The following is a 57,671-nucleotide window of genomic DNA, read 5'->3' on the forward strand; positions in this document are numbered from 1 at the left end:
AATTGTTCTTAATGCGATAGCGAACCTTATAGCTGGAACCGAATACCAGATCATGATCATCGACTTCTGTTGAGATTTCGTAATCTGGTGTTTCGAGGGCAGTCAGCCCGCGACCCGACTTTTCAAATTCAGCCCGCAGGGAGACATCTCCCTTTTTCCACGTATAGTCAAAGAAATCAAAACCACGCTCCCGTCGGCCATCTGGCTCGACCACGAGTTCACGCGTGCTATCTGCATACCAATCCAACTCCTCAAAATAAGGAGCAAGTGCTTCGGTCTGCAAAATGGTAGGGATGAAATTCATCAGATGCACATTATCGTCTTTTTTCTCCCAGAAGAATCCACATTTCTTGTACATCGGTACAGCCTTCGTATTGCCTGCCCATGTGAACAGATCCAGGCGAGGCCATCCGGCCTCCACGGTCTTGCGCACAGCATTCAGGATCAGATTACGTCCGACCTTATAACCGTGATAGTCGGGGCGTACGTTAAGCAGCGGTACATATAGCGCTCTCTCGTCATAGCGGTAATGAGCAAAACTGCAGAAGCCAACAACCTCTTTCTCATGAACGGCTAGAAATGCATAAAGATTGGACGAACTCTCCATCTCGCGGCGAACTGTTTCCTCTGTTCTAAGGTTGGTGCCACCTCCCCAGCTTTCGTTACTGCGGTTCCACATATCCGCGAGTGCGGCAGCGTAAGAGGGGTCGTATTCAATAATATGGATTTGATCAATAATCGAAGTTACTGTCATATTTGGATCTCCTTATCTTTATCTATAGGATGGTCTTTGTGAACTTTCGATATGGCCTTTGCCCGATAGCCGCAGAGATAATACAGGCCATGTTTGAAGAAGCTAGCGATAGTCTTATCATACTATAAATGGAAGCATTTTCAGAGAATTAAAAATCTTTCTTTCCAACTTATATGTGCCTTTCGGAAGCTCTTGTTAGAAGCGTCAAGGATGGACAAATCTATTTAGGCATGAAAGAAAAAATCCACGTCTTTTAGTTAGACGTGGATTTAGGAATATGATCAGCTACTAATTTTCAATTATGCCAATATAGAACGGACATTGCGTAGAACTGATTTCATAAATTCAGAGGTTGGTTCGGCATGCCCCGCAATTTGGATACGTCGTTGCCGCACATCAAGACTCTTCAACTGATCCGTCAAAACAACACCTGAAAATGGCAGCTCTTCTGGTAGTGTAACTTCAAAAGGATAATCCTTGGCTTGGCTCGTTATGGGACATACAACGGCAAAACCCGTTATTTCATTGAATTCAAGTTCCGATAGAACAATAGCCGGTCGTCTCCCGGTTTGCTCGTGACCCTCTTGAGGATCAAAGTCAAGCCATATCAGATCGCCTCGTTTGGGAATAATCAAAGTAACTCGTTCCCTTCAGTACCAAAGTCTATTTCTTCATGTCTTGTATCCTGTTTCACTTTAGAGAGCAAAGTCTTTAGATGGCTACGTAGTTCCTCATTGGACTCTACAGGCTTGGTTTTTGGACGCAACAACAATTCATTATCTTCTGTCACCAAAATCTCGATTTCCGAGCCTTCTTCCAGATTAAGACGCTTAAGCAATTGGTTAGGAATGCGAATTGCACTGCTATTTCCCCATTTGCTAAGTGTGGCTGTAGTCATGGCAATCCCACGCCTTTCGTTTGATTGATGCTCCAATTATACCTCACCTCCTTACAGTTGTATATCTATATGATATACATGAAACAATAAAAGGATACATTGTATACAACCATAAAATAATGATTGTACAGCCTATGATTATGAATAGATATACCATTGGTATAAAGCAAAATAAGCATATAAAAAAACCTCATTTGGTCGAAACGAGGTTTCACAGTCAGATCATCCCCAACAATGAAAAACAGCTGTAAGCCTTAGACGAAAAAATGAAGTCCAGACTGCCCCTGTTTTATGGAGCTATAGTCCCTCGGTAGCTTACCCTTGTATAATGTGCCTTGATCTCGACTGCCAGTTCGGACGCAGAAGTGTTCTTAATGCGATAGCGAACCTTATAGCTGGAACCGAAAACCAGATCTTGATCATCGACCTCTGTTGAGATTTCGTAATCCGGTGTTTCGAGGGCAGTCAGCCCGCGACCCGACTTTTCGAATTCAGCCCGCAGGGAGACATCTCCCTTTTTCCACGTATAGTCAAAGAAATCAAAACCACACTCCCGTCGGCCATCCGGCCTCCACGGTCTTGCGCACAGCAGCGTAAGAGGGGGCGTATTCAATAATATGGATCTGGTCGATAATCGAAGTTTCGGTCATGTTCTGATCTCCTTCTCTTTATGTACAGGATGGTGAAGAAGCTAGTGATAGTTTTATCATACTATAATCGGAAGCGTTCTCAGATGATTATATCATTGCCTGGTATCCACTTCTGTATGAAGTGTCAATCCATGCAACCCTTATGTATGGGTAAACATATTGCCGCAGTGTGACCTGAAAAGGCCTTTCATGTGAACTTTGACAAGCTCTATTCGCTATTGTTACTCTTTGTACAGGAGTGTTTCTTTTATATATAAAAAAGATAGATTCATGGAGGGAAAGCATGACAGAATGGATTACGCAATTTATACTCTTTTTTAAAGATTTGTCATACGCAGGTCTGGTCATTGCCTTGTCGTTTGAATTCGTACCTGCTGAACTTGTGCTGCCCATGGCGGGATATTGGGTGTATCTTGGGGATATGAAGCTTTGGCTGGCTATACTCGCTGGTACCGTAGGCGGAACGTTTGGACCTCTGACATTGTATGCCCTGGGACGATACGGCGGCAGGCCGATGGTCGAAAAATTCGGCAAGTATTTCTTGATTCGCCCCCACCATCTAGACGCTTCCGATAAGTTCTTCGAGAAATATGGCAGCGGGGTAGCTTTCTATGGACGCTTTGTCCCCGGTATTCGGACAGTGATCTCCATCCCTTGCGGTATGGCGAAGATGAATGTGTTTAAATTCAGTATCTTTACATTCTTGGCCATGCTTCCAATCACCTCATTGTACATCTACTTAGGCTTCAAACTAGGCTCTCAATGGGAGCATGTGGATGAGATTGTTAAACCTTATATCGTTCCGGCAGCGGTGATTTTCTTAGGTGGTTTTGGATTGTACGTGCTGTTGAAACGTTGGAAAAGAAGAACGGCTTTGAACAAGTCATAGGCTTGTTGAAGTAAGTAAAAGAGATGGGAAGTCAGAGGTGCTTGTTACTCATTGACTGACTGGTGAGAATACATGTAAAGCCCCGCGATCGTGAGGATCAGCGGGGCTTTTGTTCTGGAAAAAAAGAAGAACCCACTATATGCGGATTCCTTTTTTAGCCATCATAGACTTAAAATCTTGATTTACTTTATTTATATGTTTTTCGTAACCTACCATACCAAGGTCACCCCTGTAAGCCTCACGTATCTTTTTCATTTCAAGCTCTATAGAATGCTCGGCGCCTATCGGTGGTGGAACGATCATTACGCCATCTGACATACTTCAACCTCCTAATATTCCTAAATCAGTTCCTGCCTTCTTTTCAAATACACATACAACACTACGCCAGATGCCGCACAGATCACCGCACATAGACCGATGAATCCATATCCCGCTTGAAGCCCGCGCAACAGCCCTAACTGAGTCGTTGAACCGTACAGATTCTTCACGCCCTCAATCACCCAGCCAATCACATAGTTACCAATTACACTACCAACCCCCATCAAGGTAACCGTGAATGTAATCGCGGTGTCACTGCCGTTCGGATATCTGCGTGCGATAAACGCCATAACTGTTGGATAGATCATTGCTATTCCCGCGCCAGATATCGCAAAGAAAATCGCAAGACGCTCTCCCCCTGCAAGCGCCACGAAGGTACATACTCCAGAGAAAGCCGAGAACAGAATCAGTGACAATACAAATCCGATCCGGTCCGTCAATGGTCCAAGCAGCAGGCGTCCCAGCGAGAACGTGAGGAAGAACGCAGATAATAACCCGGAGGCTTTGACCGTGTCCCATGTGTAGGCTTTTTCCAGGAAATTAACCAACCAACCCCCAACTGCCAGCTCCGATACCACGCCAAAAGAGAGAATGAGCACCATCAGCCAAAGGGCAGGATCACGTGTTAACGTCTTCAGTGAAGTCCGATCTTCATGGGGAAGATCATCCCCCGGGAACTTGCTGCGCAGCGCCGCAATAATCGGCAGCAGACAGAGTGACAACATCACCATATACATGCCGCGCCAGTCCAGTTCGTGTCCAAACACCTTCAAGGACATGACACCTGTCGCCAGCAAAGGTGCTACCGTTGAACTCAGCCCATAGAAGAAATGGGACAGGTTCATCATCGTTCCTGTGTTTTTCACAAAGATCCGCGCACCCAGAATCGCCAAAGCAATCTCCAGCATGCCGTTACCGATGTACATGAAGAAGTACGATGAAGCAAAGAGTGGATAGGTATGAGACACATAAATGAACACACCCGAGAGAATCATCGATGCAAACGATATAATGCTAACCGCCTTAATGCCCCATTTGCGAACCAGAATAGCCGTGAAGGAGCAGGCGATCAGATAACCCAGTGCGTTCAGGGACAATAACGTCCCGAGCTGTTTCTCATCTAGATTGAAATCAAATTGAATGCGCGGAATGGCCGGCCCCTTAATATTTTCCGATATGCCAAATACGATAAATCCTAGAAAGATCGTTGCCAGTTGCATGGCGTACAGCTTGTTGAACTTTCGTTTGTTCCCTTGCGTACCTGCTTGCTGATTCAAAATAAGTTCCTCCATTGTGTTCAGAAAAATGATTGCCCGTTATAACTACGATTGCAGTACCATCTTCCGACCGCTGTTATCCCTGTATTTTTTTGAATCGTTCCTAAAGGTGAAAATACAGTGATAAAGGCGTTCTTCAGATTGGTTCTGCCCTCTCCGTTATCGTGTCAATGATTTGTACATTTGAAATAGGAAACATAGTTAAGCATTATTCCTAAAAATAGAATACTTGTAAAAGTTCCTTTTTCCTTTACCACTGCTTCTCAACCACCTGAATGCGGTAGGTCAGGCTCTCCAGCGTCACCGCGACCAGCCCCGTGACATATTCGCGACGAGTGTCTCTTTGGATGATCAACTCCGGCATATGCTCCAGTGGAATCATTCGATCCAGACAACCTTGCATCAGGTCATCCCTCATAGCAGGATCCGTCGTATCCCCTGTGACTACAACCGTAGCGGGGTTAATGATCGCGATGATGGATACAAGCGTCTGTACGACGAGCTCCTGCAAACCCTCTGTCGTTTTCAACATGCGCAATTGCTCTTCTCGTGACACGTCAAAAGGTAAAAAGGACACCTCGCCCCCAAATTGCGTATTCCCGGTCAGCGGACGACCATCAATGATAAAGCCTGCACCCGGAAAATGATTCTCCGGAAACGTCACCACCGCAAAGTTCTTCTCTTCCTCAAATTGTTGTTGGTTATACAGTCCGTAGACCGTCAGGTTCATGTCGTTTCCAATGACCACTTCCACGTCTTCATATTGTTCCTTAAGCCTTGGCCCAAGCGGCTGATACATCAGCTCCGGTACATCGCAAATGCCAATAACACCGTTGTGTGCTACACCAGGTATACCGATACCAATCGCCTGCACATTGTGGTGTTGTTCAATCAGGTTCGCAATTAGATCCTCTACCACCGTTACATTAATTTCTTCCAAAATGAGCGTCTGTTCGTCCGCCATCTCTCCGTTCAGATTGGCATATGTATGTGTAATGGAGTGAATACCGCCCTCTGTTCGAATAATTAGGCACAGCACACTGGCGTAGTCCGCATTGAATTGATATCGACTCGCCGGTCTTCCCCCACTCGATTCGTCTGGACCCAGATCGATAATCTCACCCGTTTGGAGTAATTCGTTAAGGATTGTGCCGCATGTCGCCACGCTGAGTTTGGTCAGGTTCGCAATGGAAGCCTTCGTGCCAAATCCCATGGAGCGGAGTGTATTCTTCACCAGTTCAACGTTAATGCGTTTGACCTGCTGAGTGTTGTGTGATGTGGGTAACATGGTTAGTTATATGCCTCCTTTCGTTCATTTCGAACCATTCAATGAATGTTTTTAAAAGTGTTTTAATAATTGAAGTTTAGGGGGATTTGGGAGGAAAGTCAATGCTTAATTGGGATCGAAAAACGTTGGATGGACAGACAAAAAGACAGTTCAAGATCATCTTGTGTGATCCTGCACTGTCCTTTAGTTAAGTGGTTTATGTAGACTGGCTCATTTGATTTGCCAAGATGCTCTTATCCAGTCGGACTTTAAATAACTTTCGGTTCAGATCCTGTTCCATGGAATGAAGGTGATATGCTGCTTGTTTTACTGTGTCCATGTGTAGCACTCCTGCTCGCTTCGCGATAATGTCCATTGCGTCTAGGATGAGTTTGTTGCATGTAACCAGTTGGTCGACGTAATCGTCTTCTTGTTGGATGAGTTGTGCGTACTGCGAAGACAGCTCTTCACTGTTGGTACTTGTCATGTTACCCTCTCCTTTTTTAATGAGAGGGTAACATATCACTAGTAAAGATGTGGTACGTGAGAACGTACCATTGTATTCCTATTCGCATCATTGTTTATTAACAGTAATCATCTATTTGACTGAATGAATTTATAGTAATCTTTAAGTTTTTCCTGCTACACATGCGGCTTTATGAAGTATTATTATTATAGATTTCCAACATAAAAATCATTAATTCAATTTTTTATATAAATATGTGAAACATTTCTAGAAGTTCCACCGTCTAATTATTGGAAAGAACATAAATTTAGATTGGAGGTTAGCTTTATGAATAAAAAATTAGTTTTTTCAACAGTCATACTCTCTTTAATGGCAGGAGGAATGATTTACTCAGGTACACTTGATCAAAGGAATTCAGGGTCAGTCGTTAATGGGGATGCTCAGACTTCAGGACCTATTAATAATCAAGAAACGGATGAAAAGAAAACCTTCAAAGGTCAACTAGAGGTATTTCCCTTCGAGGATGGGGTTAAACAAGCAGATTTAATTGTCAAAGTAGTATTACGTGAAAACCTTGGTGAACTTACCGAACCCGTGCCTAAAAGTATATTTAATGCTCAAATTCTAAGTACACAAAAAAGTGACCCTACACTAGTATCAGAAACTATTAGTATCATGCAACAAGGTAATAGTGAAGTCTTGTTTAATGATAATCCGTTATTCCAAGAAAATGAAGAATATATTCTATTCTTGAAAAAAGCTGTTGGTTCTGTGGCAGAAGAATATCCAAACCTTTATTGGATACTGGGTGAAGAGACTAATATGTATAAAAATATTAGAAATAACACTGTTGAAAAATTAGGGTATATTGACAAAGAACTTTATGATGTTGAGAACAACCATACTTTAACTCTCAATGAAACGCCTAACACTCAAGTGCTCAACGAAGAAGAATTCATTAAGAAAATAGAATCAGTAACTAAATAATTATTAACAAAGAGAAAGAAATGGGGTATAGATTATGAGAAAATTCCTAGTAAAATTGTCAATAACTTCTCTTCTTTTATCAACTCTTGTTCCTATAAATGCATATGCACATAAGTCTCCTAATACTTGTCACCCGAATGGAGAATCTTCTGGATACTCTGTTGATTGTAACAATCATCAAGGTTCTTCAAGTTTCACTTATAATCTCCAAAATGTTGACTCAACATACGCTGGATATGTCAGTAACGGAGCCTCAAGGTGGAATACTACTGGTGTAGTTAATATTACAAAAACTAATACTGAGTCTACTAACGGAAGAGTTATTAAATACACTGATCCTAACACGAGTACCATTGCTTACTTTGGTAATTATTATTCTGACGTTAACGGACATTTATATGCTTGGACTTTAGGAATGAACACATCAATTATGTCTTCTAAAACAGCTGCCCAAAATTCACATGCCTTAACACATGAACTCGGTCATGCTATTGGATTAAATGATCTTTATAGTGATAATAATCAAGGAAAGCTAATGTATGGATATTCGACTTCAACAGCATCTTTTCCAACCAGTAGAGATATTGCTGGGGCAACCGAAGCAATCAACGGAAGTTAGTCGTATTTTAATTTCGCTCTGATATCTTATAAATGAATCTCATAATTCAATCTAAACAATCCCCTTCCATACAAAGTAGATGTTTTGAAACAGTCCCCTAAGCAGCCTTGGTTCAATATTCGACTGAACTAAGGCTGCTTAATTTTTCTTGTATTCAAGTCCGACAATATAAAAAATATCCACTTATCTACAACTTAGGTAGCATATTTGTTACATTACTGTTGGAATTTCCTCCCCTATTTGACACCACCCTCAAAAAGGTTTATCCTAATAACGAATCATCCATTCACTATTAAGGAGTCGTTCCCGATGGTGCAAGCCAAGAAAGACGAAGTCAGGAAAGAGATTGAATACGCGGCGCTCAAAGTCTTTTTCGAAAAAGGCTATGTGGATGCCAAGATGAGCGATATCGCGGATGAGATCAATATTTCCGTGGGCAATATCTATACTTATTTTAAGAACAAGAAAGAACTATTCTACGCTGTCGTGCCGCCAGATCTCGTGGATTATCTAAAAAATGTGCTGGTGGAGACGATTCACTTTGATAACCAGACCCTGTTCGAGGAAACAGATAGCGAGCGAAAGTCGGCGCTGTTACAGGAACAGGTGGATGTCCTACGTAAATACCGGAACCAGATTGTCATCATCTTTGAAAAGAATAAAGGTACCATCTACACCAACGCCAAGAACGAGCTCGTCGAGCTGATGATCGAAACCAAGAAGGCCTATCTGAAGAACCAATATAAACGATATGAGATTGGTACCGAGGAGAACTTGATCTTGCTGAACATTCTCGCGCACAATGTAATCGACATGAACCTGGATCTATTGAAGCGGGATATGAGTGAGGATAGCCGAAAGCAAATATTCGAAGCTTTGTATGTATACAGACTGTACGGTATGAAGAGTCTCAACGAATAACGCTCCTTCTCATCAATTATGCCGGGTAGACAAAGCGTGCAGATCAGATCAACTCACTTGGTTTGCACGCAAAAAAAACATTAACATTAAGTCACTCTATTTTTTTGGCCCAAAAATGAATTTATAATTCATTTTTAAGACGAATATTTACCATTTACCAAACTTTTTAAGTTGAACCCATATTTACACGATAACGGAGAGGACAGAAATAACCAGAGGAAGCGAAGCGTTCGCCTGAAAGCTTTCTGGAAGAAAGCTACATCGGAAGCATAAGCTATCACCGGATTTTCCCTATTAAGAGGGAATCAAAAAAATCTGGGGATAATAGCGATCCGAAGGTTGTTCTGTCATCGGAGTGGCAAGTGTACATACCCTCTTTCAACTTATATAATCCCATCCACATTCCAAGGAGGAACACAATGTGAACACTGCTTACGCATTGAAAAACGTCAATCTGATCCACGGCGACTCAAGCCGCAATCTACAAAAAAACATGACGATTCTCGTCAATGAACAAGGACTTATCCAGGATATCGGCCGAGATCACGAGTTGCATATCCCAAGTCACTACACAACCATCGACCTCTCAGGGAAATACGTAATGCCAGGACTAATCAACGCCCACGTACACCTCTTTGCAGATGGTAAACCGTTCAGTCTCTCGGTCAGTGAAGGTTTGTTGCAGTTTGCCTATGATTGGATATTGAACACGAAGTTCGGCAGAAACGTATTGAAAAAACGCATGAAACGCAATGCGCTAACTGCACTCCATGCGGGTGTGACAACGATGCGCAGTGTGGGGGAATTCTTTTACACGGACGTCCAGCTGCGGGATGAGATTAACAACGGTGACTTTGTCGGCCCTAATCTGCTTGTCTCCGGATTTCTCCTAAGTGTCACTGGCGGACATGGTGCTCCATTTCTGGCTCTGGTGGGCGACTCTCCGTGGGAAGCACGAAGAAATGTACGGATCAATGTGAAACACGGCGTGGATCTGATCAAAATCTGTGTTACGGGTGGCGTGACGGATGCGAAGATGGTCGGCGAAGCTGGACGTTTACAGATGACGGTGGACGAAGTTGCGGCGGTCTGCGATGAAGCGCATAAGATTGGTTTGCGGGTGGCAGCTCATGTGGAAAGCACGGAAGGCGTAAGAGTTGCTTTAAAAGGTGGCGTCGATACCATCGAGCACGGTTCGGAGATGGACGACGAAATCATTCGTTTGTACAAAAATAATCCCAATGCCCTGAATGGCTACACCGCACTCATCCCCACCCTGCAAGCTGCCTATCCTTCCGCTTCACTGGATACCAGCGTAACGAAGGTAAGTGCAACGGTAAAAGAGAATTCCAGACTCGTCTACGATTCCATGCTCAAAGGTGTAAAACAAGCGATCGAAAACGACATCACCATTGGTATCGGTACCGATGCCGCCATGCCTTACGTGACTCACTATGATATGTGGAGGGAGATGGACCATTACATGAGACTGGCCAACCTGAACAACAAACAGGTCATCGACATGGTGACCCGAACCAATGCGAAAATCCTCGGTGTTGAAGATGTAACAGGAACGGTGGATATCGGAAAACATGCTGATTTGATTATCATGGAGCAAAATCCGCTGGAACATATTGAGGTCTTATCAGACATCTCTATGGTCATGGTCAAAGGAAATCTAATTCAAACACCATCTGTCACAAGAATCAAAGAAGTCGACGATGTTCTAAACTCAGTTTGGTAAATTCAGGAGTGAAATCATGCTTGGTATATTGATCAATTGTTTTTCCCTTATATGCGGGAGTGCCGTAGCTTGTCCTAAAAATTGTCGTGCATAGGCTGACAGTGATTCAACATATCTTTTTTGACCCTCAGCATACAACGTATCGAAAGCCAAACTTGATTTCCCTGATCCACTCACCCCTGTAAATACGACAATTTGGTCTCGGGGAACATCCTCATTGATATTTTTCAAGTTATTCTCTCTTGCACCTCTGACATTTATAAATTTTTTCATTATTATTCCTCCTGTCAATAACATAAAAAGACAAAAAAAACAAATGTCGTATCATTTCACTTTTATTAACTCAGTAACAATCTTAAGATTATAAATAAGCAAACACACCTTTTTTACTAGGTATAGGGGAACACGTTACTTTATTAAATTGATTGTTTTACATGCAAGGATACAAAATTTATGCTTCATGACTAGTTTCATGATGTAATTCAAATAAGATAATCACAACATTGTGTAATCTTATTTTTAAGCATACACTTTTTGTTATCCTCTATGATTATTGGGTCAACGGTAGTTTTACAACTTTTTGAAAAACACCCTACAAGATGGACTTTTTCAAAGTGTCTATCTTATAGGGTACAATTTAGTCTTTTAAAAGATAATCTGTATCTCAACTTATTAGATCATCATCAAATCAGTATTCGGTAAAGTTGTCTCATAATAGTAGTCCACTGATCTGGCAGAGCTATATTATGACTATTCCGAGTTTCCAGACCACTTCTGGACTTTCACTCGTCTTACAAATACACCTAGAACAAGTCCGGCAAGGGCTACAAACATCGTGAAGAATAATGCGTTCTGCATACCAGTTGTTAACGCCAATGTTGCATTTCCCGGCTCCGTAGGATCAGCCACACTCTTAATAAAGTCTGCGGTTCCGGTTGTCATGATACTTACTGCCATTGCAATACCGATAGCTCCTGCGATTTGTTGAAGTGTGTTCAATATAGCCGCACCATCGGGGTACATATCAGAAGGTAGCTGATTCAGACCATTTGTCTGAGCAGGCATCCATACCATCAGAATTCCGACAATCAGACAGGTGTGCATGACCATAATCAAAGTAATGGACGAAGCAACCGTAATATTAGAACAGAACCATAGAGTGACTGCAACTATGATAAGACCAGGTACTACCAAAAACTTAGGTCCGAATTTGTCAAATAGTGCCCCTACGACAGGAGAAAGTACAGCTGAAATTACACTGCCTGGTAGAAGAATAAGTCCAGTCGTCAGTGCGCTTAATTCAAGAACACGAATCATAAACATGGGAAGAATGAACATGGACGATAGGAAAACCATCATACATATGAATACCAGCAAAGTACCTATAGCAAACATAGGCTTCTGTAGAGTTCTTAAGTTCATTAGAGGTTTTTTCATGTTCAGTTGACGAATGACAAAAAGGATTAATGCAATAACCCCGGCAATCAGGGGTACAATAACAACAGGGTTACTCCAACCATGATCTCCCTCTCCTGCACTACTAATACCATAAACAAGTCCACCAAAACCAATTGTCGACAAGACTAGAGAGTATATATCGATACGTGGTTTGGTTATAGGTGCTACATTTTTCATAAAGGCCACGCCTGCCAACAAAGCAAGCACCAGAGCCATCAACGATACCCAGAATATCCAATGCCAGCTTAGATAATCAATTAAAAGACCTGAGATGGCTGGGCCTAAAGCAGGTCCCGCTGTGAACACAAGACTGACTAGTCCCATCGCTTTTCCGCGTTTCTCGGCTGGGAATATAATAAGAGCCGTATTAAGCATCAATGGGAATAATAGCCCTGCTCCAGTTGCTTGAAGTATCCTCCCTAATAGCAAGATATCAAAACTTCCTGCCATAGCACCAATTGCAGATCCTAAGATAGACATACTGACTGATGTCAGGAAAAGTTGACGTGTTGAAAACCATTGTATCAATAGTCCAGAAAGAGGAACTAGAATTCCCAGTGTAAGTAAGTAACCACTTGTTAACCATTGAACTTTAGCTTCCGTAATCGCGAACTGATTAATAATATCACTTATAGCAATATTAATTGCCGTTTCATTAAAAGTACCGATGATACCAGCAAGCATCAATGCAAACATAATAGGGAAAACCTTAACATTTGGAACTTTTTGATTTTCAGAAATAGTACCTGATTGCAAAACCTTCACTCCTCAGTGTCTTTCAAATTTTTGACTCATGTTAGAAATTAAGTAGAACAAAATACCTCTGTCTGCATATGTTAACCAGAACTGCAATAGCAGAAAAGGCATTGTGTTTTGCTCATATATAAACCTCCTTTTGGAAAGTTATCTGATTCTCGTTCAAAATCTGCAGGAGAACTTTCAACTTTTTGATCATAACATACGCCTGTCAAGGCCCCCCCTGAACCAAAGAGAAAGTCAACCCCCCTTTTTTTTTAGATTCACAAAAAAACGAAACGATGTGCTACTTTCTTACGATATTTTTTTACAATTACCTATGTTCCCAGAGATTCAGCGATGTTTAAACTTAGTCTGTCGCGTCTGACCTGAAACCAAAAAGGTGTATTCAGATAATATGAGCAAGTTGCGAAGTCAGTTATTTTGCTTTGAAGTTTCTTCAAAAAAAATTGGCGACCTCTCCCCGATTGAATTCTAGGGAAAAAGTCGCCGCTTAGTGAATTTTTTTATTGTCTCTACGAGATGGGGCTATGATCAGAGATGTACTTATTTATTAGCACTTTTACAATAATTTTGCTTCTCACTCATATTTGATTTTTTGGACCTTTCTTTCGAGACTCCTTAGCTAACTCATCTTGCAAATCAAAATCTATGCGATTAAAAGGATTTACTCTAAAAGGTCGTGATATTTCTACAATTTTTCTCAGAACTTGCTGTAAATGCTCTTCATTGATATGATCATCACCTTTTTTAGAAGCAATAATTTTAGATATTTCAAAAGGGTCTTCCGCCTTATCTCCAAGATCTACATCAAAGTTCGATACTTCTCTTTCAGAGATGGATTCAGTAATACATTCGGTTTGAATCTTTTTACCTAATAACATTACCAAGTTGGCTATCCATCTCATTGGAAATTTGACCTAGCAATAACAACTCCAGCGAATTGTTGATCGAGATATCGATTCTTGTAGAAATGATGCTTTAATTCAGTCCATTCCCGTTACTAGTCATTATTCTCAAAGTTTTCCCATCTATTATGAAAATATTTTCACTAATTGTAACAACTCACAGTTATTTATTCCGATCTTTCTGCTGAAGCTTCAGATATTTGCTTCAATTAAATACGCTTTATCTTTAGAGTTCAATAATTCAGGCATTATGCTTTGAGGTGGCGGAATATCTTCAACAGGTTCTCCATCCAAAAATAATTCAAGTGCTTCTTTCGCCATCACTAATGCTTCTTCAATTGATTCGCCACAGGTGATACATCCGGGCAGATCAGGAAATGTAACATTAATTCCATCCTCAGCAAAATTAAAAATTGCGTAGTATTGGTAAGTTCGAATCATATGGGACACTCTCCTGTTATCTATACTTTTAGCAAAAACAGCAAAAAGCCTTTCGGATTATATCTGAAAGGCTCTCAACTCGCTTTTACTCTTAATTTCCCTCAAATATATTGTTATAAGATTAATCATTCAACCCTTTGCCCTCCAGGATCGGTTGCATATACTTCTCGATTCGTGACACTTTTGTTTTGGATTGCTTCGGTTGTGAGAAATAATAAAGATATGCCCGCTGCCGTCCGGGTGTCAGTGCTTCAAATGCATCTCGGAAAGCAGGATTCTCATCGAACTGCTGCTGGAGTTCCTCGGGAACGCTATATTCGGCAGTTTTTTTCATTTCTACTTGCAGTCCGGCCTGTTCTACTTCAATCGCTTGCTGGATATAGGCTTTGATCATAGCCTCCTGCTCCACAATCTGCTCCAGACTGGTGAAGCGAAGCTGGCGTTCTGCCTGTACATTCTCCGTTTGCTGGACCAAAATGCCGTGTGTATCCTTCAGCAGAGCACCTTTGAAAAACAGAATGGCCACGTATTCTTTGAATCCATGGATTAAAACGATGTTTTTTCCATCCAGCATGTAACAAGGGTGCATCCATTTCATATCCTCTGTCAGTTCAAAATCCCGAATAATCTCTCTCAGCTTTGTGGACTCTTCCTTCCACGTTTTGAGTTTCTTTAGATAGCCGTCAACTTTGCGATTCCCACTTGTATCCGTCATGGAGAAATACCTCTCTTTATCTCATGTTCTTATAGGATCAATTGTAATGGTTTTCAGTGGATTGTACAGCGTTGCTTACAGAGCTTTTATTGACTTTTCCAAGTGAATTTAAACCTTCATAGAAACAAAGACCATCCTGTTAGATGGCCTATAATTTATTTTAATCCAATCTCATCTAATAAGTTTCAATCGACAGTTTACCATACCCATAGTAAAATAATGGAATGCCTATTGCCATAATTCCAACATATGAAAGGATGATCTAAATGAGAGAGTACACGGTCGTTCCAGGTCCAAAAAATGTTCAAGTAAACCGAGGTGATACTCAGGCTGCTGTTAATTTATTTGCGGATATCATCAATCACAAAGCACAATCTGGATGGACCTATCAATCGATGGAGTCGCTATCCGTCACTGAGAAGCCCGGTTGTCTCCAGCAACCTGTTACAACGCATCATTATATGCTTATTTTCTACAGAGAGATTTAATAATAGTACAACAATCATGAGAAACTCAGAATCTGAGGAACTGATATTTAATAACATGCCATCCGAAGAAGAACTTATTAGACTCTTACATACACATCATGAAGAAAACGACCCTCGAAGCAGTTTCTATATAAGAACTCATGTTATTCCAGAAATCGATTGGTTGAAGTCTTTGCTTAACGTTACACTTGCATTATTCGCAGGGCTAATCATCTCTATGATCTGTTTCTATCTCTTGAATCCATTCATTCCAGTATATGCTTTGCTGAGCGCCCAGATTGTTTTCATAGCAAGTATGTTCTTCATAGTTCTACGACGTGTTAGAGCAATCCTGATATGGAGTATTAGAATTTATCAACGTTTTGCCCCCATTGAGGTGAGGAACAAATGTCGTTTTGAACCAAGCTGTTCTGTGTATATGATTCAAGCTATTGAGAAATATGGGGCGATTAAAGGTCTTTCCTTGGGCATCCATCGTCTTCGCAAATGTAATATCAACGGTGGAGGATATGATTATCCATAAAGCCAAAAGGTCCATAGACAATCTATGGGCCTTTTGCTTTGGTTAACATTTCTGGCTTAAGCTAATACCGAGCAGTGCCTGTGTCTCTTCTTCCAACATGGAGGAAGCTATCATCCTGAAGTCATCAACCCCAATTTCAAAGTGACCTTTACGAAATGGAAACCCCCAATTGCGATTCCCGCGTGTAAAACTGAGTTGGTCTAACAACGTTGCGATCTTTACTTCTCGACACGGAAGATAACGAAGATCTCGGCGAAAGGGTACAAAGGATTCCGACATCTGATATTGGTATATCCTGTCGTCGGTAATTTGACCAATAGCGGTAAAAGCCTGAAGTGGCTGCCCTGTTGATATGTCTGTACGTGGAGAGTAGTATATCAGCCAGTCACCCGGGGACATCTGTCGCAACAGTGCTGACTTGCCATGGCACAACTGCGCAAACCCTCCCTCTACGGCTACATTTACATGAGAAGCAGATACAACACCAATCCAATATCTGCTGTCCTGATTTGGTTTCATGGATACATCTCATTCCCTTCTCTCGTTTACATTTCCAGATTCGATTTCAATCGATCCAATTGCAAAAAATGATGTCTGTAGTGCATCTCTATCAACAAAAACCACTCCTGAGCATTTAGAGCGCCAAGCCTTGGATGACGTATTTTGTTGTTTACGGACGCTTGGTGTAAAACAGATGCCGTGCTTCTCATCCGATCCACTACCTCGTGAAGCCCATCGATCAAGGATCCCATACTCTCGGGTGGTTGCGGGGTGTACTGCGGGGAAGCAGGGACTTTAACAGGCACGGGAGGGAATTGTCCTAATTCAAACACTTGCCTACCCAGTTCTGTTTTTTCCTCACCCGAGTTTAACGTCGAATCCCCGCTGCTCAAACACTGCTCAATATTATGCAGATGCATGAAAAGCGCTGATTGAATCAAATGTACATACATCTGTCCAATGGACCATTCCTCTTCACTTTGTTTTTTAAGTAAGCTACCCATATCCAATTTGTTCAGTTCTGCCAAATATCGTTCTACTGCCGTTTCAAATGATTTCAATACTTCCGTTGTACTTCTCATCCTTCAACCCACTCCTCTTGATCTGTGATATATCAAAGTATAAAAAAACACTACTGACAGGTGTATGTCAGTAGTGTTTTAAGATGTTTTTGGCTACTTCCTGCATTCGGAAGCGCAAAGACTCCGGCTCCAAGACCTCGATATCTCCACCCCATCCAAGTAAATAATGCAATATTTCTTCCGGGTAGCGGACACGAAAATGAAAAACAACACCTTCCTCTTGCTCCTCAAATGCATCCATATAAAAATGAAGGGCCTCCATAATTTTGTCAGCAATTTCAGGATTAGCCCGAATTAATACTTGTTCGTTACGGTCCTCAGGAGGTCGATAACTGTTTAGATCAAAATCCGGTGGCAAAAGGAATTGATCCTCCAGCACGGAAAGTTCAGTCATCCGTGACAAACGAAAATGACGGATGTCTTGTCGCATATCACAACGTGCAATTAACATCCAATTCTCCTGAACCAGTGAGAGTCCGTAGGGTGAAACCTCACGCATATTATACCGATTGCCATCCGTTCCTGGCATTTTTTTCAGGTACATAAAACTGATTTTACGTTGCTCCAAAATAGCATTACGTATCTGGTTAAGGTATGTTTTCACCCGTGCTCGGGTTAAAGGTTCAACTGTATGAAGCAGTCTCATCGTTTCCCGAACACGCGTGGATTCATTACGAACGGATTCTGGTAAGATTGCTTCAATTTTTCGTTGAGCCGACTTAGCTTCCATTGCGTATTCTGTATCCATTCTCTGTTCGATAAAATCAGCTCCCATGAGCAGGGATACGGCTTCTTCTGCGGTGAAGCTTACCGGGGGCAGAAAATATCCTTCCATGAGGGAATACCCCTGACCCGGAGCACCCATAATCGGAACGCCAGCTTCGCTTAATGCCTGAATATCTCGATATATCGTACGTACACTTGTCTCAAATTGAGCAGCTAAATCTTCTGCTCGTAACATCTTTCTTCGCTGCAATTCAAGCGTAATCGCAAGCTGCCGCTCCGTTTTGTTCATTTTCTAGCCCCCACCGTTTCATCATCCAAATCTAACTCATTCTATCACAGTAACTTGTCCTTTCGTTTCGTGAATTACAGCAATGGACCTTCTTACATGCCACCCCCGAAGAGATGAGCAACTCTTAATCTCAAAAAAACTGATACCCCAAAAGGATATCAGTTTTTTATCTACATTATATCTGCTGTAAATACGGTTAATTCTCTTTGTTACTTCTTACACGTACATGGCCAGCAACAAGTTATAGATCATCGTCGCAGCTTCCGCTCGGGTCGTTTCACTTCCTGCACGAACCGTATGGTCCGAATATCCACTCACAATCTTGGCCTGCACCGCTGCATCCAGTGCTTCTTGTGCCCAAGATGGCGTCTGCGATGCATCAGTGAAACTTGGTTTAACGGATGTATTACCAGACATTCCGGCTTGTGCATCTGAACTTACTTTCAGCGCATTCGCCATCATGACAGCCATCTCGGCACGGGTAATGGTCCGATCAGGCTTAAATGTGTTATCACCATAGCCTTTCACGATTCCGGCTTGCACGGCTGCGGCAATATCACCTTTTGCCCAGTCTGGCAGACTACCTTGATCTGCAAATGTCAGATCCGAATCCACGGACTTCAATGCCAGTGCCTTACTGAGCAACGTAACAAACTCTGCCCGTGTGATCTTCTTCGATGGTTGGAACGTACCATCTGTGTAACCTTGAATCACGTTCATGCCCAACAAACGATCTGCGTAGCCGGAAGCCCAGTGTCCATTCAGATCAGACAGATTCACCGGTGTGTAACTGGACACAACGAATGTACCCAGATGATTAACATTGGCCGTTATGCTTCCTGCTGCATTCATCTTGCCACCGATAAATACCCAGCTCTGACGAGCTTCATTATAGTAATAGATTGCAGGTTGGGTACCGTTAGGCAGATCTGCCGAATCCACATTCAGGCTCAATGCCGCCTGATCATTCAATGTTCTTCCGCCACTGCGGCTGATCTGTACAGCTTGTCCAAGTACATTCAGGGAAGCTGTATTCTGCAACTTGTCCTTGGCAACCACAGACACTTGCAGTGTATCCTTGGAACCAATGGCTCCCGATGGAACATTGAATTGCACGATGTCTTTCAAACTCGTTTGGACCGGCTGATTCGCTTCCACCTCTACCTTCACTTCAGTGGATGAATCTGACCCCGTTTCCGGATTGGTTGGTGTGGTTGGAACGGTAGGCGTTGTTGGCACACTTGGTGTGTTTCCTCCAGAATTCCCACCAGAGTTGCCTCCATTACCTCCACCTGAACCCCCGCCACCATTGCCTGAGCGGGCTTGTACAGTCACGGTACGGATAACTTCCTGTGCCGCGTTACCAGCGATATCCTTCACGTTATACCGAAGGGTGTAGATCCCTGCTGCTTGTGTGTTCACCGAGCCATCCACCTGCACGGAACCACGGATGCCGACATTATCAGAAGCCTGTGCTCCAGGCTCGTTGTACGTATCTCCTACGTTCAGCGTCATCTGGCTGCTACCTTGCAGGGTGATGACGGGAATCTCACGGTCTATTTTAATGACCAGAGGTAAAGTATACGTTTGTTCCAGATCGTCTGTTGCTCGGAATAAAAGGTTGTGCTCTCCCGGCTCCGTTACCTCCAAAGGTGTATTCTCTGTATAAAGTTCATACGTCTGCCCTCCATCACGGGACAACTCGATAATTGCGGAAGTAGCAGGCGCGTATACTGCGCTGGTTACACTAACCGTTACGGACTGGTTCGTCCATGTATCCGTGTGATACGGCTGGCCGTCAGCGGTAGTCATGTTGCTTTTTAATACCAGCGCCTGATTATTCTTGCCTTCCACAATGACAGTGAACGTTTTGGGTTGTGACTCCGTGCCACGTTGCACGGTTGCCGTCAGTTCCAATCGCTCATTATTGTCCGGTTGCGTTAGCAGCTTGCCCTCGTTATTCATTAGTTCCGGGTTGGAGCTGGACCAGCTAATCGTTGCACCATGCTTCCCTTCAACAGGAAGGGTAAGATCGGAATGGACCGCGTTCAGATCGCCCAGATCGATTGCTTGAAGCGTATCGGTTACCGCCTGTACATCACTGTAAGGTGTGGCACTCACGAAGATTGGGTTAGAGTAGAACCACAGATCGCGATAGTTGCTATCGTTAATTTGATTAAAACGAGTCGTTGCATCAGCTGTCGTATTTTTCGGATCAAGCTGCGGTTCACCATTTACAGTCTCACCTGTCACGTTCATGCCCAGATTCGTACCGCGCAAGCGGAAATACTTGTCCTGGTCTGTAGCTTTGATCTTGGTTGTGATGACATTATAGCCTTCGGCATCTGTCGTCCAATCGTTGGATGTGAAGGTAGCCAGTACTTTGGTAGAGTCGTTGGTGTCTTTGGTATATGCGGCTGTACCCTTCTGGGCCTTGGCTGTCACATCCCCAGCGATGAGATCAACGTGATCCACCACGGGTACTTGTCCAGCGGACGTACCACTGTTGATTGGATTTTCATAGTTGTTGCTCGTCGTTGGACTCTTGAAGCGAATCTTCAGCTCTACTTCATCGCCTTGAGTCACATTAAGGTCTCCGCCCATCTCAACCTGAGCACCCGCTCCGGAAGCTGTAAAGTCCAGTGCGTTGATCAGGTCGCCGAATACAGAAAATGATTTCCCCGAACGCAGTCCATCCAGAACAGCCTGCATGCCTGTACCCTCAACCCAGGAATAAGTCTTGGCATATTCGCCCGGAAAATAACCACTGGAATTCGTGCCAATCGTCTTGAAGTGGTAATCCGAATTGCCATAGTTCCAGAAGTGACGTCCTTCTCCAAGCAATGCATCCCATAGTCCGCCAACCCTGGCGACCATATAGTCTACACCGCCGTATGTGCGGTATTTGTATCCATCATCTGCGGTCGGATTAGCTACATTGTAGCTTGTGTTGTACCCTCCACGATCCGGTTCCATCTGGTTACCCAGCATGCCTTCGATACCAAATACCACTTGTGGAGCCAGATCGTTGAACTCACGGAAGTCCGCGACGGTATATTTGTTTTTGCCGCGTGAAGGGTGGTTGATCATCGCATAACTTGTCATTGGATAGTTCGTTGCGAGCCAATTGATGGCGGTTAGGGCATCCTGATGAGTCGTGTACGCACGCCCTCCGTTCTGATCCCATTTGGTTACGTCCGCCGCATTAAACAGGTTCGCTGCGCGATTCGTGAAACGGTATTCGAATTCCTTGGCAGCGTTCAGCGCTTCGGTTGAGTTAGGCTCATCCGTAAGAATCCCCACCCCAACATGTTCATGTGTCGGCATGTCCCATTCGAAACCGGAAAAGATCGTTTTACCTGCGTATTTGCCTGCATCCTGAAGTGCCTTGATCTGTGGTACCTGATATTCATTCATCCCTTGAGACATGGGGATTGACCCACTTGGAATGTCTACGCCGTTGTGATCTCGCTTGGATAACCGCAAATGATCCGTAAGCGCGATCCAGTCCAGCCCATATTTTGTTAAACCCGCATCGAGCACGTTCTCCAGTGAAACCTGTGCATCATCAGACTCAAACGTATGTACATGCAAATCTCCCGTTTGCCAAGAACCTGTTGCCGAGCTGTTGACTGGCGAGCTATCTCCCGCATCTGCATACGTTATCGCAGCAGGGAAAGCTCCCATGACCATCCCTGTAGCCAAGGGTATAAGTGTAAGTATAGCGAGCATTTTCTTGCCTGTATTAATGAACAAAATCATCCCACCACCCGTTCTGAGTTGTTGTGTCGGGAGTAAATATAAGAGACTTTTGGGGGCAGGGTCAACGGCCTGGAAGCATGTATTTAAAATTTTACATATACCTGCATTCTTTCATATTCCGTTAAAGGTTTTTCTAACTTATCCTAACGAAGTTATACTCTATACTGCTCCATATTGGGGGAGTGAATCTAGGGATAACGCTGCAAATAGGAGGTGATACAAAATTCAGAGATTGTTCACGATTCAGGAAAGTTCCACCACTGCTGTGGATCATTAGGAGGAGAACTGGCGTAGGAGAAATGATGATAATGAGAAACTAGTGGGTTTTGTAAAAAAATCAGAATGACGTATACGCTGAGTATAGAAAAAAGTACCCACGAACTACAGGCATAATATGCCATGAAGCCGCAGGTACTTTGGGTTGAGCGGGATTTTGTATCAGCATTTACATCTTTACTTTTGTGAACTGGTAGTGTGTTATTTGTGAAATCAGACCTATCTCCACTTTATATTTAAACTGGAAAAATACGATACATAAACCGATAATGTGAAGATGGCGAACAACGCAAAGATCATTATACATTGAAGGAGTTGCACACTTTTGAAAAGATTCTATCTAGGTTTTGGATTAACGATTATCGTTATCATTGTACTATTATCAAGCTCTACTCCAACAGAAGCAGCATCGAAGAAAGTAAACTTAAAATTGTCAGATGGAGGGACGTACTATGGTGAAGTTTTAAACGGGAAACCTCATGGTAAAGGAACCGCAAGATGGGGAGAAACCGAAGTTTACTCTGGAGATTGGGTGAGTGGTAAGCGGCAAGGAAAAGGCAAGTATACATATACATTAGTTGAAGGTGGAGGTGTCCCCTTTGAGGATTACAATGAATCTAATATGGGCCATGGAACAGGTGAATTCACTACAAAAACCTACACCGGATCATGGATTAATGATACATATCATGGTAAAGGAAAAGAAATTACGCAATGGTTAGAAGTACAGTATCTTACTTCTGATGGCAAGGTTTACCCTGTACATGACCGTTACAACAACACCATTAACGATGGAACATTCAATCAGGGCAAGATGTCTCAGGGATATTACGCAATCCACTCTTCAGATACTGTCTCACTAGGATATACTGATCATACGACTACGATTACTCTCAAAAATGATTATTTCAACGAAAAGTTAACTGGGGATAAGGACTTTTTTGACACGATTATCAATTATAACAAGAAACACGGTTCTTCTGAAAAATATATTGGGATTAAACCATCCGAATTCTCCAAAGGTACATTAACTAGTGGCAAATTCACGGGGGTTACGCATCTAATCGATTATAGTGATTCAGTTAGTTATTCTAAACAAGTCATAATGAACGATAACGTATTAAAAGAGAATCACATAACATCTGCCGTCTTTGATAAGGATCGCAAGAAAATCATTAATGAATTCCTGCAAGCTATTAGGCCCTATTCAGTCAAAATCAATACCATCTCTAACGAGATTATGTCATTAAAAGACATTAACTATGAGGAAATGATTCCCTAGGTAGTGGGGGTCACAAAATGAGAAAAAAGCGATGGATTGTGAGCATAGTCATTTTGATTATCATACTTTTTATGAGCGAATTGATGATATTGTCTTCAGGAAAGGTTGGAGTTCTCAACATAACGCAGAGAGTTATTTCAGGTGCACCTCATGTTATCGTTCAAGGGCAAACACTGTCTTACCAAGGTAAGGTTCATTGGGAGGATATCCAAAGTAGTATCGAAGAATATTCCGTAAGCGATGAAGGAACGGTCTTGTATAAAGCACTAGGCACCCCCGTCCCCCCACCTTGGATATATGTGAGAAAAGGAAACCATCAGGGTTTCCGATATAAAATCCCGCAGCTTCCCTGGAAACTATAAAATGATCTGAGAACTTCACGAGCGGGCATCACCAGATGTCCGCTTGTGCTATGAATTTGTAGTCTACCTCGCTCAATGGTGACATCTCCTATGGTTCAGGTATCAAATACAATCCACACTATTGTTCCTCTCACTTTTCTTCCAATCCGTTAAACTGCCTGAGCATGGCGGTGAAACGCTCCAGTTCCTTATCATCCCATCTGGATATACGGTCATAAAAAGCTGACTCCTTCTCCTCGAGCGCACCAACCGTCGATTGTTGACCAAGTTCCGTAAGAGATAGTAACACCCCGCGCCGATCCTTGGGGTCTTGCTCTTTGCTAACATATCCCGACTTTTCAAGTTGTTTGATTAATCGGCTGACCGAGCTGCGGTCCATTGCATTCGCTTCTGCCAAAGCCGCGGCACTTGTTGGGCCATAGGAGTAGAGCCACCGTACCAGTTGAAAAGCGGCAGGTTGCAGGTTCGCATCAAAACGCTCGGCAGATCGAACGTTAAGCGCATGCGAAGCACTGATCAGTGCATGAATCTGCTCACCCAGCGCTAGCTCGAGGGTTGCTCTATCTTTGGTTTTGACTGGATTTTCACTCATTATTGTTAACTCCCTCTCCCTGAAACATGAAAGTAGACTCCTGAAATATAGTTGACAAATATCAATTAATATTTATAGTTGATTTATGTCCATTATATAATTCCGAATCTATTCGTGTCAAAAGGAGCTCTTCTTATGAGAACTAAACATCCCATTATTGTAATTACCGGAGCAACAAGCGGTTTAGGGCAGCTTTCAGCCATGGAACTCGCCAAACGCGGGGCACATCTTATACTCACAGCCCGAAGCAAGGAACGTGCCGAGGCTACCAGGTACAAAATCCAGGAAATCATGCCTTCTGCCAAAATCGAATTTTTCTATGGAGACTTGTCCTTACTGAGTGATGTAAAACGTGTTGGGCTTGAGATTGCAGCCGCTTATCCGCGTATAGACGTACTTTTGAATAATGCCGGACTTCATGCTTTTGAACAGAGAGTCACGTCCGAAGGATATGCCGAGATGATTGCCGTCAACTATTTGGCACCTTGGCTGTTAACGCACACATTGCAATCCTCCCTGATTCAGTCGGGCCATGCCCGTGTCGTCAATGTTGCATCTGAAGCTTCGCGGAATCACGGCACTCTGGTGTTGCCAGATGACTTAACGGATATCACTCCATTTACTGCACGTGGTTCCTCTCCAATCTATGGCAAAACCAAACTGCTCAATATTATGTTTACTGGTGAACTAGCCAGACAATGGCGCGGAACCGGAATTCGCGTAAATGCCTTGAACCCTGGCTTTAATGTTACGGGTCTTGGACGAGAGCTATGGTTTGCAAGTGTGCTTGAACGCATGTTAACCTTTTTGCATATTGGCGACCCACGCCGGGGTGCGGATATCATTACTCGTTTGGCTGTGGATTCGAAGTATGGCGAGGTTTCGGGAGGTTATTTCAATGTGGGAACTGGAGCATCTATTGTACCTATACATCCTGGCGGAGATGAGGCCATGCAAAACAGACTGTGGATCGTTACAAAACAACTGATGAAAGATCACGGCGTGCTAGATTAATTGAACAAGAACAGGGGTGTTCCATAAGCCAGAAACATAGCTAGGAACACCCCCTCCTTTTTTCAGTACCTTAGATTGCCGCGAATACCTTGTCAAAACCTGCTTTCGTCTTAGCGAACAGTTCACTCGTACTTAGGGTCGGCGCTGGAGTTAGTACTTCCTGAGCCACCACACCATTGTAGCCAATCGCCTGCAGGTTTCTCAGAAATCCACTAAGATCAATAACCCCTTCGCCGGGGTATAAACGCTCATAATCCAGTAATTCCTCGATCGGCAAATCATAAGCATCGTTGATATGCACATGAACAATCTGCTCTTTCTTCAGCTTTAAGAGATCTTCCATCGGTAAACCATTCGTTTGCCAGTGATAGGAATCTACCAGTAAACCTACGTTAGGCGCATGGATCGTCTCGATCCAGTCCAGCGTATCTTCCACACGCCAGATAAACGGATTCTTCCACTGCGTCCGCAAATGGTGGCAGCCAACAAACTCCAGACCCAACTTAATCCCGTAAGCGTCCAAGATATCTGCGCAGAGTCTCAAGCGTTTCGTAGCCGCAGCCATAAATTGTGCTGCCGGTTGATCCGTTGAGGGTAAAATATACGTGCAACAGCTGTAACAGTCCAGCGAAGCAGAAGCTTCTGCCATAGCGACCAACGATTGCAATCCCTCACGAAACTGCTCATCTGTCGTCCGCCACTCTACCGTCAGACCCGATGAACCGATGATCACCTGATTGCTTTCCAACAGATGTTGCGCTTGTTCTTTACCATACGTTTCAATCAATGAGAGCGGATTCAAATCTACAGATCCGAATCCGTGCTTGGCCGCATCTATAATATATTGTTCATCAGACTCGATGTTGCCCAGTCCCGCATTCGTTAACCCTCTAATCATCCCAATCTCCTCCTGTGACTCGTCTGGAATTGCAGCTTGTGTATCATTTTCTTTATCATTTTATAATAGCAGTACTCTCCGAAAAAGAAACCATCAAAAAAGAGCCGCAACAACGTTACCTTAACGTCATTACCGCTCTATCTTTTCTATCTAACACTCTCCAACGTATACCGATTACGCGGAATCTCAAGACCCAGATTCTCCCGAAGCGTCTCATGTTCATACTCCGTACGAAACAGCCCTCGTTCTTGCAGAACCGGAACAACTAGCTCCACAAAATCTTCCAAGCCATTGGGCACCACGGTACGAACATTGAATCCGTCTGCCGCTTCGCCTTCAAACCATTCCTGAATCCGATCTGCGATCTGATCCGGTGTACCAATGAACGATGTACGTGGAGTGGATGCCAGCAATGCCACTTGACGCAAGGTCAGCCTTTGTTCTCGTGCCTGCTGCTTGATTTTGTCTGTTGTACTGCGGAAGCTGTTGCTGCCAATCTCCCCAATCTCGGGGAAAGGTTCGTCCAGCGCGTGCTGGGAGAAGTCATAATGATCGAAGTAACGTCCCAGATAATTCAACGCCTGATCAATATTCACCAGTTCGGCAATTTCCTGATATTTCTGCTCCGCCTCTTCCTCCGTTCTGCCCACAATCGGGCCGATGCCAGGGAAGATCAGGATATCTTCTGCCTTGCGTCCATAAGCCACCGCTCTTGCCTTCACATCCCGGTAGAACTCCCTTGCTTCCTCCAGCGTCTCATGTCCTGTGTAGACGGCATCCGCCGATCGGGCAGCCAGATCTTTACCAGATTCAGATGAGCCCGCCTGAAAAATCACCGGATGCCCCTGCTTCGAACGCCCTACATTAAGCGGACCCTGTACCGAGAAGTGCGCTCCCTTGTGATTCAGCGTATGTAACTTGGCAGGATCGAAAAATACGCCCTGTTCCTTGTCTCCGATAAAGGCATCGTCCTCCCAGGAATTCCACAGGCCTTTGACCACATTCAAATGTTCTTCCGCAATTTCGTAGCGTAGCGCATGGTTCGGATGTTCGCCTTTGCCAAAGTTCAGTGCCGAACCTTCCAGAGGTGAAGTAACCACATTCCATCCGGCTCTCCCACCGCTTAATTGATCCAACGAGGCAAATTGCCGCGCAACCGTGAAAGGTTCACTATAGGAAGTAGACAATGTAGCAACCAGCCCGATGTGGGAAGTTGCCCCGGCGAGTGCGGACAGAAGCGTCAAAGGTTCGAAGCGATTGAGAAAATGAGGATTGGACTTCTCGTTGATGAAGAGGCCATCTGCAATAAAGAGCAGATCAAACTTCCCTTTTTCCGCGATACGCACCTGCTTCTTGTAGAACTCCAGACTAACGCTCGCGTTAATGGGAATATCCGGGTGACGCCAAAAGGAAATGCTGTTACCCACTCCGTTCAGATTAGCTCCCAACTTCAATTGTCGTTGCGACATATATATTCCTCCCTATGTTGTGGTGATGACACTGCCCAAGCCGCTCCAAGTAATACAATTCCTGTGAAGAGAAAAATAAACGGAATGCCGATCCATCCACCGAGAAAACCACCGATTAACGGTCCAAGTACAATACCGAACTGACTCGCCGTCTGGCTCAAACTGACAGCCCTCCCACGAAAATCGTGATCAGCATATTTGATGATCAGCGCATTAAGCGCCGGATAAACCGCGGCAAAGAATAGACCATAAACAAATCGCAGGCTGCCAAAATAAATCAGATTCGTTGCTGTCATTTGCAGCAGACTGCCAATTCCGCCGCCAATCAGACCAATAAACAGGGTTTTCTCGTATCCGATCCTTCCACCAATCTTCCCCCATCGCGGCCCCATAATGACCGTTGCCACACCAATCGCCGAGAAGACAATCCCTGCACTAAGTGTTGCACTGCCAACATCTCCGCTAATCTGAACCACATAGAGCGTCAGCACCGGTTCGATGATGAGCACGGAGGTCGAGACTAGGAGAATCAAACTGTAGATTCGAATCAAACCCGGCGTGGAAGCCGCTCTTTTCAAATCCCCTATGATCCTTGTTGGTACTATCGTACGAGCTTGTCGTGACTCCTTAACACCGAGGACCATCATAGCCGCGAGTAACGTAATGACAGCGGATGCAATGAAACATCCCCGCAGTCCGATCCAGTGACTCAACACACCACCGGCAAGAGGACCAAGAATCCCACCCGCAGCGCTGGCCGTGGAGATCACGCCAAGTGCATAACCCACCTGTTTCTCCGGAGTATTGGTGCCAATCAGTGTAATCGAGGCGGGATGAAAACCAGCCATGAGTCCCTGAAAGACCCTCACCGCGATAAACGTATACGGATCATACACAAAGAAGTTAGCCAGATGTGCAATGCCTAGCCCCACTCCGGAACGGACTAGCATCAGTTTGCTACCATATTTATCAGCCAGTGATCCCCAGAAGGGTGCGCATAATCCGCTGATCAGAAAGCTGATGGAGATCGAAATACCGGACCAAGCCTCCAAACCGCTCTGTATACCAAGATCATTTTGCAGAAATATAGGAAAGAACGGAACGGACAGCGAGTACGCCATATGATTGAAAAACAGGCCGAACCACAGAATATACAGATTTCTCTTCCATTGTGGCATCTTGGCATTCTCCATACTATATAATTCCTATATAAAAAGTAGGTTATTATCCATATTAGGGTAACGTCATCAGAAAGTATAATAGAAAAGTTCAATAGACCCATTCAAGAATTAAATGAATGGGTCTATCTTATCGGCGATACATCGTATTTAATTATTGTCCTAACTGTGATTGATACTCGTATTCGAATACATGTTTCATAATAGCCAATTCCATATTTTTCAATTCAATGATTTTATCAAGCATGACATCATACTTTTTGTATACACCCTGCTCCATGATGAATTCATTCATATACATGACCAGATTACGGAGTTTCAAAGCTTCGCTTACCAGTTCTTCCAATCGGATTTTTAACGAAGGATCGGGGAGAAAGTCAAGTATGGCTTGAGCAAGCAGTTGTTTATGTTCGTAAAGCAGGTGAAAAGGATGTATAGCAAACGGCTGATTTTGCATCCCTTTCTTCTGCATCCCCAGCATATCAATCATCTTATCGTATATTTCACTTCCAAGATAACGGTGATCCTTTCTCAGAATACTGCGAACTTGATTAGTCTCTCCTACGTATTCTTTCAAAATATTCATTAGATCCTCTTTGGAAAACTGGAGAACCGTTTCATAATAATATTCACTGGGTTCCTTATACTCATCTGTCTTTTCAATGGCCCATATTCCATTTAGGTAATCCGTAGACCATTCAGCATCGAAATTCGAATCTTGAATAACAGTAATCTCATCATAGGGAAGCCATTTCTCACCGTAGAATCCATCCCAAAAATCATGGCACAAAAACTCTTTACGATCCAAATCAAATCCAGAGATGAATACCTCATGTTTACCACCGCCAGGAATATTTCTCAGGAAATAAATATAATTATTCTTTTGAATTAGTTCCACTATAAAATCTTGCAGTTCCCACTGTTTTAAAATCATATCTCTATCGTACACCCTTGTAATCAACATAGGGCATGTCGACATTTTGAATTTGTGCCAAGGATAATATTGTGAACAGACGTCCAATCCATAGCCCCCTTCATCATTGTGACTCAGGATGACCAATAGAAAATTATGATAAATCCAGCTACGTGAACGCTTGTCCAAATCTAGCATCGAAAAGAGACTCGCATGATGTGGGTAGGTAGTCATTAAAGGCTCGTTCATTTGCAATTTTTTAATCATGACTGATCTCCAATCCTGAGCAATTTATTAAGTTATGCTTCTCCAGTTCATGAATGGCTTCCAGCTTGCTTGTGAATTTTCTCCACTGATTATGTGTCATATTCTCCCGATATACCGCCTTCGCCAGCACGTTACGTAACTCACTCCACTGATCCTGTATTGCCTGAGCAGCAGAAACAAGATCGGTATGATGTTCATATAACCGTTGCATACGATAGGTTTCGACCTTTTTGGCATTCACAATGTCTACAATGGATTGTAGAACAAGTTCAGCATAGGCCATATCAGGTGAATCTTCTTCATTGAACTGATACGTCTTCTGTATGAAGGACAGAAGATGACTCAGTTCCTGATTAATCTCTTCTGGTGTAACACGCACATGATCAATAAACATGTCACGCAGTTCTCCCAGCATGATGTTGTTTCTTGTTTGTGAGACAGTCTCACAAGCTGAAAATGCGTAGAACGTGGGTACTTCTTCTTCCTCCATGAAAAGTCGTACGAATCCTTCGTAAGCTTGTACAATATCATTCATAGGCATCTCCATCGGTTGATACGTGAGATTGTCCCGGTGATCATGTTCTATTACATGGAACACTTGCCGCTGGAGATCATACCCATAGATTAATAAGGAATGAGGCCAGTGGGTACGTAAGTACATGTCTTTGCGCAAGGACTCGTAATAACAGTCCACTCGGATAATTACTGGGCGGTTCAAATTAACCGCCTCCATAATATCTTTTCGTACATCCTCGCTGTAGGTCTTCGTTTCATAAGTTAGCCCCATACGTTCAATTAGCTGGGCATCTGATAATACAGCTTGATACTCTAATCGGAGTATGCCCTGATGTTCATCGAATCTATAGTGCATTCGGTCGTTGATCATCACAGGCAGTACACCAATAGAATAGAGGTTTAATACGGGAAAAAGTGAATTATAGAAGCAATTTTTGTAGAAAACATCATTAAACGGCTCTATTCCTGCGATGATAACTATTGGCCTATGGGAATGATGTAAGATAAGATGATCCGCTTCCGTCGTTGCCCCGACTTCTTCGGTAAATTGCTCCATTGCACCATCTGTCTCTGGCATATCCTGCTCTTCAAGAAGTATCTCTTTTTCAGAGTTATACTTATCCGCTTCATACCCCTTGTTTCCAAGCACTTCAGCCAGTGATGCAATAGTCTCATGCCGCATCACTTCATCAGCAGTAAGCGGAATACTCTGCCTCTCCATATCGGCCTCAAGTTTGATGACATTCAGTGAATGCCCTCCAATTTCGAAGAAGCGGGCATGAACGTCAATCTCTTTCAATTGCAATAGATCCGACCACAATTCGGCGAGCACCTGCTCTAATGCATTGCGTGGAAGTGTAATATCTGTCCCTTCTCCCTGTAAGAGCAAGGGATCTGGAAGAGCCTTTCGGTCCAACTTCCCATTGGCCGTATATGGCATATGATCCAACATGGTGTATCTGGAGGGCAGCATATATTCAGGCAATTCTGTCAGCAAAAAAGATCGCAATTGCTCCTGATTGATACTTTGGCTCTCCGTTACTGTGTAATAGGCACATAACAGGGACTGCCCATCCTGATCTGATCGAACTGTGACCGCAGCAGCCGAGATAGCCGGGTACTGGAGCAACCTGTTCTCGATCTCCCCAAGTTCGATCCGATAACCACGTATTTTCACTTGAAAATCGGAACGACCCAGATACTCCAGATCTCCATTCGCATTGAGACGTGCGAGATCTCCTGTTTTATACATATAAGCGCCTTCATGAAAAGGATCTTTTACAAACCTCTCGGCCGTAAGCTCAGGTCTGTTCCAATAACCTCTGGCTACTCCATCTCCTGCGATGCATAACTCTCCCGTTGCTCCGATTGGCATATGCCGATGCCGCTTATCCAGAATATAAATACGGGTATTGACAATTGGATGACCAATCGAAATTGTCGTGGTATGCGAAAGTTCCTTAATGCTCGACCATATTGTTGTTTCTGTGGGACCATACATATTGTAGATTCGGGCAGAGGTCACCCCCGCGACCTCCTCATACAAGGCATACGGTAGAGCTTCCCCTCCAATCATCAATGTTTGAATTACGCTCCACACCGGTGAATTGACTGTAAGCCCAATCTGAAGCATTCGCAGACGAGAAGGAGTTATTTGTATTAATTCAATGTTGTGAGTAACAATTAGATGCGCAATACGGCTTGGACTTAACTGATCCTCCTCTACTGCCATTATCAGTGTTAACCCGTTAGCGAGTGCCCCGAGCGTTTCCAGTACAAAGATATCAAAGGAGAATGTTGTGAGGGCGAGAATTCGTTGGCCAGCTTCAAAAGGAATGCTGCGGGATACACCTTCCACAAAGTTTCTTAGTGCCCGATGTTCAATCATGACCCCTTTTGGCCTGCCTGTAGATCCGGAAGTATATATCAAATAAGCCAACTGCTCCGACGAAACAACTGGCAGTGAGAAATGTTGGTCATCCCATTCTTCCAAGTGAGAAATATCGATTATTTGGCCTTTGTATATGAGTGAGCCGATCAGATCGGGCTTCGTTAGCAAAATCTCAGCCTGGCTATCCTCCAGCATGAACTGCAAACGATTATTTGCATATGCGGGGTCCATCGGCATGTAAGCAGCCCCCGCCTTAAGTACACCCAGCATAGCCAAGAGCATGTCTTCCGATCGCGTTAACAGAATTCCTACAACGGCACCTGATCTTACTCCCTGAGCTAACAGGTATTTCGCAAGTTGATCTGATTTGCAATCCAAGCTTTGATAGGTAAGAATATTATCTCCGCAGATCACTGCGGGAATATCCGGCTGTTGTGCAGACCAAGACTGAATCATCTGGATGATTGAACGAACTTCAGGAAAACGTATCTCCGTATCATTCAGATGTTGAATAACCTGGTCTTCCTTGAGTGAGAGCATCTTTATATGATGTAATCCCTCATTTGGATGGGCTGTACAAATAGAGAGCACACGCATCACATGGTCTACAATCTGTTCAATGGTTTCTGGAGAATATAATGCGGCATTGTAATTCATGCGTAGCGCCAGCCCCACTTTAGACATTTGAAGTGAAAACACCATATCGGCTAGGGGGCCTGTTTCCTGTAAATTCTCCTGCATATTGTCCATTCGAACCACAGTGGCCACCCTTGGCGAGTCTGTCCCCTCATGACCAAGCAATTCAAGAATTTTCTCCAGCGAAAGATGGTTATACTTTTTGGCTGTACCCACAAGGGTACTGAGCTGAAGAACAAGCTCCTTAAAAGAACACTCTTCACCAAAATTGATGCGAATAGCACGTAGTTGACTTGAATTTGCTGCACCAGACGAAGCGGGAATACCTACAGTGATATCGTCATTGTCTAGATAACGGTGTAACACATATGTGACACCTGCCAGAAGAAGAATAAATGTCCCAGCTTCGGTGTTCCCGGAGATACGAAAGATTTGTTCTGAAACAGGTTGAGGAAATGCAAATTGCATCTCCTCAAACACTTGCTCACCCCATGTTCCCCTCGTTTTTTCACCAGGGAACATGCTGAATTGAAGGTCCCCCGAGAGATGGTTTAGCCAATATTGCTTCTCCTCTTCGAACTTTCGGCTCGATAATAGCAAATTTTGCATGAATGTACCTGGCTCTGCTGACAATTAGCACGCCTCCCATTCTCTTTGGGATCAAGAATAATCAGATCAGGTTGAGACCTTTTTTCTTTGCCATCTTTTCTACCTTGCGCAGCATAACGATTGAGATGATTGTATACGAAATGGCAAAAAAGATGAGGATGCACCATTCCATCCAGATCGGTGCAAGGGGCACCCAATCTGTTTTGAAACTGTAATAACGCACCATATCATACCCCCAGGTATAAGGCAGGAGATATGCGATCCAACGAACGACTGCCGGAAACTGGTCCACTGGGAAATAAGCACCTGCTACAAATTCAAACATGATAAACAAAATACCCACAATGGATGAGACCTGGCGGTACAGAATCCCCAGTAGTGCAATCATGACGCCAAGCGCCATTAATGCAACGATGACCACAAGACAGGTGACTAGAATCATCATGGATTCAGCAAAGTTGAGACCTGCGTACAGAACAAGCAGGATATACATCGGTATGAACACAATGACATTCATTAATGCACTGGCTACAACCGTCCCCACATAATACGCATAACGAGAGATTGGATTGCAGTACAGATACTCCAAAGTGCCGTTATGGAGATCATTCGTCACGGCACCGAGCGGAGCGTTTAACGCTACTCCGTAGAACAGCCATACAAGGATTGCACCCAGGTAAAAGATAAACAGGTTATCTCCTTGAAGTACATTCTCTCCCTCGTATACAACAAACGTGGACATCAGCAGGAAAAAGAGTACTCGTAGACCCAACTGTAGGAAGTTACCGAAGAAGTTGGGCAGATACCTTACAGCAATCTGCAATTCCTTCACGGTTGTTGCCCACACGACGGTGAAAAATCCGGTAGGTTTACCTATGGCTTGTAGCTTTAGCGTTTCCTGACCTGTCCCGGTTTTAGCGTATTCGATACTCACTGTTCTCTGCCTCCTGCCAATGTGTACTCTAAATTCTCATCAGACTTCACATAGAGCTGAACAAACAAATCTTCAAGTGTTAGTTGTCTATGCTGAATGGTCGTATGGATATTGCCTTCTTTTAATTCACTAATAACCGCGCCCATCCCGTCGTACAGGTTCGTGATTCCGAAGGAAACCGTGTCTTCCTCCTCACGAATAATAGTGGAAGTTACCTCCGGCAGAGCAGTGATTCGCTCCTGAATGGAAGGGGGCAAGTCTGCTCTGGGAATGTCGATGAATTCGACTGCGCCCAGATTGGATTTTAGTTCGGCAATTGTACCTGTTTTAAGAAGCGTTCCTTTGCGCATCAGGGACACACGGTCCGTCATGTCTTCTACCTCAGTCAGAATGTGAGAGGTCAGAATAATGGATTTCCCCTCATCCCGCACATAACTTTTAATGAACTCACGTACACGTCTGGAGATTACGGGGTCCAGGCCCTTGGTCGGTTCATCCAGATATATCACTTCAGGATCATGCAGCAGGGCTCGCATAATGACAACGGTTTGCTTTTGGCCTCCCGATAATTGCATAAATTGTTTGTTCAGATGTTCCGAGAAATCCAGATACGTACTTAATTTGTCAATCTGGTTTGAAATCTCCTGTTTGCTAAGTCCGGTAAGTCTTCCAAAGAATATCAAGTTCTCTCGAACAGTTAATCTCGCATAAGCAGAGCGTTCAGTATCTTGACCCACGTATCCGATTAGTCTCCTGATGATGTTCGCATCGGTATCCAAATCGTAGCCGCCGATATTGACAATTCCGGAATCCTTGGTCAACAGAGTCGCCAGGACTTTAATAAAAGTTGTTTTACCTGAACCGTTAGTCCCCAGAATTGTGTGGATCTCACCCTTTCGAAGCTCAAAGGACATGTTATCTAACGCTAGGTGTTTACCATAGGACTTCGTGACGTTCTCAGCGGATAGCACTCTCACTTGTTCTCCCCCTTTATGTATTGCCTGTATTGCTGAATTCATGGGAGGGCGAATACGCTATTACAGCGCATTTCGCCCCTAATGTAATCACTTTACGCCGACAGCTTCGTGTACCAGATACTCCGCCAGTTCGTAGTGATGTCCAGTATCATCAATGATATGATTCATCCACTGATTTCTTTCTTTAACAGGTAACTTTTTGGTTTCAAAGATGCCCTTGAGCAGTTCCAACGCTTCTATCATTTGCTCTTTTGAGGGTTTGTCCCCTGCATTTTCAACCTGCTCCTGAATTGCCTGGATTCGTTTGTAACGCTGAACAACACCTTTTTGATACTCTGCTTCATCCCAATTCTGGTTCGGCGTTGCCACTGCAATTGCTAAACATTTAGTTATGACTGTGGGTACTCCTTTTTTCTTTTTGCCATCCGATTGAAACATGCTGATCAATTTTTGACGTTCCGCTTTTTCGCCAAAACAGAGCGAATTGATATCAGGACAGTTCGTTTTGGTCAATTTGTTCAGTACATTTTTGGGTCCCATTTCGATGGCAAGTGTGACACCAAAACGCTCAAGGTACTGAAGAATCCGTGTCCATTGGACAGGTTTGACCATCTGATCTGTCAGTAATCCCGGAATTCGCTCCACATCACCATAAGGTTGACCTGTAACATTGGATAGTACCGGCCATTTGAACATATTGTACGAATACTTTGCCAGTTCTTGGCCGAGCCGCTCTGCATCTTCTGCCATCAGCGAACTATGAATGGGTGCACTGGACATTAGGGGAGTAACCTGACCATCGGCATCCAAAACGGCTGCTTCGATCTCCTCCAGTACGTATTGATGACCGGATACGGCAGCTTGTGTTGGCGAATTATAACAGGAGACTACAGCTACACCCTGCTCGCCGCTGTATTGTTCACAGAGTTGCTCCACGATGGATGCGTCAATACCGTCCATAATGGTCATTGATCCTGTGCCCCGATCAATATGAATCTGCATCATTGCACCACGCAATTTGGTGATTCGAACAGCATCGGAAAATGTCATGGCGCCTGAACATACCAACGCCGAATATTCACCCATACTGTGACCTGCACAGAATTGTGGTCGAATCCCCACTTCTTCCATATACACTCTGAAAGCCGCTACATTCGTTGCCAGAAGAGCAGGTTGCATGTTTTCATTCTGATTCAGTTCAGATAGACTTCCTTCAAAACATAGTTTTGCCAGATCCACACCTGCAACGTCACTCGCTTCCTCGTACGTTTGCTTGGCAATGCTATATTGATCATAGAAACTCTTTCCCATACCTACATACTGAGAACCTTGTCCCGGAAACAGCAGTGCTATTTTTTCCATGTCGTAACCTCCATTAATAGGGTTGGTGTATTAATTATTAATAATGTTCAGTTCCACATATGAAGGAATTTTCTGAATATAGCTCATGTCGTGTTCAAAAATGACAAGGTCCTCTTCCTGATGGATTTCTTTGAATCCGCCAAATTTATAGGTCAGATACATCATCCGATTACGATCGGTCATTTTGAATTCAGCCCGTATCTTGACCCCGGCTTCTTTCGCCTGTTCCAGGATATAATTCATGAGAATCGTGCCTACCCCTCGTGACATTACACGGCAAGACATCAACAGCAGCTTCACGGTCCAGTACTCCTCTTCCATCTCAAGCAAAGCGAGTCCAATTTTTCCATATGCTCCATACTTGTCTTCCAGTCCTGTAATGAGAAGTTTGTGATTAGGAGATTGACTGAGTTGTTCCAGATCTTCATAGGAATAGGTATACCCTGTGGTGTTCAGCTGATGAGTCCGCACCGTCAACTCTTCAGCACGCTGCAGATCATCTCCCTTGAGGGGAGATATCGTGAATGTCATGCCAAGTGAAGCCAGAAAGTCATCTTTGGGACCTGTGAATTCATCTTCCGCCTTATTACGGATCTCATCGCTTTTGTACATTAAACGGCGAAGTTTGGAGTCCTCCGTAATAAAACGGGGATTCATCATCTCCATGTCGGGAATGTCCAGGTACTGGGCAGCATCTATGCATCGAACTTCAGCATGCTCAAACTGTACCTCTTCCAGCTCAAACATCTGATCATCCACAAAAGCAACCGTATTCGCTCCGATATTAATGGAAGTTATGATGGATTGAATCGAGCTCGACTTGGAATTCCAGTGAATCTGGGGATATAGGAAGTATTCATGAATTCCGAATTCCTCAAGCTTCTCCATGGCTGTCTGATGGTCATTTTTACTGGCGATGGATTGCAGAACCCCACGCTCGTCCAGTGTCCGAATCACATCAATAATTCCCTCTCTCAAGACAACATTCTCATCTTCCAGAAGGACACCTTCCCAGATTGTATTATCCAGATCCCAGACGACCAGCTTCACCTTCTCTTGCTTTTGCTTGTCCATTACCGAACTTACCGATGGATCACCCATACCTGAACCCCTCCTTGGCATATTGTTCCAAACTATTGCTTCAAGACCATCAGGCAGTCTATGCTGTCTTTCGTTCAATCAGTTCATTAATCTTGTTCAACGTACGGAAGTTGCTAAGATCCATATCCTGGGTCTCAATCCGAATGTTGAATTCTTTCTCCAGAAACATCACCATCTGCATCGCAAACAGGGAATTGGCAAAACCCAATTCAAAAATATCCTCATCATCCTGAATTTCACGTTTGCGATAGAAACGACTCAGAAATGTTTTTACTTTGACCTTGGACTCCATGTACAGTCACCTCGTAAAATTTATAGTCGATACACTTACAGAATCACGTGCTCAAAGAAGCCTTGACCGCTTTTTGCTCCTAACAATCCGGCATCCACCATCTTGCGAAGCAAGGGACATACTCTGTATTTCGGGTCCTGATAACTCTCATAGAGTACATCCAATGAATGAACCACAGTATCCAAACCAATCAAATCTGCTGTGTGAAGTGGGCCCATCTTATGACCGAAACATTTGACGAATATGTCATCCACCTCTTCCGGTGAAGCTACCTGATCCTGAACAACAAAGGCAGCTTCATTCATGAGCAGATGGGATATTCGGTTAGATACAAAACCGGGAAGATCTTGTACCAGTATGGCTTCTTTGCCCATGGTATGGAGCAGGGATCTGGTCGCTTCAATCGTTGTATCCGAAGTGTGATAACCCTGAATAGCTTCGACTACGGGCTTTAACGGGACCGGATTCATAAAATGTACACCGATGACCTTGTCAGGCCGTTTGGTGATGGAACCAACTTTTGTAATCGAAATGCATGATGTATTGACCAAATAAATACAAGAATCGGGGCAATAGTTTTCAAGCTGTGCATAGACTTCTTTTTTCACATCCCATTGCTCAGGCACGTTCTCAATAATGAAATCAGCATCGCTGAGCGAATCGTAATGTGTCGTAAACTCCACACGCGAGAGCACCGTTTCCGGGTCTTCGGCCTCGGTATCCTTGTTGTAGAATCCCGAAAATCGGATATTGGTAAACAAGGCTGTTCTCGCCTGATCCAAAACTTCATCACTCACGTCGATCAAAACCACGTTGTGCCGAGACTGGGCAAGGCTCTGCGCAACCCCTTTTCCCATGACGCCTGCTCCAATTACACCAACCTTCATTCCTATCAACGCCCCTCTGTGATCTGGCTAGAAATTGAAATTCACTTCTTCATCTACAGCTTCATCCGTGATATCCGTGACACGATCCACTTCAATATCATAGATCAATGTATCCGGCTGCTCTGAAATTATCTCAAGAATTTTCACAAAATCTCTGGCGATATATTCAGCTGTGCCAGGTAAGAACAAGCTTGTATTATATTCCAGAATAAACTCGATCGTACCCTCCCGCTCAATCGCATCCAGTGCCAGATCGAACCTTGAAACTCCACTGTCATAATCGATTAATGTGCCTTTGAAAGCCTCAATCTCTCCGGTGTACATCCCTACATTTTGCAGTGCAAAATACACATCAAACAGCGGATTTCTGCTCGGATCACGTGTACTATTCACAAGCTGTACAATTCGGTCGAATTGACAGTCCTGATGTGCAAATGCCGATAACGTACGCTGCTTCACGTCCAGAAGTAACTCCCTGAATGAGTCATCAGGCACAGGTTCGTTTCTTAGGACAATTGTATTTACAAACATGCCAATGGTGGCATCAAAGTTACCCTGTTGGCGACCCGTTACAGGCGAACCGATGAGTATATCACTCTGGTTCGTATATTTATGCAATAGGACATTTAAGGCGGATAAGAGCAACATGTATAGCGTGGTTCCTGTACGTGCTCCGAGCTTGCCTATACGAGCAGTGAGTGCTTCGTCGGCATAAAAAGTCATTTTGGCTCCATCATAGGTTTTTCGATCAGGCCGTGAAAAGTCTGTTGGAAGTTGCAGTGTGGGCAATGGCCCTTTCAGCGTTTCCAGCCAGAAGGCTTCCTGTGATTTAATCAAATCCGATTGCTGATACTGGTTGCTCCACTCCGAGTAATCTCTATACTGATAAGGAATATCCGGTAGAGGTGAACCACTGTACATTGACGTGATTTCGTGCATCATATTGTCCATCGACATACCATCTGTAACCAAGTGATGCACATCGAACATCAACAGATGGCGACCGTCATCCAACGTACCAACAATCATGCGGATCAACGGTGCCGCTTCCAGATCAAACGGTCGGACAAACTGTTTCACTACATCTTCCACTGCTTCCGTTCCACGAATGACATCTGGCAACGTTTCGATCGAAAAATCCACGTTCTCGTGAATTCTCTGAATCGGCTCTCCTTGTTCCCAGTGAAATGATGTACGGAACGATTCATGGCGCTGAATCAGAGTGTTCATATAACCGTTCAACGTGAATGGGTCAAAATTGCCCTCCATAATCAACGCTTTGTTCAGGTTATAGCTGATGTTGTCCGGGTCCTGAGTGCAAAGATAGAATATCCTTTTTTGAGCTGATGAAAGTGGATATTTTTCTTTGACTTCTGCATGAGGGATGGACTGTTGTCCGACTGTTGCACTCTCCACATCGACCAAAGATTGCAGGTGAACTCCCAGTCCCCAGATCGTCGGATATTGCAGCACATCCGAAGGATTAACCTGTATCCCCGTTTCCCTGTATATATCCGATGCCATCTTGAGCCCAATAATGGAATCTCCACCATATTCGTAAAAATCATCATACAGATCCATTTCTGTCAGTCCCAAATGAAGTGACCAAATCCGGGATAACATCTGTTCCATGGCTGTATATTGACCATCATTGCGGCCGTGTAACGAGACTTCTTTGTTCAGCGTTGCCTTTCTCATCTCCACTTCAGCAATCACGCTGGCACTTTGATCCTGAATCGTGTTGTACACTTCCTCCGACATCATCATTGGCATATCACCTACGTAGGCCATATATTCCGAGTCATAATTCAGTTCGCCGATGATAGATCGATGCACTTTACGCTGAAAAGCCTGGTCAAAGGCCTTTAATGCAGACTTTGTTAAAACAGACTTGAACACCATGTCATCATTTACGCCAAAATCTTTGGCCATCCCGGTCTCTTTCCAGGCCACCCAATTGATCGTTAACGTTCGTCCGCCCCTGCGATTGCGATACGCTGCATAAGCATCCAGATAACTATTCGCTGCTGAATAATCTCCTTGACCCGGAGAGCTGAATAATGTTGAAGTGGTTGAGAACAGAACAAGAAAATCCAGAGAGTCTTGGGCTGTTGCCTGATCCATATTCCAGGTTCCCTGGACTTTAGGAAGCAACACACGGTTAAAGGTCTCCGCATCCTTGGATGCAAGGAATCCTTCACCTGCTACCCCTGCTCCATGAACAATGCCATCCACTTTGCCGTACTGCTCTCTGATGTTCTCCATGAGTCTTGATACTTGTTGAAGATCACCTGTATCCACGCTGTAGAGACCTACTGTGGAACCTTTGTTCTCAATTGAATGTATCCATTTAATTTTGTTGCATTGCTCCAGATCCTTGTTATCCTCCAAAATGGCTGGCCATGTTTCCCGATCAGGGAAATCCGATCTGCCTGCAAGAATCAAGGTAACGTTGTGTCTGTTGGCAAAATGTTCTGCGAATGCTCGGCCAATGCCGCCCATTCCACCAGTGATGAGATAGACCCCTTGCTCCTTAATGGTTACTTCAGAGAGCTCAGCTCCCAACAAATCTGTCTTCCTGAACTCTTCCACATATCGTTGACCCTTCCGATAAGCAGTGGAGTAGAAAACATCATCTGCATTCATTGCATTGAGCAAAATAGGAATAGCGGTGTCATCATCTATATCCATGACTTTGCATTCCAGCTGAGGATGCTCTTGTCCAATCGCTTTGCCCAGGCCAAACATCGTTGCATATTCAGGAGCAAGATGTGATTCGTGGCCGCTAACTTCGTGAACGTACTGGGATAACAGAACAATGCGCATTCGATTTCGCAATCCTGCACCTGCAATGGCTTTTGTAAGGTAAAACAAGCTATGCACACCTCGGCATAAGGCATCCTCCAGTTCCTTCGGACTCTCGGGTGCTGTATGACCATTTATGGTAAAGGTATGAATAATCTGATCTATTCTGTGGTTCTTCGTAGCCTTCAATAATTGAAGATACTGCTCCTCCGAACCATCAATCTGATAATGAACCGGAGAGATCTTCGCATATGTTGCACCAAGAGTAACTTCAATTACATGTGCTCCACGTTCAGTAAGTTCCCGAGAGAGACTGTCACATAACGGAATTGTCCCCTTCAAAAGCAAGACGGTTTGCGGATTCGGAATGAGCCGCTCAGGATTAGTCGCTTCCACCCAGCCAATGGTGTAATGCATCGTTGGTTCTTCCTTCTGCACAACGGATGGTTGAACCGCAACTCGTTCGGGAATATCAATCCAGCAACGATTGCGCTCGTAAGGATACGTTGGAAGATGGAGCCGGAAGGTTTCCTCTTCTGCGTACAATCTGGACCAGTCAATATCGGCCCCCTGTGTATAAAGAATCGATATTTCCTCCAAGTGCTGATCTTCCCATCCGTGCTCGTTAATGAGCTTCAGTACCCTGTCTGCTTGCTCGTTTAATTCACGAAGTTTTTGTTCCGTCAATTCGCCAACACCCGGCTCCTTCGTCTCAGGAACCATTCGATGTTCAGATGCATAAGCAACGGGCGGTTTAATCTCGCTAAACGGGCACCCATGCAGCTTGTCCAATCGGGATACCAGCTCTTCTTTGTCTTTAAAAGGAATGGCGATACGCAACTTGTAGTGTCCTCTTCCCTGAGCAGCTGTTCCGCACAAGCTTAACAAATCCAGTTCATCGTAACTATCGAGATAATCATGATAAGCTGCGATCAATCTGGATAGAGAGTCTTTACTTTTGGCGGAAAGAGGCAAAATATAAGGTCTGCGTTCCTCTGCTTGGACAAATGTCTGCACTGGGGCCTCTTCCAGGATAACGTGACAATTGGTTCCACTAATCCCGAAGGCGCTAATCCCACAACGTCGCGGTCCTTCCTCTGAATGCCACGTACGAAGACGGGTATTCACGAAGACCGGTGAATTGGAAAATTCAATAATGCGATTAGGTCGATTAAAGTACAGTGTCGGAGGAAGCTTTTTCTCACGCAGCGCCATGACCGCCTTCACCAAACTAATCACTCCAGCAGCCTCCGAAGAATGCCCCAAGTTGGTCTTGATGGAACTCACCGCACAGAATTGCTTGCGATCTGTGTAGCTCGACAGTGCATCGGATATGCCCTTAATTTCAATCGGATCTCCCAATGTCGTGCCCGTGCCATGTGTTTCAATGTAGGTGATTGTCTCCGGTTCGACTCCTGCATCCTCCAAAGCAGATATAATAACCTCTGTTTGAGATGCCGGATTAGGTGCCGTGATGCCTATTGAACTGCCATCCTGATTCACAGCCCCGCCTTTAATTACAGCATGGATCGAATCATGGTCATCCAATGCCTGCTGAAGTGATTTCAGCAGTACCACTGCAACCCCTTCTCCAATACCTGCTCCATCTGCCTCATCATCAAAAGCTTTGGAGCGATGATCTGTAGACTCAATGCCAAGTTTCATATTTTCATCATCCACCGGACACAGATTAATCTTGATTCCGCCAGCCAGTGCATAATCACATTGTCCGCTACGAATAGCTTTGCAAGCCATGTCTACAGACACCAATGAAGATGAACAGGCCGTATCAATAACCATGCTTGGACCCTTTAGATCCAATAAATATGAGATCCGGGCAGACATCATTGCTGTCAGATTACCCACCATGGAGCTTGAACCGCTCCCAGGATCAACTTCATATAAGAGTCGTGCATACAGATCTCGCAAGGTTGCCGCATAGCCCAGATATACGCCCGTTTTACTACCGCTCAATCTGGTGCCGCCATACCCTGCATCCTCAATTGCAGTCCACGCAGCTTCAAGAAATAATCGCTGATTGGGATCCATTAGACTTGCTTCCTTGGGCGATAACCGAAAGAAACCTGCATCAAACTTGTCTATGTCTTCCAGATACGCGTTCTCGTTGTATTTCATCAGTGTCTGGTCATGACCTGTGAACGCAAAATGCTTGTCAATATCCACTTTTCTCGATTCCGGAAACGACCGAACCAGATCCGTGCCGTTGACGAGATGCGCCCACAGCTCCTCAGGTGTGGAAGCAAGCGGCACATTCACAGCCATGCCGATAATCGCAATATCTCCATCTCGTTCCGCCGCAGTACGCTTCTTGAGATGCATCGCTGGAGAAGAACGCTGTTCCTCCTTCTTGTTTTTTCCACCGATAAATTTTGCGAGATGATGTACATTCGAGTATTCGAACAGGTCCGTAACATTAATAGCTCCTGGAAAAATTCGCTCAATCTCACTCTGAATTTTCATTAGCAGAATAGAGTCCGCACCTAGCTCAAAGAAGTTGTCGTGAATATCAATTTGATCAAAACCTAATATTTTTCTGCAACATTCGGCCACACGTTTTTCCGTATCACTAAACTCTTCGTTGAGACTTCCTGTCAGACTTACTTCTCCTGCTGGATTTGTTGTTACACTCTTTGCTTTGTTCGCTTTTTCCTGCTTCTTTTTTTCCTTAAATAGTTCAATTTGCGCAGTCAGCACAGGAGAGAGCATCACCCCTGATTTTTCGAGCAGGAAGACTCCACCGTTCTCATAATTGAGATAACCTACAAGTGCTCTCGGTACATTATGGGATAACACCTGCTCAAACCCTTCAAGAGCCTTACCCGTTGGCAACGTCTTAAAAATGGTATCGATTGTGAAACCACCTTCAAGGGCCATACCGGTTTCTTTCCAGGTCGTCCAGTTCACCACATGTGTCCTTCTGCCGAGCTTGTTCCGATATTCCCCGTAGGCATCCAGATAAGCATTGGCTGCGGTATAATCTCCTTGAACGGCTCCGCTAAACATCGTTGCTACCGAAGAAAACAGAATAAAGAAGTCCAGATCATCCGAATGGGTAACTTCATCCAAAATACGTGTACCCATCACCTTCGGATTGAAAATGCTTTTAAACTGGTCATCCGTACGATTCATCAACAGGTCGGATCTTCCGATTCCCGCGCCATGGATAACCCCCCGGATCTTCCCATGACGTTGACGCAGCTCTTCTACAATTGGAACTACCTCTTCTTTTTTGGAAATGTCAGCGCTGTATATTTCAACGGTAGCTCCCATATTTTCAATATCAAGAACTCCCTGAATCTTTCGGCATAACGACTGATCCTGCTTTGCTTCCAAAATTGCTTCCCATGTTCTCCGGGGTGGAAAGGCAGTACGATTAATCCAGGCCAGATGTACCTTGTCCCTGCCAGCCAAATATTTGGATACTTCAATCCCGATACCTCCGGCTCCACCAGAGACAAGATATATCCCTTCTGAATGAAGAGCCGGAAATTGTCCATTGTTACTGTCCGACTCTGCAACAGGCTGGAGTGTACCGAATGACTGAATATACCGTTTTCCGTCTCGAATGGCGGTAAGGAATTGATCTGTTTTTCTGAAAACAGACTCTGCACTCCCCTTGCTCCATAGCGTATCTTCCAGATCGATAACTCGACATTGGATGTTCAGATGCTCCTTACGTATGACCTTGGCAAGACCTTCTAGCGGTGCGAGTTCGGGTCTAAGAATCTGTTCTTTGCCTGTGACATGATGGACGCATTGGGTCAAAATCACCATATCCATATCATAATCAATACCATGTCTGGTCAATGAACGAAGCAGATACAGCAGGCTGTAAACGCCGCGTTCCTGTGATTCATTCAACTCCACCAGATTCTGAACAGAAGTGTCCGAAGCAAAGGTAGGTGCGTAGATGACCTGTGACCATGATTTTGAATCCAAAGCATTGACTAAAGAATCAAAATCGACCTCTTTGGAACCAATTCGAAAATCAGTATCGTTCCTCTGTTCATAGTAATCTCCCGGGCAAACCTTAATGACGTCCTTACCCGATTGTTGCAAAAGCAATGCAAGGTCAGCCCCACCTTTGTCATCAGCCGTAAAGAGTACAACTCTCTCGCTTGAATGAACTTCGTTATCCTCGTAATCTCCCTCAAGCTCATGCCACGTGAGAGAAAACAATCCGTTGTCATGGTGGACACTCTCTTCTGCTGGTCTGCTTCCCATGTCAATCCAGCATTTCTGCGAATCAAAAGGATAACCCGCCAGAGGTACGGTCTTCGTAGACTTGCCCTCATACAGACGCCACCAGTCCACGGATGCCCCTTGCACGTAAAGAGTACACAGGCGCCCCCAGTCAAATGTAGCCTCATTTATCTGGTTCAATTCTTGCCGGACCTCTTCGCTTAACGCACGAACGTTTTTCTGAGTAATATCATGTACCCCTGAAACTTCCCGATTGTCGCTGATCAGTCGGTGTTCCCCATAATGAAACCAAGGTGCTGTGAACGTATGAATGTCTCCAGATATAACCTGGGTCAGCTTAATGCGCAAATCCTCCAAATGTTCAGCCAAAATGATCACTCGGTGAGCATAATGTCCGCGACATGCATTGGCTGTTCGACACACATCCAGTAATGAATACCTGTCGGAGAAGGTAGATACTCCGTCCAGATACTGTTTCATCAGAACTTGAATTCCATGATCTGATCCCGCAGACAACGTGAATGGATGAACACCCGTATGCCCATCATGCGTAACGTTCAAAGTGGCCTGTACAGGAGCTTCTTCCAGCACTATATGACAATTCGTTCCGCTCAAACCAAATGTACTTATCCCGCATCTACGCGGATCAGCACCTCGCTCCCACTCTCTTAACCTTGTATTGACATAGACGGGTGAATTCCCGAAATCAATATTCAGGTTTGGATAATTAAAATGAAGGGAAGGCGGGAGTTTCCGATGATACAACGATAAAAGTCCTTTAATCAGACTGGCCATACCTGCTGTTTCATACAGATGACCAACATTGGTTTTGACCGAACCAATTGCACAAAATTGCTTTTTATTCGTATATTTTCGGAAAGCACGTTCCAGCCCCTGAATCTCGATAGGGTCACCCAGATTCGTTCCTGTTCCATGGGTTTCAATATAGGCCAAGGATTCCGGGTGGATGCCTGCTCGCTTCCACGCTTCCTCGATTACTTCGGATTGAGCAACCGGATTGGGGGCCGTGATGCCCATGGACGTTCCATCCTGATTCAAAGCGATGCCTTTGATTACACCATAGATGTGGTCTCCATCCTTCTGAGCCTGACGAAGCGGCTTCAAAATTACTGCAGCCACACCTTCACCCATACCGGACCCATCTGCTTCTTTATCAAAAGCTCTTGTCCGGTAGTCGGTGGATTCAATCCCAATCTTCAGAAAATCATTGTCCACTGGCAAAATATCCAGCTTAACGCCTCCGGCAATCGCCATGTTGCAATCCCCGTTCATCAGCGATTTACAAGCCAGATAAACGGATACCAACGAGGACGAACAAGCCGTATCCACTACCATAGTCGGTCCTTTTAGATTAAGCAGATACGAGATGCGGGTAGGAAGCATTGACGCGATATTTCCAGTCATCGCAATAGACAACTCTTCCGGATGGGTATCCTTGATCATTTCCTTATAGTTGTTGCTATTGGCAAATCCGGTAAAGACACCGGTATTGCTTCCTGCAAGCCTTTGCCCGCCGTAACCGGCATCTTCGATGGCATGCCATGCTGTTTGCAAAAATAAACGATGACAAGGGTCCATCAGACTAGCCTCTTTTGGCGAGAGACGGAAGAACTTATAATCGAATTGATCCACTTCATCCAGAAAAGCACCATCCAGATATTGAAGAAATTCGTCTGAATATCCGCTTAGTCTGAGGTACTCATCCGTTACAGATTTTCGATCAGATGGGTAATCGCCTATGCAATCAATCCCCTGCTCAACAATGTGCCAGTATTCCTCCGGACGATTTGCATGGGGAAATTTAAGGCTCATGCCTATGACTGCTATATCCTCTTGATGATTTGCTTCTTCCTGCTTCAGCAGATTGATGACCTGAATCCCCGTCACTTTGTCAATTTTGCCGGAGGCTATGTTTTCAACAACATGTTTGTAGACTTTCTCCACAAGCTCACTCCCCTGGCCGTATTTCATCCAAACGATGAAGAATGTCTTCGACAGATACTTCCCCGTCCTGCAACTTGTCCAGCATATGGCTTAATGAGTCATTCCAATCTCCGTCCTGCTCTTCTGATGCGGATGTTATCGGTGCAGCTTGCAGGATATGTTGCTCATTGCCTGCAATGTAATTGCTGAGTTTGTCTACGGTTGTATATTCGAACAGATCTACCAGTTTGATCTTATTGGGGAAATGCCGATCCAATAACTCATGCATCTGGCCCAACATGATCGAATCTCCCCCTAATTCGAAGAAACTGTCATAAATATTGATTTCACTGAACCCTAGTACCGAACCGAAGATTTTGGCAATCAGATCCTCAGCATCGCTATATGCTCCTTCTCCTGTCCTGCCATCCAGAGTAACTTCTGCATAACCGGTCTGGTTCTGAGTTTCAGGAAACACAGTTTTCTCATCAGTAGCCAGGGATCTCAGGTCATCAGATAGTCTCACAGCAACACTTGACATCATGCCAAGCAATTTGCTTTCACGATTGATCTCGCCGACGATTACCCGATTCAAGTTCATTCCCATCGCACGATCCAGCCATGCAATGCCCTGCTCCGTAGGTATGGCAGAGAATACGCCATCCACATTGATGCCGTAACGAACGCCCATCCCCGTATCTCGCCATGTGTTCCAATTCATAGTTAGGGTTCGTTTCCCGAGCTTGCTTCGATATGCAGCAAACGCATCCAGGTATGCATTGGCAGCAGCATAGTCCCCCTGGCCCGGAGCAGCAAACACCGAAGAGATCGTGGAGAAGAGCAGGAAGAAGTCAAGATTATCCTCAAGCGTGACCTGATCAAGCGCCCATGTTCCATGGACTTTGGGACCTATCACCGCTGAGAACTGTTCCTCCGTCTTGCGTATCAGCATGCCTTCACCAGGTACACCGGCACTGTGGACTACGCCACGAATGGGACCGCAGGTATGTCGAAGTTCATCAAATACCTCACGTAGCCTATCCAGATGCCCGATATCCACTTGATAAAATGAACATGACGTTCCCTTCTTCTCCAGATCCATCACCCGGTTTATCGTCTCGCACACTTCCCTGTCTCTGTTCTGATCAAGCCATTCAGTCCACTGGTCACGCGGCGGAAAAGGTGAACGGGCAAGCAAAGCAACATGTCCTGCTCCCTTGTCAGCCAAGTACTGGGCAACTTCCAGTCCAATGCCTTTCGTGCCGCCAGTAATCACGTATACACCGTCATTTTGAATTGCTGGCGCATGGCCGATCACCGTCGTATCGTCTAAAGTCTCGAACTGTTCCTCATAACGAGTACCTTCCCGGTAAGCAACAAGATACAAATCAGACTTTCGGCCGATCTCTTGTAACACATCTTCAGCAGAGACAACATCATCCACGTCCAGAAACTTGCAGGATATGCCCATCAATTCCTGACCTACAACTCGTCCCATTCCCATAAAAGGAGCTTGTTGTGGCTGAAGGACACGTTCATTGCCTGTCACTTCGTTCACATAATCAGATATCAGCGTAAGGCTCAGTCCGCGCTCATAACCCACATGTGCCAGTGCCTGTGTAAGATACATCAGGCTGCGAGCCCCACGTTGCTGGGTCACCTCTAATTGTTCGATACTCTCGGGAAATACTGCTTGCTCAGTCGTTGACATATGGATAATATGTGTGAATTGATACTCAGATTGAAGATCTGTTAACAAGTTCTCATACGCGTGTTTATTTGAATCAACGCCATACCATCCATCGCCTGGAGTAGAATCCTTTTGAAGTCCAATCTCTACTCTTACAACCTTCCGACCCGCAGCTAGTAATCTCTCATAGATCGATGCCGAAAGAGCGGTTTTTCCTGTGAACAATAACACATCTCCAGATTCGGAGGACATCCATGATGTCCCATCGTTGGATGGCGTGTTAACCCAACGAATAACATGAAATGGTTGTTCCATACGTTCCACTTTTACAGGGGCGACGTCGGGTATGTCCAGCCAGTGTGTCTTACGCTCGAAAGCATACACCGGGAGCCGCACTTTACGAGTTGCCTGTCCGTCATTCCATAATAATGGTGGCAAATCTGCGCCCGCCGAATACAACTCACTAATTTTGACCTGCATGGATTCGTCCCTGTACAAGCCGTCCCTCCACGCTAATGCCACTTCTTGAATTTCGGCGTTCAAACTTTCCTTCTGAACCAGAGTAAGATCATCTGGACGTCTAATCCCATCCGTACCTGATACCAATCGGTATTCTCCATAACGATAGAAAACCTTGCCGGTGTCACCCAGTTCAGGCTCCCAAAAGTAGAGCCGGTTCAATTCATTCAAACGGGAAACAAGCTCCATTGTCGTATTCACTGCAAAAATTAATCGATGCGGATAATGACTGCGCCCAGCCTGGACCGTGTAACAAATATCCTGCAAATCCATTTGTAATAATTGCGGGCCATATGCTACGTACCTCGTAACAAGTTGCTGCAAGCTCTCACGTGATTTGGCTGAAAGCATGAACAACTGTGGCCCAACGTGAGGAACATGGTCAGGGAGTTCTTTATGGGTATACTCCGCCGGTGGCTCTTCCAGCACAATATGGGCATTGGTTCCGCTCATGCCAAACGCACTGACGCCAGCTCGCCGCGGATGGCCTTCAACCTCCCACTTACGAGTAACGGTGTTGACGTATATGGCAGAATCGTAAAACGGGATATTTTCATTGGGTCGATTAAAGTGAATCGTTGCAGGCAATTCCTTGTTTTTAAGTGCCAACGCTACTTTGATCAACCCGACGATTCCCGCTGCCTCAAGCAGATGACCCATATTGGCTTTGACAGATCCAATCGCACAGAAATTTCGTTTGTCGGTGAACATACGAAATGCATTCGTCAAACTGTTTACTTCAATCGGATCCCCTAAAGGTGTACCCGTCCCGTGAGCTTCCACATAACCAATGGTCGCAGGATCAATGCCAGCATCATCCCATGCCTTGCGAATCACGTCTTCCTGAGCCGCCGGATTTGGTGCTGTCATCCCGGCAGAACTGCCATCCTGATTGGATGCTGATCCCTTAATGACCGCATAGATTTGGTCGCCATCCTGTTTAGCTTTTTCGAGTGGTTTGAGCATGATTACACCGATGCCTTCGCCAAATCCCGTTCCTTCGCATTCCTCATCAAATGCACGCGTGATTCCATCCATGGATTCCATGCCTATTCCCATGCGTGTATTCGTGTGATGAATTGGCATGGTATGGATTTTAATTCCACCCGCTATGGCCATTTCACATTTGCCGCTACGAATCGATTGACATGCAGCATCTACAGCAACGAGCGATGATGAACAGGCTGTATCTACGACCATCGATGGCCCCTTCAAGTCCAGCATATAAGATACTCTTCCAGAGGTAACTGCTGCTGTGTTGCCCACCATAGCGCTAGATAGCAGAGTCGGATTGGTTTCATAAATGAGTCGTGAATACATATCGCGAATATTCGGCGAGTATCCAACAAACACCCCGGTATAACTTCCACTAATGTTTTCTACACAACCGGCATCTTCAACTGCTTCCCAGCATGCCTGCAGGAAAAGACGCTGATGTGGGTCCATCAGGCTTGCTTCCTTGGGAGACAAACGGAAAAAGGTACTATCGAACTTATCAATCTCATCAATATAGGACCCTTCCACAAGAGCAACGCTGCCCTCAGGAAACTGTTTATATCGAATATAGCGATCAATGGCATCCTTTCGTTCTGCAGACAATGCGGTCCTGCAATCCAACCCGTTACGAATATTGTCCCAGAATTCATCAGTATTGTTGGCGTTAGGCAGTTTGACGGAAATACCAATAATGGCTATGTCCTGTTCCGTTCCTTTCATCGGTGTATGATGTGTCATGTTGTTGCTTCCCTGGCGTTTATCTACCAGAAAACGGGCCAGTTTATAAACTGTTGCGTGCTCAAACAAGTCCGTAATCATAAGTGAACCTGGATCAAGCAGTTCCAATCTGGCATGCATCGTTTTTAACAAGAGGGAATCGGCTCCCAGTTCAAAGAAATTTTCATGGATGTTAATTTCCTCGAAACCCAATACCTGTCTGCAAACATCAGCGACACGTCGTTCTGCTTCGGTGTAATCCTCTTTTTCTTTTCCCGTTAGGATCACCTGACCCGTGCCATGTTGTGAAAGTGATCGGGTAGAAGCCCTTTCTGCTATAGACCTGGTCGTAGACTTCATTCTCTTCAATCGTTCGAGCAAATGTGGAGCAACCCGAATCCCTGAACGTTCGAGTAAACGAATGCCCCCACCATCTATGTTTAATTCCCCGATAATAACGCGGTCTACTTTTTGAGTAACAACGTCTGCGAGAGTATGGATCGCCTGTTCAGGTAAAATGGCCTTAAATATAGTATCCGCCGTAAAACCCGAACGTGCTGCCATTCCCCGCTCCCTCCAGGTCACCCAGTTAATCGCGAGTGTGTGAAGTCCCTGCTTGGTTCGTTGTGCAGCGAACGTATCCAGGTAGGCATTAGCTGCAACATAATCTCCCATAGTCAACGTGCTGAATGTTGTAGCGATAGAAGAACATAACAGCATAAAATCAGGCTGATCTTGTCGGGTAAGTTGATCAAGCAGCCATGTCCCCCTGATCTTGGGAGCCAACGTGCGCTTGACGTCATCTTCACTCTTCTGATCGGTAGACAGATCACTGCCCGTTCCTGCACAATGCACAATTCCACGTATAGAACCAAACGTTTGTCTGATATCATCCAACGTATGGGTAAGACGCATTTCATCGGATACATCTACGCTAAAATAAGTTACCATTGCTCCAAGACTCTCCATGGCATCTATTTCACGAATAATCTGCTGAACAGCTGTCTGGTCTTTCCCATTCTTACGAAGCAGGGGCCATTGCTCTCTGTTGGGTAATTCAGTCCGTCCCAGTAGGACAATTCGTACCTTTGTCTGACCAGCCATCCATCTCCCAATCTCTGAACCTATCCCCCCTGCTCCACCCGTTATGATGTATACTCCATCTTCAACCAGTTGCCAGTCGCTATTTTCCTGAGTCTCTGTGTTCCATTCATCCAGCTGTTCAACATAACGAGTCCCATTCCGATAGGCAAAATTCTCGTTGGAGATGCCTATGCCACCAACCAACTCCGGAATAGATTCAAGTGAACTATGTTCATCTCTGTCAATGCACTGACAACGGATATGCGGATATTCCTTTCCTATAACCTTAGCCCAGCCGATCAAGGCAGCGTGCTCAGGATACAGTTCCACTTCGTCCCCCGTCACTTGATAAGCAGTTGTCGTAGCAATTGATATGTCTACAGGGCCAGACACCGCCCTCTGCACCAGAGATTTGACCAGTCTGAACAGACTCAGAGGACCCTCTATTTCCGCCTGAGAAAGATCCGCCAGATTATGCACCTGCATTCTGGACGTTGAACTCAGTAGATGAATAACACGGGTTATATCATTGAAAGGCAGTGCACCAAGCAGATGATCATAAACATCTTCTGAAGAAAGTTGAACTAGACCTGAGAGTCCTTCCATAACAGCAACATCTCCGTCAAATGTCACGGATACCAGCTTTCGTCCCAGATTACGCAAGGTGGTTTCAAGCCTTTCGCCTTCAAGGTCTTTATCTTTTCGCAATATCAAGGTTATCCCATCATCAATTGGCTGCTGCTCCTCATCGGGTATGGATGGTTCCAAAGAATCCGCGATCCAGCGCGTTCTATACATGCTCCGATACATGTCATCTGTCTGGCGTTGATCCATGTCCGATTTCCAGTCCAGCCAGCATATGTTCGGTTCAAACTGGTATGACGGAAGTGGAATCCTGCGCACAGACTTTTCTCTGTACAGATCTTCCCAACTCACATCGGCTCCCTGAACATACAAATCACAAATGGCCTCCAACAGCACTTCCCTCGGATGAAGATGCGCTTCTGAAATCCACCCCTGTGCCTTCTGGCCAAGTAACTTGACCTCCTGCTCCGTGATTTCCCCTGTACTTCGCGTGGACTCCCCTTCACCCGCTGTTATAATCCGATGTATGCCTGTGTGTACTCCATTTATCTCGAGATCAGGACCACCATTTGCGTCTGATACAAGCTTCAATTTTCTTTCCAAATCCTTGCGATCACTGTAAGTGATCGCAAGCCTTTGAGTGTAGTGCCCTCTTCCGGTATTAGCCGAGAATGATAGATCTGCCAGCGAAAGTTCAGGATTTGAAACGAGTAAGGCCTGATACGCTTGCACCAGCTTTGTTAAGCTGGCAGCACTTTTGGCAGAGATCGTTAAAATTTGCATATCCGGGGTCACTGCGGTATCTGCCCTGTGATAACGTGGCGGCTCTTCAACTACAATGTGACTATTGGTTCCACTTAGACCAAACGCGCTGACACCACATCTGCGTGGAGCTCCTTCGGCATGCCATATTCTAGGGCGAGTGTTGAGATAGACTGGAGAATCTTCAAAGTTGATTTTTGAGTTTTGACGCTGAAAATGAAGTGTGGGTGGCATCATGCCTTCACGCATTCCCATAATGACCTTGAAAAGCGAAGCCATGCCAGCTACACAATCCAAGTGGCCCACATTTGTCTTCACTGAACCAATAGCACAGAATTGTTTCTTGTTTGTAAACTTTTGGAACGCTCTGCGAATGGCCTCAAACTCAATGGGATCTCCCATATCTGTCCCAGTACCATGTGTTTCAATATAATTAAGCGTCTCCGGGTTAATCCCCGCATTTTTCCATGCTTTCACCAGCAAATCTGCCTGTGAAGCAGTATTCGGCGCTGTGATGCCTACGGAAGTTCCATCCTGATTCACAGCACTTCCTTTGATGACTGCGTAAATATGGTCTCGATCCCTGAGTGCTTTGTTCAATGGTTTGAGGATAATAGCGGCAGCACCTTCACCCCACACCGTCCCATCCGAATCTGCATCGAACGCCTTCACTTTGCCATCTGGCGCTTCCACACCAAGCTTGTTCCCTTCATCCAGGGGAAACAAACGTATCTTGACGCCACCAGCGACAGCCAGATCACAATCCCCGTTTCGAATGGCCTGGGACGCGAGATGGATGGCTACGAGAGAAGATGAACATGCTGTATCGAGACAAAGGCTCGGCCCCTTCAGATCCAGCAAGTAAGAAATCCGGCTAGCCAGAATGGAGGCCAGATTACCTGGAACTGCACTGGGATCTGCCTGAGGTTCCAAGTCAGTGATTAATCTTTTGTAGTCATATACTTCATCGTTTCGAAACCCAACGTACACACCTGTGTTGCTTCCTTTAAGTTTCCCGCCTCCATATCCCGAATTCTCAATGGCGTGCCAAGCCGTTTCAAGAAACAACCGCTGATTGGGGTCCATGAGAGAAGCTTCACGGGGAGACAGGTTGAAGAAACGATAATCGAATCGGTCAATATGATTCAAAAACCCTGCTTTGGTATACGCGACCGACTCTCCCCGTGTCTTCATATAATAATCTGTGAAAGATTGTCGTTCTGCGGGAAAATCGCTGATACTGTCCACACCGTTAACCAGATTGCTCCAATATGCCTCGAGTTCCTCTGCACCAGGGAATCTGCCGGACATTCCAATAATGGCAATGTCCTTAGTCGAAACACTTTCGATATCGACCGATTCTGCTCCGGATTCCAGGAGATCATCCAGTTTAATACTTCCCATTAATCCTTTTCTCATTTTGCTCTCCTTTACAGTCGGCTTGAGATCATTCGAGTATCGGGTTCAGTAGTTTAAAGTAGAGTTGCAAGAGTGACTCTACCTTGCTCTTCCGCCATTTCATTGAACGGAATCCACATACGAAGTGCAGGCTGTCCTCCTGATGAACCACTTGTAACGTTAAGTCGTACAGTTCAGACACCGGCACTCCCGAAGCAACTGCACCAGCGTTATAGAACAAAGGTAATGTTCCTGTACCGGGCTCCTGCAAAAGTGTACTAACATGTTTGGTGTGGAAGGTCTCTCTGCCATCTTGACCCTTGGATTGATGGATAAGCTGGAATAATTCATTAAATTGTTCCAACGAGCCGAAGTCCAGATCAAATACTTGAATATAGTCGGACTGCCCAATGGCTGCATGCACACTTATCCGATCACGGTTGGAGGCCTGTGCGAGAAGGTACGCAAAGCCGGCAAATAAAATATCATCCACCTCCACATCCCACCTGCTGGCAGCATTCACCACACGATCATAGAGTTCTGCCGATAAGGCAAACTGCAACTCTTCTGTTTCGTTTGATGTTGAATCTCCTTCCACGAAATAATCCATGGACAAGGGAATGCGGGAGCGTGATACGTGGATTACATCCATCTCGTCCAACTGATTCTCGATAAATGCGGTAATATCCGAAATAGTTGGCAAATTAAACATGTCGGTTATCTTCACAATTCCCGGATATTGGTCATCAAGTCTGGCATGTGCTTTGATCATCAGAACAGAATCGCCGCCGATCTCAAAGAAATGCTGATTCACACCAATGTGAGTATTGCCAAGTACTTCGCTCCATATCTGTACCAATAGTTTCTCAATATCATTAGCGGGAGCCTTGTATTGGACCTGAGCTGTGTGTAGAGCAGTTGGTTCAGGTAATGCATTACGATTGATTTTTCCATTTGCTGTTAAAGGGATGGCTTCCAACCGGATAAAGAATGAAGGCACCATGTACTCCGGCAATCTGGATATCAGAAATTCTCGCAATTCAGCAATGGAAACTTCTTGATCAGAGACATAATAGGCACACAGATATTTTTTCTTTTGCTCGTTCTGCCTGTCCATTACATACACACGCTTCAAGGCGTGGTGCTGAATGAATATGGCTTCAATTTCACCGAGTTCCACGCGATGCCCCCTGATTTTGATCTGGTTGTCCTTTCTGCCCAAAAATTCAATGTATCCCTCTTTGCGCATGACGCCATGGTCTCCCGTTCTATACAATCGACCAAGGAGTGGGTGCTGAATGAATGCTTTCTCCGTTTTATCCAAGTCATTCACATATTGATTTGCAAGACCTACTCCGCCGATAAACATCTCACCTGGAACATCAACCGGACATGGACGCAGTTTATAATCGAGCACATGGAATGTTTGATTCGCCAACGGATACCCGTAAGGGATACTGTTCCACGCATCAGATATTGAATTAATAGGGTAATAAATGGACCAAATACTAGCCTCTGTTGCACCACCGAGACTCACAATGCTTGCATCAGGAC

General features: G+C 44.7%; 41 protein-coding genes and 1 pseudogene (2 of these 42 running past the window's edge). 10 read left to right on the forward strand and 32 right to left on the reverse strand.

All coding sequences use genetic code 11. The features are described 5' to 3' along the window. From MHI55_RS23420 to MHI55_RS23435, 4 genes are all read right to left on the reverse strand, one after another. Positions 1-754, reverse strand: partial view of a GNAT family N-acetyltransferase gene (locus MHI55_RS23420; RefSeq protein ID WP_340387173.1) — the 5' end (the start) only. The gene continues 2,414 nt to the left of window position 1, outside the view; the window shows 754 of its 3,168 coding nt (coding positions 1-754); it begins with the start codon at positions 752-754; its stop codon lies off the left edge, out of view. Positions 755-1,053: 299 nt separating this feature from the next. After that, positions 1,054-1,389 carry a type II toxin-antitoxin system PemK/MazF family toxin gene (locus tag MHI55_RS23425; protein ID WP_076329088.1) on the reverse strand — a complete coding sequence of 112 codons (336 nt, stop codon included), beginning with the start codon at positions 1,387-1,389 and terminating at the stop codon, positions 1,054-1,056. Beyond that, on the reverse strand, positions 1,386-1,688 hold the full coding sequence (locus MHI55_RS23430) for an AbrB/MazE/SpoVT family DNA-binding domain-containing protein (protein WP_083677501.1): 303 nt from the start codon (positions 1,686-1,688) through the stop codon (positions 1,386-1,388). Before MHI55_RS23430 ends, MHI55_RS23425 begins: the two co-directional genes overlap by 4 nt. Positions 1,689-1,941: 253 nt before the next feature. After that, positions 1,942-2,265, reverse strand: a complete 324-nt coding sequence (locus tag MHI55_RS23435; RefSeq protein WP_340387175.1) for a hypothetical protein — start codon at positions 2,263-2,265, stop codon at positions 1,942-1,944. Positions 2,266-2,585: 320 nt separating this feature from the next. Here MHI55_RS23435 and MHI55_RS23440 point away from each other — a divergent pair, with 320 nt between their 5' ends. Further along, complete coding sequence (locus MHI55_RS23440) at positions 2,586-3,191, forward strand: DedA family protein (protein WP_101314491.1); 606 nt, start codon at positions 2,586-2,588, stop codon at positions 3,189-3,191. A 135-nt stretch (positions 3,192-3,326) separates the two neighbouring features. On the opposite strand, the gene MHI55_RS23445 is transcribed toward MHI55_RS23440, so the two are convergent. The 4 genes from MHI55_RS23445 to MHI55_RS23460 all read right to left on the reverse strand — a co-directional run bounded on the left by MHI55_RS23445 (position 3,327) and on the right by MHI55_RS23460 (position 6,540). Continuing rightward, positions 3,327-3,509: a hypothetical protein gene (locus MHI55_RS23445; protein ID WP_340387177.1), complete on the reverse strand. Its 183-nt coding sequence runs from the start codon at positions 3,507-3,509 to the stop codon at positions 3,327-3,329. 20 nt (positions 3,510-3,529) lie between these two features. After that, on the reverse strand, positions 3,530-4,729 hold the full coding sequence (locus MHI55_RS23450) for an MFS transporter (protein ID WP_340390635.1): 1,200 nt from the start codon (positions 4,727-4,729) through the stop codon (positions 3,530-3,532). A gap of 307 nt (positions 4,730-5,036) precedes the next feature. Beyond that, positions 5,037-6,074: an ROK family protein gene (locus tag MHI55_RS23455; protein WP_340387180.1), complete on the reverse strand. Its 1,038-nt coding sequence runs from the start codon at positions 6,072-6,074 to the stop codon at positions 5,037-5,039. A 196-nt stretch (positions 6,075-6,270) separates the two neighbouring features. Continuing rightward, positions 6,271-6,540, reverse strand: a complete 270-nt coding sequence (locus tag MHI55_RS23460; protein WP_340387181.1) for a hypothetical protein — start codon at positions 6,538-6,540, stop codon at positions 6,271-6,273. A 306-nt stretch (positions 6,541-6,846) separates the two neighbouring features. Here MHI55_RS23460 and MHI55_RS23465 point away from each other — a divergent pair, with 306 nt between their 5' ends. From MHI55_RS23465 to MHI55_RS23480, 4 genes are all read left to right on the forward strand, one after another. Beyond that, positions 6,847-7,506, forward strand: a complete 660-nt coding sequence (locus MHI55_RS23465; protein ID WP_340387183.1) for a hypothetical protein — start codon at positions 6,847-6,849, stop codon at positions 7,504-7,506. Between the two features lie 34 nt (positions 7,507-7,540). Further along, positions 7,541-8,125: a hypothetical protein gene (locus MHI55_RS23470; protein ID WP_340387185.1), complete on the forward strand. Its 585-nt coding sequence runs from the start codon at positions 7,541-7,543 to the stop codon at positions 8,123-8,125. 309 nt (positions 8,126-8,434) lie between these two features. Then, a complete protein-coding gene (locus MHI55_RS23475) occupies positions 8,435-9,046 on the forward strand; it encodes a TetR/AcrR family transcriptional regulator (protein WP_090809647.1) in 612 nt (203 codons plus the stop codon). A gap of 421 nt (positions 9,047-9,467) precedes the next feature. Then, entirely contained in the window at positions 9,468-10,790 is a 1,323-nt protein-coding gene (locus MHI55_RS23480) for an amidohydrolase family protein (protein WP_340387187.1), read from the forward strand. Between the two features lie 69 nt (positions 10,791-10,859). Here the strand turns inward: MHI55_RS23480 and MHI55_RS23485 are convergent. The 5 genes and pseudogenes from MHI55_RS23485 to MHI55_RS23505 all read right to left on the reverse strand — a co-directional run. After that, positions 10,860-11,063: pseudogene (locus MHI55_RS23485) on the reverse strand (hypothetical protein); the annotation flags it as partial. Positions 11,064-11,540: 477 nt separating this feature from the next. Next, a complete protein-coding gene (locus MHI55_RS23490; RefSeq protein WP_127550151.1) occupies positions 11,541-12,944 on the reverse strand; it encodes a DHA2 family efflux MFS transporter permease subunit in 1,404 nt (467 codons plus the stop codon). A 644-nt stretch (positions 12,945-13,588) separates the two neighbouring features. Continuing rightward, entirely contained in the window at positions 13,589-13,888 is a 300-nt protein-coding gene (locus tag MHI55_RS23495; RefSeq protein WP_340387188.1) for a hypothetical protein, read from the reverse strand. Positions 13,889-14,104: 216 nt separating this feature from the next. Continuing rightward, positions 14,105-14,353 carry a type II toxin-antitoxin system HicB family antitoxin gene (locus MHI55_RS23500; protein WP_340387190.1) on the reverse strand — a complete coding sequence of 83 codons (249 nt, stop codon included), beginning with the start codon at positions 14,351-14,353 and terminating at the stop codon, positions 14,105-14,107. A gap of 121 nt (positions 14,354-14,474) precedes the next feature. Next, a complete protein-coding gene (locus MHI55_RS23505; protein ID WP_315370892.1) occupies positions 14,475-15,068 on the reverse strand; it encodes a YdeI family protein in 594 nt (197 codons plus the stop codon). 266 nt (positions 15,069-15,334) lie between these two features. Here MHI55_RS23505 and MHI55_RS23510 point away from each other — a divergent pair, with 266 nt between their 5' ends. Together MHI55_RS23510 and yidD are read left to right on the forward strand one after the other, a co-directional pair. Then, complete coding sequence (locus MHI55_RS23510; RefSeq protein ID WP_036617217.1) at positions 15,335-15,556, forward strand: hypothetical protein; 222 nt, start codon at positions 15,335-15,337, stop codon at positions 15,554-15,556. A 16-nt stretch (positions 15,557-15,572) separates the two neighbouring features. Continuing rightward, positions 15,573-16,079, forward strand: a complete 507-nt coding sequence (gene yidD, locus MHI55_RS23515) for a membrane protein insertion efficiency factor YidD (protein WP_257467975.1) — start codon at positions 15,573-15,575, stop codon at positions 16,077-16,079. A 42-nt stretch (positions 16,080-16,121) separates the two neighbouring features. On the opposite strand, the gene MHI55_RS23520 is transcribed toward yidD, so the two are convergent. The 4 genes from MHI55_RS23520 to MHI55_RS23535 form a co-directional block, all read right to left on the reverse strand. Beyond that, positions 16,122-16,598: an EVE domain-containing protein gene (locus MHI55_RS23520; protein WP_340387192.1), complete on the reverse strand. Its 477-nt coding sequence runs from the start codon at positions 16,596-16,598 to the stop codon at positions 16,122-16,124. A gap of 26 nt (positions 16,599-16,624) precedes the next feature. Further along, entirely contained in the window at positions 16,625-17,161 is a 537-nt protein-coding gene (locus MHI55_RS23525; RefSeq protein ID WP_340028659.1) for a DinB family protein, read from the reverse strand. Positions 17,162-17,228: 67 nt separating this feature from the next. After that, positions 17,229-18,176: a YafY family protein gene (locus MHI55_RS23530; RefSeq protein WP_340028658.1), complete on the reverse strand. Its 948-nt coding sequence runs from the start codon at positions 18,174-18,176 to the stop codon at positions 17,229-17,231. Between the two features lie 216 nt (positions 18,177-18,392). Continuing rightward, a complete protein-coding gene (locus tag MHI55_RS23535) occupies positions 18,393-21,932 on the reverse strand; it encodes an S-layer homology domain-containing protein (RefSeq protein ID WP_340387194.1) in 3,540 nt (1,179 codons plus the stop codon). Between the two features lie 607 nt (positions 21,933-22,539). On the opposite strand from MHI55_RS23535, the gene MHI55_RS23540 reads away from it, so the two are divergent. Next, positions 22,540-23,496, forward strand: a complete 957-nt coding sequence (locus tag MHI55_RS23540) for a hypothetical protein (protein ID WP_340387196.1) — start codon at positions 22,540-22,542, stop codon at positions 23,494-23,496. A gap of 17 nt (positions 23,497-23,513) precedes the next feature. After that, entirely contained in the window at positions 23,514-23,858 is a 345-nt protein-coding gene (locus MHI55_RS23545; RefSeq protein WP_340387198.1) for a hypothetical protein, read from the forward strand. Positions 23,859-23,988: 130 nt separating this feature from the next. Here the strand turns inward: MHI55_RS23545 and MHI55_RS23550 are convergent, their stop codons facing one another. After that, positions 23,989-24,450: a MarR family transcriptional regulator gene (locus tag MHI55_RS23550; RefSeq protein WP_340387200.1), complete on the reverse strand. Its 462-nt coding sequence runs from the start codon at positions 24,448-24,450 to the stop codon at positions 23,989-23,991. Between the two features lie 135 nt (positions 24,451-24,585). Between MHI55_RS23550 and MHI55_RS23555 the strand changes: the two genes are divergently transcribed. Further along, complete coding sequence (locus MHI55_RS23555; RefSeq protein ID WP_340387202.1) at positions 24,586-25,464, forward strand: SDR family NAD(P)-dependent oxidoreductase; 879 nt, start codon at positions 24,586-24,588, stop codon at positions 25,462-25,464. A gap of 70 nt (positions 25,465-25,534) precedes the next feature. Here MHI55_RS23555 and MHI55_RS23560 read toward each other — a convergent pair whose 3' ends face one another. The 14 genes from MHI55_RS23560 to MHI55_RS23625 all read right to left on the reverse strand — a co-directional run. Further along, positions 25,535-26,362 (reverse strand): sugar phosphate isomerase/epimerase family protein, encoded by an 828-nt coding sequence (locus MHI55_RS23560; protein ID WP_340387204.1) that lies wholly within the window; start codon positions 26,360-26,362, stop codon positions 25,535-25,537. A 146-nt stretch (positions 26,363-26,508) separates the two neighbouring features. Beyond that, complete coding sequence (locus MHI55_RS23565) at positions 26,509-27,831, reverse strand: LLM class flavin-dependent oxidoreductase (RefSeq protein ID WP_340387206.1); 1,323 nt, start codon at positions 27,829-27,831, stop codon at positions 26,509-26,511. Further along, entirely contained in the window at positions 27,813-29,009 is a 1,197-nt protein-coding gene (locus MHI55_RS23570; RefSeq protein WP_340387208.1) for an MFS transporter, read from the reverse strand. The genes MHI55_RS23565 and MHI55_RS23570 overlap by 19 nt, the downstream gene beginning before the upstream one ends. A 154-nt stretch (positions 29,010-29,163) precedes the next feature. After that, positions 29,164-30,189, reverse strand: a complete 1,026-nt coding sequence (locus MHI55_RS23575) for a hypothetical protein (RefSeq protein ID WP_047843967.1) — start codon at positions 30,187-30,189, stop codon at positions 29,164-29,166. Next, on the reverse strand, positions 30,182-33,865 hold the full coding sequence (locus MHI55_RS23580) for an amino acid adenylation domain-containing protein (protein ID WP_340387210.1): 3,684 nt from the start codon (positions 33,863-33,865) through the stop codon (positions 30,182-30,184). The genes MHI55_RS23575 and MHI55_RS23580 overlap by 8 nt, the downstream gene beginning before the upstream one ends. Positions 33,866-33,902: 37 nt before the next feature. Continuing rightward, positions 33,903-34,775: an ABC transporter permease gene (locus MHI55_RS23585; RefSeq protein ID WP_047843969.1), complete on the reverse strand. Its 873-nt coding sequence runs from the start codon at positions 34,773-34,775 to the stop codon at positions 33,903-33,905. Then, positions 34,772-35,752, reverse strand: a complete 981-nt coding sequence (locus MHI55_RS23590; protein WP_017686951.1) for an ABC transporter ATP-binding protein — start codon at positions 35,750-35,752, stop codon at positions 34,772-34,774. The genes MHI55_RS23585 and MHI55_RS23590 overlap by 4 nt, the downstream gene beginning before the upstream one ends. 87 nt (positions 35,753-35,839) lie before the next feature. Beyond that, a complete protein-coding gene (gene fabD / locus MHI55_RS23595; RefSeq protein WP_101314510.1) occupies positions 35,840-37,114 on the reverse strand; it encodes an ACP S-malonyltransferase in 1,275 nt (424 codons plus the stop codon). Between the two features lie 30 nt (positions 37,115-37,144). After that, positions 37,145-38,215, reverse strand: a complete 1,071-nt coding sequence (locus MHI55_RS23600) for an HAD-IIIC family phosphatase (RefSeq protein ID WP_047843971.1) — start codon at positions 38,213-38,215, stop codon at positions 37,145-37,147. Positions 38,216-38,273: 58 nt separating this feature from the next. Continuing rightward, on the reverse strand, positions 38,274-38,507 hold the full coding sequence (locus tag MHI55_RS23605) for an acyl carrier protein (protein ID WP_017686948.1): 234 nt from the start codon (positions 38,505-38,507) through the stop codon (positions 38,274-38,276). A 35-nt stretch (positions 38,508-38,542) separates the two neighbouring features. Further along, the gene (locus MHI55_RS23610) at positions 38,543-39,394 is read right to left on the reverse strand and encodes a 3-hydroxyacyl-CoA dehydrogenase family protein (RefSeq protein WP_047843972.1); all 852 of its coding nucleotides are present in this window, start codon (positions 39,392-39,394) and stop codon (positions 38,543-38,545) included. 27 nt (positions 39,395-39,421) lie between these two features. Continuing rightward, positions 39,422-48,415: an SDR family NAD(P)-dependent oxidoreductase gene (locus MHI55_RS23615; protein WP_340387212.1), complete on the reverse strand. Its 8,994-nt coding sequence runs from the start codon at positions 48,413-48,415 to the stop codon at positions 39,422-39,424. After that, positions 48,393-56,138: an SDR family NAD(P)-dependent oxidoreductase gene (locus MHI55_RS23620; protein WP_076252862.1), complete on the reverse strand. Its 7,746-nt coding sequence runs from the start codon at positions 56,136-56,138 to the stop codon at positions 48,393-48,395. Before MHI55_RS23620 ends, MHI55_RS23615 begins: the two co-directional genes overlap by 23 nt. Positions 56,139-56,166: 28 nt before the next feature. Next, positions 56,167-57,671, reverse strand: the 3' portion of a protein-coding gene (locus MHI55_RS23625; RefSeq protein ID WP_340387214.1) for an amino acid adenylation domain-containing protein. Its footprint extends 10,438 nt past the window's final position; only the last 1,505 of its 11,943 coding nucleotides appear in the window; its start codon lies beyond the right edge, outside the window; the stop codon is at positions 56,167-56,169.

The organism is Paenibacillus sp. FSL E2-0151, from assembly GCF_037993015.1.
Classification (GTDB): domain Bacteria; phylum Bacillota; class Bacilli; order Paenibacillales; family Paenibacillaceae; genus Paenibacillus; species Paenibacillus amylolyticus.

Coding starts and splice junctions, on each gene's coding strand:
- MHI55_RS23620 (WP_076252862.1), bottom strand. CDS start 56,138: ATGAGAAAAGGATTAATGGGAAGTATTAAACTGGATGATCTCCTGGAA.
- MHI55_RS23510 (WP_036617217.1), top strand. CDS start 15,335: ATGAGAGAGTACACGGTCGTTCCAGGTCCAAAAAATGTTCAAGTAAAC.
- MHI55_RS23560 (WP_340387204.1), bottom strand. CDS start 26,362: ATGATTAGAGGGTTAACGAATGCGGGACTGGGCAACATCGAGTCTGAT.
- yidD (WP_257467975.1), top strand. CDS start 15,573: ATGAGAAACTCAGAATCTGAGGAACTGATATTTAATAACATGCCATCC.
- MHI55_RS23565 (WP_340387206.1), bottom strand. CDS start 27,831: ATGTCGCAACGACAATTGAAGTTGGGAGCTAATCTGAACGGAGTGGGT.
- MHI55_RS23500 (WP_340387190.1), bottom strand. CDS start 14,353: ATGATTCGAACTTACCAATACTACGCAATTTTTAATTTTGCTGAGGAT.
- MHI55_RS23520 (WP_340387192.1), bottom strand. CDS start 16,598: ATGAAACCAAATCAGGACAGCAGATATTGGATTGGTGTTGTATCTGCT.
- fabD (WP_101314510.1), bottom strand. CDS start 37,114: ATGGAAAAAATAGCACTGCTGTTTCCGGGACAAGGTTCTCAGTATGTA.
- MHI55_RS23530 (WP_340028658.1), bottom strand. CDS start 18,176: ATGAACAAAACGGAGCGGCAGCTTGCGATTACGCTTGAATTGCAGCGA.
- MHI55_RS23455 (WP_340387180.1), bottom strand. CDS start 6,074: ATGTTACCCACATCACACAACACTCAGCAGGTCAAACGCATTAACGTT.
- MHI55_RS23475 (WP_090809647.1), top strand. CDS start 8,435: ATGGTGCAAGCCAAGAAAGACGAAGTCAGGAAAGAGATTGAATACGCG.
- MHI55_RS23445 (WP_340387177.1), bottom strand. CDS start 3,509: ATGTCAGATGGCGTAATGATCGTTCCACCACCGATAGGCGCCGAGCAT.
- MHI55_RS23600 (WP_047843971.1), bottom strand. CDS start 38,215: ATGGGTGATCCATCGGTAAGTTCGGTAATGGACAAGCAAAAGCAAGAG.
- MHI55_RS23610 (WP_047843972.1), bottom strand. CDS start 39,394: ATGAAGGTTGGTGTAATTGGAGCAGGCGTCATGGGAAAAGGGGTTGCG.
- MHI55_RS23490 (WP_127550151.1), bottom strand. CDS start 12,944: ATGTTTGCATTGATGCTTGCTGGTATCATCGGTACTTTTAATGAAACG.
- MHI55_RS23570 (WP_340387208.1), bottom strand. CDS start 29,009: ATGCCACAATGGAAGAGAAATCTGTATATTCTGTGGTTCGGCCTGTTT.
- MHI55_RS23575 (WP_047843967.1), bottom strand. CDS start 30,189: ATGATTAAAAAATTGCAAATGAACGAGCCTTTAATGACTACCTACCCA.
- MHI55_RS23470 (WP_340387185.1), top strand. CDS start 7,541: ATGAGAAAATTCCTAGTAAAATTGTCAATAACTTCTCTTCTTTTATCA.
- MHI55_RS23450 (WP_340390635.1), bottom strand. CDS start 4,729: ATGCAACTGGCAACGATCTTTCTAGGATTTATCGTATTTGGCATATCG.
- MHI55_RS23505 (WP_315370892.1), bottom strand. CDS start 15,068: ATGACGGATACAAGTGGGAATCGCAAAGTTGACGGCTATCTAAAGAAA.
- MHI55_RS23615 (WP_340387212.1), bottom strand. CDS start 48,415: ATGAAATACGGCCAGGGGAGTGAGCTTGTGGAGAAAGTCTACAAACAT.
- MHI55_RS23605 (WP_017686948.1), bottom strand. CDS start 38,507: ATGGAGTCCAAGGTCAAAGTAAAAACATTTCTGAGTCGTTTCTATCGC.
- MHI55_RS23495 (WP_340387188.1), bottom strand. CDS start 13,888: ATGTTATTAGGTAAAAAGATTCAAACCGAATGTATTACTGAATCCATC.
- MHI55_RS23460 (WP_340387181.1), bottom strand. CDS start 6,540: ATGACAAGTACCAACAGTGAAGAGCTGTCTTCGCAGTACGCACAACTC.
- MHI55_RS23465 (WP_340387183.1), top strand. CDS start 6,847: ATGAATAAAAAATTAGTTTTTTCAACAGTCATACTCTCTTTAATGGCA.
- MHI55_RS23525 (WP_340028659.1), bottom strand. CDS start 17,161: ATGAGAAGTACAACGGAAGTATTGAAATCATTTGAAACGGCAGTAGAA.
- MHI55_RS23555 (WP_340387202.1), top strand. CDS start 24,586: ATGAGAACTAAACATCCCATTATTGTAATTACCGGAGCAACAAGCGGT.
- MHI55_RS23545 (WP_340387198.1), top strand. CDS start 23,514: ATGAGAAAAAAGCGATGGATTGTGAGCATAGTCATTTTGATTATCATA.
- MHI55_RS23550 (WP_340387200.1), bottom strand. CDS start 24,450: ATGAGTGAAAATCCAGTCAAAACCAAAGATAGAGCAACCCTCGAGCTA.
- MHI55_RS23440 (WP_101314491.1), top strand. CDS start 2,586: ATGACAGAATGGATTACGCAATTTATACTCTTTTTTAAAGATTTGTCA.